Source organism: Thermophilibacter provencensis (assembly GCF_900128445.1).
Classification (GTDB): domain Bacteria; phylum Actinomycetota; class Coriobacteriia; order Coriobacteriales; family Atopobiaceae; genus Thermophilibacter; species Thermophilibacter provencensis.
Genome location: NZ_LT671417.1, coordinates 631,334 through 689,004 on the forward strand (window position 1 = coordinate 631,334; position 57,671 = coordinate 689,004).

Here is a 57,671-nt window from a genome sequence, read left to right on the forward strand (position 1 = left end):
CTCGGGCGTGGGCAAGACCGAGCTCGCCAAGGCGCTCGCCGAGTTCCTCTTCGGCTCCGAGGAGGCGCTCATCAGCTTTGACATGTCGGAGTTCATGGAGAAGCACACCGTCTCCAAGCTCGTCGGCGCCCCTCCGGGATACGTGGGCTACGACGAGGGCGGCGAGCTCACCAAGGCCGTGCGCCGTCGTCCCTATTCCGTCGTGCTCTTCGACGAGGTGGAGAAGGCGCACCCCGACGTCTTCAACGTTCTTCTCCAGATCCTGGAGGAGGGGCGCCTCACGGACGGTCAGGGCCGTCACGTGGACTTCTCCAACACCGTCATCATCATGACGTCCAACATCGGAGCGCGCGACATCGCGCAGACCACCACGATGGGCTTCTCCGCGCAGGGTGCGGGCGGCCTCTCCGACAAGGAGATCACGAGCCGCGTGATGTCCGAGCTCAAGAAGCACTTCCGTCCGGAGTTCCTCAACCGCGTGGACGAGGTCGTGGTCTTCAAGTCCCTCACGCCCGAGCAGCTGCGCGGCATCGTGGAGCTCATGGTGGCCGACCTGCGCGACCGCCTCATCGCCCAGGGCATGTCCATCGAGCTCACGGACGCGGCGCGCGACCTCGTGGCAAAGGAGGGCGCCGACCCGGTGTATGGCGCGCGGCCGCTCCGCCGCGCCATCCAGACGCTCATCGAGGACCCGCTCTCCGAGGAGCTGCTGCAGAACCTCTGGCACCGCGGGGAGATCATCCGCGTGGACGAGAAGGACGGGCGGCTCGTCTTCGAGCACGCGACCGGCGAGATTCCCGCGCCGCGTCGTCGCGAGCACATGGCGTCTCCCGACCTCGCGTCGCTCCCGGAGCCGTCAGCCCCGAGGGCGAGCGGAGGGAGCCTCCTGGCGTCCGACTAGCGCAAAGAGGGGGCGGAGGGGCTGTCGCCGCTCCGCCCCCTCTCACGACCATTGCCGCGGAGGCCGTATACTGAGGGATGAGAAGACGGGCCGGCCCGTTGGGGGCCGGCACACACGAAGGGGCCGCCCATGGACGCATCCAAGCTGAGCACGGGTGTCGCGGAGCGCGAGCAGCGCCTGCAGGACGCCATCAGGAACACCGCCCCCGGCACGCCCCTCAGGGTCGCGCTCGACATGATCCTCGCCGGCCACCTCGGGGCGCTCATCTGCGTTGGTGACACCGAGAACGTGCTCGCCGCCGGTGACGATGGCTTCAAGCTCGACGTCTCGTTCACGGCCAACCGCCTCTTCGAGCTCTGCAAGATGGACGGCGCCGTGGTCATCGACCGCGATATCACCAAGATCCTGCGCGCCAACTACCACCTGAACCCCGACCCGTCGCTGCCCACCTCCGAGACGGGCACGCGCCACCGCACCGCCGCGCGGATGAGCCTTCTCACCAAGGCGACGGTCATCTCGGTGTCCTCGCGCCGTTCCGTCGTGAACGTCTACGTGGACGGCAAGGGCTTCCAGATCAAGAGCGTGCGCGACCTCTTCGTCCTGGGCAACCAGCTCACCGTGGCGATGCAGAACACGCGCTCGCAGCTTGACCGGAGCCTGCTGCGCCTCACGAGCCTCGAGCTCGACGACTGCGTCACGCTCGGCGACCTCACGGACATCTTCTACCTCTTCGAGGTGCTCATGTCCGCGGGCTCCGAGCTCGACAAGTGCATCGTCCAGCTCGGAAGCGAGGGCAAGATCGCCCAGATGCAGCGCGAGGAGTACCTCTCGGGCGTGGACGAGGCCTACACGCTCATGATTCGCGACTATGCGGTCGACTCGTCCGACGAGGCCGCGCGCACCATCCGCAAGCGCCTCCACGACACCGTCAACGCGCAGCTGCGCTCCGCCAAGCTCGTGGCCAAGATCCTCGGCTACGGGGACGAGCGCGGCGAGGACTCCATCATGACGCCGCTCGGGCTGCGCACGCTCTCGCGCGTCCCCGTGGTGCGGGACGGCATGGCCGACAAGATCGTCGACGAGTACGGGTCGCTCCAGGAGATCCTCGAGGCCGTCGACGACGACCCGCAGCGCCTCGGCGAGATTGGCGTGAAGAACCCCGACATCCTCGCCAGCAGCCTGCACCGCATGTGGGGGAAGGGCGAGTGATGGGCCCCGACGTCCCGATGCCGTGCGCCTGCGCGGAGCCGAGCCTCGTGGGCGCGTCCGAGTCGGGCGCGGACACCTGCGCCGTCATCGTGGCGGGCGGCACCGGCGAGCGCTTTGGCGACCCGCGCGGCAAGCAGTTCGTGGACCTCTGCGGCCTCCCGCTCATGTGCTGGTCGATCATGGCGTTCGACCGCGCGCCCTCCGTGGGGCGGATCGTGGTCGTGTGCGCCCCCGACCACGCCGACCAGGTCGAGGGGGATGTTCTCGCCTCGCTCTCGCTCACCAAGCCCGTGGCGCTGGCGCCCTCGGGCGCCACCCGCCAGGCCTCGGTGCGCTCCGGCCTGGACGCCGCCCCGCCCGACCTGCCCCTCGTCGCCGTGCACGACGCGGCGCGCCCGCTTGTGGAGGTCGCGCAGATCGAGGAGGTTTGTGCGGCGGTGCGCACCGACGCATCGCTGGCTGGTGCCATCCTTGCCACGCGCTCGGTGGACACGCTCAAGCTCGTGGAGGGCAACACGATCGTGGCCACGCCGGATCGCTCCTTCTACTGGGCCGCGCAGACGCCGCAGGTGTTTACGCGTCGCGCGCTTTGGTCCGCTCACAAGGCTGCCGAGCACGAGGGCTATCAGGGCACCGACGACGCGTCCCTCGTCGAGCGCCTGGGCGGGCGCGTGCGCGTGGTGGAATCCACGCGCGACAACCTCAAGGTCACGCTCCCCGAGGATCTCGCGCTCGCGGAGGCAACGCTCGAACGGCGCCTGCTCGGTTGAGACAAATGAGCCTGCCCCCGTTGTCTCGGGCTGGGGGTCGCTACTCCCGCGTGGTCTTCGGGCCTGTCTCCTCCGCCCTGAGATGTGCCATCACAAACGGCAGGTACGCGAGCGTGTCAAGGGCGATGAGCGTTGCGCTCAGGATGAGGTGACGCCAGTCCCCTCCGCTGCCTATGAGGGCAATCAGCGGTGAGGGCATTGACCAGACCACGTAGTGCGTCATGGGGGCAACGAGTCCGAGCAGCGTCGCGAAATAGGCCACGCATAGGTTCAGTGCGCCCGTGAGCACAAACGGGACGGCAAGAATCGGGTTGAATACGCACGGCAGGCCAAAGACGATCGGTTCGTTGACGTTGAAGGCGGCGAGGGGCAGGCTTAGCGTCGCGAGTCCGCGATGGTCGCCGCGACGGGCAAGGATCAGCAGGGAGAGGACGATCCCGATCGTGCAGCCGGTCCCCCCGATCTGCGCGTAGGCGTTGTTGAAGGTCGTGTTGACAATCTGCCCCGAGTCCAGCGCGGCGAGGAAGATGGGGCCGAACACCGGGGTGATTACCGAGCCGGGGTGGATGCCGCACAGAAACAGGAGGTTCTGCAGGGCTATGGCGAAGACCGCCCCGGGGAGCGTGGCGGTCATGCCCGCGAGCGGCTCCTGGATGACGTGCAGGAGCAGGTCGTTGAGGCCATATCCCGTGAGAGAGCGAACGAGCTCCATCACGACGGCGAACAAGGTCGCCGTCAATCCCGTCGCCGCCATGATGCGGAACGAGTCCGAGATCTCGGAGGGGACGCCGTCCCCCAGGTTGATGGCGAGCCCCCGGAGCTTCGCGAGGCGCATGAACAGCTCCGCCGAGGCTATCGACACGATGATTGCGAGCGTGATCCCCGTGGTTCCGACCAGCGAGCCCATCTCGTCGGGAGGAACGGCGACGAAGAATGACGCGACTGAGACGATGGACACGACGATGGGGCGCTCGTAGCCCATGCGGGTCGCGAGACTGTGTGGGATGAGCAGGGCAAGAAGGATCGAGATGATGCCCAGCGAGCCGTTGATCGCCCGGTCGAGCGCGGCGATGACGAAGGCGATGACCTCGCCGGCCCCTCCGCCGACCTCCAGGCTGACCAGAGCGGACCTGAGGAACGTGGCGATGCCGTTGATCACGAAGAGGGGGATGGCCCTCATGAAGGCCGTCCTGATCGAGGCGAGGTGCCGCTCGTTGCCGAGACTCCGGGCGAGCTTCTCGAGACTGGCGAGCAGCCGGTTACTCACATCCCTCACTCCTCGGGCGGTCCTCCATGAGCTCCCGCGCCTGCCTCATGACCGCCTCGCCATCCATGGTCCCGTACACCCGCATGCTGATGAGCCCGCAGCGGGCACCCGCGGCGGAGGCAAGGCGCGAGATCTCGTCGAGCTTGTGCCTGATCTGCGGCCCCACGAGAACCACGTCGAACTTCCGGATGGTATCGGCGACGTCGTCCATCCCATAGGACTCGACGATGTCATCAGGGTCGGCGTATCTTCTCATCCGACTTACGAGCAGGCTGGTCGTGACGCCACACTCGCAGTAGAGCACCACCTTCATGCGCTCCCCCCTTCGCGGGCGCCCACGGTCGAGAGGAGCTCATAGATGTTCACGAGCTCCTCCGCCTGCGGCTCGAGCCCCTTCGCCATCATGAGGTGGTCCTGGGCATGGACCAGGATGAGGTCGAGATGGGCGGTCCCCCGGACGCTCGACGCGAGGATCTTGGTCTGGGCCGCCGAGGCGAGGGCGAGCTCCCCCCGACCCTCGTCCATCAGGACGTGCGCGCGGACGAAGTCCTGGTGGCGCGCCCGTTCGATCGCCCGCGAGAAGGCGGCGCGGGCGCTCCCGGCGTGGAGGATGAGCTCTATGCATTCGGGGTGCGCGTCGTCCGCGGGCTGGGTGTCAACTTCGACGTCTGTCTTCATGAGATGTCCTCACCGATGGTCTTCATGGTCGATGCAAGCTGGGCGTAGTCGCGTCGTTTGATGAGATGGCGCACGCTCTTGGAGTCAAAGAGAAAGCGGGCGAGCATCTGGTAGAAGTAGTCGAGGCGGTGTCTGGAGCGTCTTCCCACGGAGATCAGGAAGATCACCTGCACGTCGTGGCCCGCCCCCCAGGGAATCGGTCGGTCGAGGATCCCCACGCAGCAGAGCGACTCCTCGCTCGCGATCTTGCGCGGGTGAGGGATCGCCGCCAGGTTTCCGTAGCTCGTGTTCGCGAGGGCCTCGCGTTGAAGAACGAGGTCGTAGAGGTCCCCGTCGATCTTGACGCGACTCTCCACCCGCTCGCACATCACCCGTAGGGCCCCGGCCTTGTCCTCTGCGCGGACGTGGGGGATGAAGAGGTCCTCGCGGAAGAACCCCTCGGGGTCGGGGAGGTCGCTCGAGGCGAAGAGCTGCCTGACGCCGCTCATGTCCGCGGACTCGAGGAAGTAGCCGACCTCCACGACGGGTATGGGCATCTTCTCCCTGATCGGCGTGGTGGTGAAGATGTAGTCGTACTCGGCGATGTTGAGGCTGCGCAGACCCTGGAGGCTGGTTACGTGCAGCGTCGAGATGAGGTTGCCGAAGGCGGCGTTGAAGCGGTACTTGAGGAGCTGGGAGCTGGAGGTCCCCGTTGCGCACACGAGGATGATCGACTTCTTGCGCCGCTCGATTCGGCGCTGCTCGATGGGCATGTCGAAGATGAGCGCAACGAACCCCACCTCGTCCTCGGTGAGGCGCGCGCCAAAGTGCCGCTCGGCCACCCCACAGGCCTGTGAGGCAACGGTCCACGCGAGCCCGAAGTTTCGCTTGATGTCGGGGAGCATGGGGTTCCCCTCCTGGATGCCCAGGGCCACGCGGTTGGCGAGAAGGGCGAGGTGGCGCGAGAGCATCATCAGGAAGTCGAGGTCGTGGGCAATGTCGAGGCCGAAGGTGGCCTCGACGCTCGCGATCATGTCCGCCGCGAGCTTGAGGATGTCGGAGGGGACGACGATGCCCTGGTCGGACGCGGTGCTCCTCTTGCTCAGGAGGATGACCTCGAGGTAGCGCTTCTCCAGGAGGGGCAGGGGCCTCCCCAGGAAGCCCTCGAGCATCGTCGCGAGGCTCGAGGCGGCGTCCCTGACGGTCTCGGAGTCCGCGGAAGGCAGGCTGTCGCCGTCGATCGGGTGGCCCTCCCCCAGGCGCTGAAGCATGGCATAGATGTAGAGGCAGATTTCGTTGAAGCTGTTGTCGGTCGTGTGGTAGCCCGTAAAGGCGACCACGGAGTGGAGGAAGCGTCTGATCTTGAGGTACGTCTCGTCGAAGCTGTCGTCGAGCAGGTGGTCCACCATCAGTGAGCGGACCGACAGCTCCGGGCCCCTCGCCCTGATTCCGTAGCCCGGGCGGCGCTCCAGGCTGAGGCGCTCGGAGACGAGGATGCGCTCGACCTCGGCGAGGTCCTGGTAGACGGTCTGCTTGGAGGCGAAGATCTGCTGGGCAACGCTGTCGGTGGAGAGGTAGGCGTCGCCCGACTCGATGAGCCGCCTCAGGATGTAGCGCACGCGGTCCTCGGAGGTCTGGGGCAGCTGGGCGCGTGGCCGGGCGTCCTCCCTTCCCACGGAGGCCACGAACCTCTCGTAGTCGTCGCGGTCCTCGACCACGAGGGTGTAGCCCGCCCCGTGCTTCGCCTCGATTCGCGCGCCATGGGCCCGGAGGGAGGAGCTGAGCTCCGCGAGTCGCGCGCGGGTCGTCTTCTCGGAGAGCCCGAGCTCACCGGCGAGCTCCCGCGCGGTGACGTACTCCCCCTCGCGGATGCGCCGCATGAGCAGGCGGGTTTGCTCTTGTCTCATGGGATGTCGCCCCCTTCCGCGCTCCCGAGCCGCCGCCCCGTCGGGCGGCGAGAGCCCCCCGGCGTCGGACAAGCCAACCATATCAGCCCGAGAAGGGCGAGGTCGACCAGATGGACGCCCAGCGCCGCAAAAAGGGCGGTGAGGTAGGTGCCCGTGAAGTCATAGAGGTAGCCCACGACCGACAGCGAGAGGGCGGACCCGAGGACGCACGCCGCGGACACCACGGGGAACCACCTCTCGTAGTCGCCTCGGCTCAGCAGCCGCTGGGAGAGCGTCGAGAGGCAGACGCCCGTGACCGAGTAGACCGACCCAAAGAGCGCGGCGCTCGCGATGAGGGCGACGGGCCCCCTGAGGGTCATCAGCATGCCAATCGACGCGGCGTTGACGAGGATCAGCGCGACGATGGTGGCCCAGGGCCCCACACGGTCGCTGATCGAGCCGGCCGAGAGCTTGAAGGCGATGTCAGAGAGAAGGGCGGCCGACACCATGAGCGAGCCCGTGGTCGCCCCCAGCCGCAGGGTCTCCGCGTATCCGATGAAGTGCTGGGGAATGCCGGTGAGGCAGGAGTGCAGCAGGCTGATGGCGGTGAGGGTCGCGACGACGGCGGGAACGCGCGACCGGGGAAGGGAGCCTCCCTGGCCCGTCGCGGCGCGTGCGGTTCCGTAGGGGGCGCGGCCCACCGTGCCGGGCTCGATCTCGATGCGGCAGATCAGCGCGGGAAGGTTGAGCACGAGCATGAGGCACCCCATGAGCGCCGTCGTGGGACGCCATCCCAGGGCCGCGATGAGGGCGGAGAGAAGGGGCGAGAAGAGCGCGCCCGCGGTGCCGCCCACCCCGAAGACAAGGCCCGTGACCGTCCCTTGCCGCTCGTTGAACCAGTTGTTCACCATGACGGTGATGACGACCATCCCAAAGAGCCCGGTGCCCACGCCGCGAATCGCTCCGAGGGCATACAGCTCGGCGACCGACCCCGCGCCCGCCATGGCCACCGTGGGCGCGACCGCGAGTGCCGTCGCGCAGGCGAGGGTCCTCCTGAAGCCCAGGCGACGGTGAACCCTGACGGCGAAGAGGGAGACGAGAGCCGACACGGCGTTCGAGATGGTCGTGTGGAGGGCGACGTCCCCTCGCAGCGCCTGAAGCCCCTCGGCCATCGGGGTGTAGAAGGCGCCGACGGAGTTGATGCAGAGACCGACCGCGGAGGCGAACATCCCGCAGAGCGCGACGACGAGGAGCACGTGGGACTTTCCGGGCACGGTACCTCCTCGTCTCGGGAACGCCTTCCTCAATCAACGATAGGCGCGCCGTCCCGGGCGGTCCAATCGGAAAACTACCTCTCGCAAGCGGTAAAGCATTGAATTGTGCGGAGCCGCGCGCCTCGGAGAATGGCCCTGTGGAACCGACGAGGCCAAGGGAGGGGCAATGAGAGGCATCAGGGCGCGGGTGCTGAGAATCTGCGACATGACCGTTGACACGGATGCGCTGGTGAGGCCGGACGGCCCGGGGAGCGGGGGAGCAAAGACGGTCATCCCCTGCTGGGCGATGCTCATCGAGCATCCCGAGGGACTGGTCCTCTTCGACACGGGAGAGCGGACCTGCGAGGACGGGTCGTCGGGTCGGGAGCGGCTCGTCGAGCAGCTCGCGCTGTGCGGGGTCAGTCCCGAGCACGTGCGGCTCGTCATTCTCTCGCACCTGCACCACGACCACGCGGGCAACCTGGACCTGTTTCCTGACGCCGACGTCGTCGTCCAGCGCCGCGAGCTGGAGGTCGCCCAGGCCGAGGTGGCGGCGGGGACACCGGGCTCGATCTATCGGAGGGAGGAGATCTCGGGAGCCGTCCGCTGGCGCGTGATCGACGGGGAGCGCGAGATCCTGCCCGGCATCAGGCTCATCCCGGCCCCGGGTCACACCGAGGGGCTGCAGGCGATGCTCCTCGACCTCGAGCGTCCGATGCTGGTGACCTCGGACGCCTGCTACACGGCACGCAACTTCGGGCCGCCCGCACGTCTTCCGGGGCTCTACCGGGACGCGTCCGAGACCCTGCGCTCGGTCGAGCGCCTACGCGGCATCGCCGGGCGGAGCGGCGCCTTCGTGATGTTCGGTCACGATTCCGAGCAGTTCTCACGGATGCGCCTCGCGCCGGTGCCCTACGAGTAGGCGCGGAGCGGACCCTACCGTTTCCTAGCGGTAGTTTCGCTGATGGATGGCGGCCGGCGCGCGCCATAGCATCGGACTCAGATAGCGCGGGGACGGGCCCTCTCCGCGGACGACTGTGACTGGAGGCACTTCGAAAGGACTTCTCATGACCAACCAAGAGCTGGCAGGAAGGCTCGTCGAACTATTCGGTGGGAAGGAGAACATCAAGGAGCTGATGCACTGTCAGACCCGCGTCCGTTTCCGCGTCTTCGACGAGTCGAAGATCGACCAGGACGCCATCAAGGCTCTCCCGGGCGTCTTCGGCATCGTGATCAAGGGAGGCCAGTACCAGGTGGTCGTGGGAGGTGAGGCGACCAACGTCTACAACGAGGTGGCGCTCATCACGGGCATCGGCGAGGATGCCAAGGTCGACGACCCCGACGCGGCGGCGCAGGATGCCGGCCTCGGCGAGAAGAAGGAGAGCGTCTTCGGTCGAGTCATCGACTTCATCTCCAACTGCTTCATCCCGATGATTCCGGCCCTCGTGGCAGCGGGCATGCTCAAGGTCGTCTACTCAATCGCGACGATCGCGGGGGTGCCCGCCGAGCTCGGGACCATGCAGATCCTGAACTTCGTCGCCGACTCGGGCTTCTACTTCATCCCCATCATCCTGGCAAACTCGGTGGCCAAGCAGCTGGGATGCAACCAGGCGGTCGCCATGGTGCTCGCGGGCGTCCTGTTGCATAACAACTGGCGCCTCATTGTCGCCGCTGGCGAGCCCATCGACTTCTTCGGTCTCGACGTCCCCCTCCTCAACTACAACCAGACGGTCGTGCCCATCTTCCTGACGATCTTCTTCCAGAAGTACGTGGAGAAGCTCATCAACAAGATTACCCCATCCGTGCTGAAGTCCGTCTTCGTCCCCTTCCTCACGGTTCTTGTCATCGCTCCCTTTGAGCTGCTCGTCTTTGGCCCGATTGGCGAGTACGTGAGCTCCGTGCTCTCCTACGCCGTCAACGCCATCTACGCCGTTGCCCCGTGGCTGCTCCCGATGATCGCGGGCGGGCTGACGCCCATCCTCGTCATGACGGGCACCCACCACGCGATGACGCCGATCATCTACACCAACTTCGCCGCGTTCGGGTACGACGCGACCATCTATCCGGGCATGTTCCTCTCCAACATCGCCCAGGGCGGGGCGACGCTCGGCGTCGCGGTGAGGACCGCCAACAAGAACACGCGATCCATCGCTGCCTCCACGGGCCTCTCCTGCATCCTGGGCATCACCGAGCCCGCCCTCTACGGCACCGAGCTTCGTCTCAAGCGCCCGCTCTACGCGGCGCTCATCGGAGGTGCGGTCGGCGGCCTGTACGTGGGCCTCATGAACGTCCGCTGCATGGTCCTCGGCAACCTCGGCATCTTCGGAATCGTCCAGTACATCACGAGCGACTACCCGATGAACATCGTCCACATCTGCATCGCGGTGCTCATCACCCTCGTGGTCTCGTTCGTGGTCTCGTTCCTCCTCGGCGCCTCCGACAAGTACGCAGAGTAGCGCACCGGGCTCCGTCGCGCGCCCCCTCGTGGCGGAGCCCACCCTCACGACGCGACAGGCACCAGACCTTGAAAGGGAAGAGATGGACAGAGAATTCGGCTCCGGGTCGTTTGGCACGTGGTTCAGCGACGAGGCGGGCCTCCCGGCGTATCGCTATACCTGTGACCAGTACCAGCTCCCCGAGGAGCTGCCGCTCGTCAACAAGGACTCCGTGTGGGGCGACTATCGGAACCACTGGAGCCAGATTGGAAACGACCGCATCATAGGGCTCACCTACAACTTCGGGTACGTGAAGATTCGCCAGGACGAGGGCGGCCCCAAGTTCGTCAACGACTGGGACCCCGAGCGCCGCCAGTATGCGGGAGGGTTCGGCTACTTCAGGGACGACGAGAGCTGCCTCTCGACGTTCTATCAGGAGCAGGAGGACTTCGAGCGCATCTTCGGGTGCGGCTACTTCACCAAGCGGGTCTCCGACGGGCGCCTCGGGGTCGAGCAGACCGTTTTCGCGCCCTATGGCGACGACCCCGCGCTCGTCTCGAGGGTCCGCGTGACCAACAACACCGACCACGTCGTGCGAGGGCGCTGGTTCGAGTACTGGGGCACCGAGCAGTACCAGATGAGCTACCGCCCCCTCAAGTACACCTACTACACGTCCGCGCGGCCCGACTACCACTACTACTTCCGCCGCGAGTTCGGGCGGAACTTCTCGCGGCACTTCCGGGGGCGAGAGGACGGGGCGAGGCTCGACCTGCGCTTCGACGGGTATCGCTACCCCGAGAGGGACGAGGAGCACGGCATTGCCTCGATTGACGAGGTGAACGGGCTCATCTGCCCGCGGGTGGGCGACCGCAACAACTTCGAGGACCTGACCCCTCCCTCCCTGTTCCTCGTGAAGCTCGACGGGGACTCCTCCCTCTCGATGCGTCATGCCTCGGCCTCCTTCTTCGCCAACAGGGACCTGCTGCGTCCGACGGGCGTCGACTCGGACGTCGATGAGGGCGACCCCGACTCCCTCATCGCCGTCAGCGAGCTCGAGATTGCCCCCGGGCAGACGGCTGAGATCAGCTTTCTCGTGGGGTACCTGCCCGAGAACGTGGACCTGGATGCCCTGGTGGCCAAGTACCGTGGCCACGTCGACGAGACATTCGCGCGCACGCTCGACCTCTGGTCGAAGGGGCAGACCACGATCGAGCTCCCGGAGGGCGACGAGGACGGCTGGCTCACGCGCGAGCTCGCCTGGCACAACTACTTCCTCCGCTCGTGCGTCACCTATGATCGTGCCCTTGGCGGCCACATCCTCAACCAGGGGTGCAACTACCAGTACATAGTCGGAAACCAGGTGTTCGTGCGCGACGTGGCGCAGCACCTCATGCCGCTCATCTACAGCGACCCGGGGCTTGCGAGAGAGCTCATCGACTACGAGTTGCGTATGGTCGACAGCACGGGCATGATCTTCGGCGGGATAACGGGCGACGGTGTCCTCGTCGATGATCCCCGCAACACCGACGGCCTCCCGCCGCACTACGTCATGTCCAACGCGGCCGGCGCCTCGGTGGGGGAGCCCCGTGAGGACGGTCGGCCGCCCATGGAGCAGCGCTACGACGACCAGGAGCTGTGGCCTCTGTGGGTCGTGTCCGAGTACGTGCTCGCGACCAAGGACCTCGGGTACCTCGACGAGGTCAAGACGGGGTACTTCTCGCTCAACAACGAGCCCAGGAAGGTGCTCGACATCCTGAAGCTCCTGTTCCGCTACACCCGCGACGAGGTGGGCGTGGGCAGGCACGGTCTCGTGCGCACCCTCTGGAACGACTGGTCGCGCGCGCTCCACCACAAGAAGGGCCGTCCCGTCCCGCCCGAGGACGCCCGGGACGCCTCGCGCATCGGCGAGAGCCTCTTCACCTCGTCGCTGGGAGCCTATTGCACGGAGGTGTTCGCCGACCTGCTCCATGAGATCGGTGACCCGATGGAAAACGAGGTCCGCTCGTATAGCGACGGCCTCAAGAAGGCCATAAACAGCGTCTGGAACGGCCGATGGGTGCAGCGCATCTGGGTGAGCGAGAACTACGGCTTCGTGGGTGACAGGGACGAGTTCTTCATGGAGGGCCAGCCCTGGACGCTCGTGTCGCGCACCCTGCCCGACGACCGGGCGCACACGCTCATCGACAACATGCGCGAGCTGGTCATGGACCCCTCGCCCATCGGCGCTGCAAAGCAGCGCGTCGCCCCCGACTTCGACGAGCCCGTCAACGACGGTTGGGTCTGGTGGTCGCTCAACGGACCCCTCATCTGGGGAATGGTTCCCTACGACCGAGACCTCGCTTATAAGGAGTACAAGAAGAACAGCCTGGCCAACCATGCCGACAAGTATCCTGACATCTGGTTCGGCATCTGGAGCGCGGACGACAACTACACCTCGTTCCTGGGGGAGTTCCCCGGGTACACGCGCTTCCGCGACGGCGTTCTCGAGAACAAGCGCGCCTATCTCGAGGGCCATCCCGAGCCCTTCGACCGGCCCGATGCCATCAACTTCCCCGTGGGGTGCGTCCACCCGCACGCCTGGCCCCTCTATGACGCCATCAGATTCCTGCGGCCCGCCTTCACGGCAGAGGGCGTCAGGATCTCCCCGGCGCTTCCCAAGGAGCGGTATCGGATCTGGTCGAACCTCATCGGCTACGAGCAGGACGAGGAGGGGATCGGGGGGCACTACCGGCCGGTCTGTTCCGGCGAGTACCGGGTCACGGTCGACGTCTCCGGCATGGGGAGGAGCTTCGAGCGGCTCGTGGTCAACGGCGAGGAGCGTCCCGTGAGGGTCGAGGGGGGCGAGGTGTCCTTCGTCGGCACGGCTGATGACGACCTCGTCTGGAGGCTCAGCTGACGGCTGCCGGAGCAAGGGGCTTCCCCGGAGTTGGGCGCCCACAACGAAGCAACGAGAGGAGTCGCATATGAGAAACGTCAGCAAGAGGGCGGCAGAGCTCATTGAGCCCATGAAGGGAGGCCTTATCGTCAGCTGCCAGACGCAGCCCGATGAGCCCATCTACACGCCTGGGATGTCCACCAAGTTCGCGGAGTGCGCGGAGTGGGCGGGCGCCGTGGGCATCAGGGCCAACTCCCCCGACCAGATTCGCGACATTAAGAAGCACGTCAAGCTCCCGGTCATCGGCCTCTGGAAGATCTGGCACGACGACACCGACGTCTTTATCACGCCTACCATGCGCGAGGTCGACGCCCTGGTCGAGGCCGGCGCGGACATCATCGCCCTGGACTGCACGGCGCAGAGGACCCATGAGGGAACCGTCGCCTGGGACCTCCTGCCCAAGGCCAAGGAGAAGTACCCCGACATGATTACCTTCGCCGACGTGTCCAACGTCGAGGAGGCTCGGCGTGCCGTCGCGAACGGGGCCGACATCGTCGCGCCCACGCTCTATGGCTACACGGCGGCTACCAGCAACATCGAGGGCGCCGACTATCGCATGTTCGCCCAGTTCTGCAGGGAGCTCGGGGATGACGCCTACGTCATGATGGAGGGGCACATCTACACTCCCGACGACGCGATGCGATGCGTCTTCCTCGGTGCCCACGCGGTCGTGGTGGGTTCGGCGATCACGCGGCCGCACTACACGGCGAAGCGCTTCGTTGACCTCCTCAGCGGATACCAGCACAACTGGCGCGACGTCGAGAAGGCAAAGCACGAGCAGCACGCCTAGCGGGCGGACGGGCGGCGCGCCGGTCCGCGGAGCGTCACCCACGAGGCGCGTCGTCTTGAAAGGGGAACACAGACATGGCGCACATCAACATCGATGGCGTTCAGAACGTCCAGGTATCAAAGCCAATTCCGTCGGAGAAGACGCCGCTGCAGCAGCTCGAGATCATGGAGCGCTACACCGAGACGTACCAGCGCTTCTCTGGGCTGGGCAAGGCCCGTCGCGAGGTCGAGTGCCTCAAGGTGATCTTCCCGACCATGTTCCGGCGCATCGAGGACGCCGACCTCATAGCCGGCCGTCTCGACTTTCTCCCCATCGGCTTCGGTTCGGTGACCTCCGTCGGTGGGGTGGGGCACTACTGCGTCTTCCACAAGCTCCGCGCGTTCAGGGAGCAGCTTGACACCGAGGAGCAGAGGGCGCGCGTTGACAGGCTCTACGACTTCTGGCAGGAGCACGATCTCAAGACGCTATACTGCCAGGACATTCTCGGTGACGCGACAACGGGCTTCTTCATGCAGTACGAGCCGCCCTACATGGCGACGGCGCGCCTCTCGGGCATGATGCTCGACTACAACAAGCTCGTACGCCTTGGCGTCGGGGGGATCGTCTCGCAGATCGACGACCGGCTGGACGGCTCCAGTGACGACGAGCGGGACTTCCTCGCCGCGTGCCGCGACGCGATGCTGCTCTTCCAGGACGTCATCGATCGCGAGGTGGAGCTCTGCGAGGAGGCCATGGAGGGGGCGAGCCCCGCTCGGAGGAGGGAGCTCGCGCTCATGCGCGACGACCTCGAAGCCGTGCGCACGAGGCCTCCCGAGACCTTCCACCAGGCGCTCCAGCTCTTCTGGCTCTATGCGCTGTGCGCCGGGTGCATAAACTACGGGCGACTCGACATCGTCCTCGGCCCCTTCCTCAAGCGCGACCTCGACTCCGGCGTCATCACGGACGACGACGCCTACCGCTACGTCAAGAGCCTGTGGACCATGATCGAGAACCGTCGCACCACGGTGAACGGGCGCGTCATCGTTGGGGGGAAGGGCCGTCCCGACGTTGAGGCGGCCGACCTGTTCGCGCGGGTCTGCCTGCGCGTCTGCAAGGATTGCCGCTACGTGGAGCCCCAGTTCACGCTGCGGTTCGACAGCGACACCCCGCAGGACATCATGGACATGGCCTATGACGCCATCGGTGCGGGGGCCACCTACCCGACCCTTTACAACGACGACGTCGAGGTACCGGCGGTCGAGTATGGCATGCGGGTCCCTCGTGAGGTCGCCGAGCAGTACGTCCCGTTCGGGTGCACCGAGTTCGTTATCCAGGGGAAGAGCGTTGGGACGCCCAACACCCTGCTCAACCTACTCAAGATTCTCCAAATCAGTCTCAACGGGGGGCATGACCCCTACGACGGGGTCGACAAGAGCGCTGGCGCGCAGGTCAGGCCCCTGGAGGAGCTCGACAGCTTCGAGAAGGTCTACGACAACTACTGCAGGGTCCTTGACCGGTACATGGACAAGTCTGTCGAGGACCAGTACCACTCCTATGAGGTCATGAACAGGGAGGTGAGCTTCCTGTTCACCTCCATCCTGATGGACGACTGCATCGAGCGTGGCCGCGCGCTTCTCGACGGTGGCGTGGAGATCCTCGGGGGGACCAACGAGACGTATGGCAACATCAACACCTCCGACTCCCTCTTCGCGATAAAGCGCCTTGTGTTCGACGAGGGGCGCTATACGCTCAAGCAGGTGGTCGACGCCTGCAATGACGACTTCCAGGGGCCGGGAGAGGAGCGGCTGCGCCTCGATCTGTGGCACTGCGACAAGTACGGAAACGACCTCGACGAGGTCGACGAAATGGCGAACAGGTGCTACGAGTACGTGGCCAAGGGCATCCGGGACCGGGGTATCGCCAAGGGGATGGGCTACTACCTCATCGTCATCTCAAACAACCAGACGAACACGGACTGGGGCCACATGACCGCCGCGAGCCCGGACGGGCGTCGCGCGGGGGTGTATCTCAACCCTGCGAACAACCCCCAGGGGGGCGCGGCGACAGGCGGACCCACCGCCATGCTCAACTCCCTCGCCAAGTTTGACGCGCGCTACCACGCCGGGAGCGTCCAGAACATCAAGTTCACCCCGCGCATGTTCAACCATGACCGGAAGAAGGTGAAGATGCTGTTTGACACCTACTTCAGGCGTGGCGGGTGCCATCTGATGGTGACGGTGTGCGACAAGGGCGAGCTCGAGGACGCCCAGATGCATCCCGAGAAGTACCCGGACCTCATCGTCCGCGTCGCCGGCTACAGCGCGGTCTTCGTCGACCTGCCGAAGGACGTGCAGGACGAGGTCATCTCCCGTACCCTCTGGGACTCCTAGGGGGCCGCGCGATGGGAGACGCCGACAAGACGATCACGGTCATGAACCTCGAGCGCTTTGCCACGCATGACGGGCCGGGCATACGTACCGCGGTCTTCGTCAAGGGGTGTCCTCTCCACTGTCCCTGGTGCGCGAACCCCGAGACCCAGTCGCTCGGTCCCGTCCACTTCGTTGATGGCGAGCGGTGCGTGGGCTGCGGGGAGTGCGCTCGCAGCTGCCCGAACGGCGCGATCTCCCTCGTGACGGAGGGCGGTCGCCGCCGCCCGCGGGTCGATCCCGCGCGTTGTTCCGGCTGTCGCGCGTGCGAGCGAGCTTGCCTGCGCGAGGCGATAGTGCTCCAGGGTCACGTGATGAGCGTCGGGGAGGTGCTCTCCGTCGCTGAGCGCGACCGCGACTACTATGAGGCGTCGGGTGGGGGCGTCACGCTCAGCGGCGGGGAGCCGCTCATGTTTGCCGACACGGCCCTCGCGTTTCTCCGCGAGGCGCGTGTCCGCGGCCTTGACACGGCGGTTGAGACCACCGGGAATGTCGCGTTCGAGACGCTGAGAGCCGTCGAGCCCTATGTCGACCACTTTCTCTATGACGTGAAGTCCCTCGACGAGAGTTCACTCAGGAATGTGGTCGGGGGGAGCGTGAAGCTGAACCAGGAGGGGCTCCGCTGGCTCGCCGCGCGCTGTCCTGACAAGATCAACGCTCGCGTGGCCGTCATTCCCGGGTTCAACTTCGATGACGAGGAGCTGAAGGGGATCATCGACTGGCTGTGGGAGATTGGGGTGCGTCGCGTCAACCTGCTGCCCTATCACACCCTCGGTCTGGGGAAGTACGCGAAGCTGGGAAGGGACTACGCATGCTCGAGGAGCTCGCTCAGAGACGAGGACCTCGAGGAGCTGCACGAGTATGCCCTCTCGCGGGGAATGGAATCGAAGGTCGGGGCGTAGCCTGCGAGCCGACCGCAGGAATCACGAGCTGAGACAAGGGGAGGAAGAAATGGGCCTGTTCGACAGAGTGAGGCAGCGACTCCGTCCCACCGAGGGGAGCGTTGCTGTGGTGACGTCCAAGACCCCGGGCACGGTCTTCTCGCCGACTCCGGGCACGATCGTGCCCCTGTGCCAGACGCCTGACCCGGCGTTCAGCGAGGGGATGCTGGGCCAGGGGTGCGGCATCCGACCGGATGCGGGCGTGGTGTACGCTCCGGTCGACGGGGTGGTCGCGTTCACCACGGAGACCAACCACGCCATCGGCTTTACCTCGGATGATGGGATAGAGGTGCTGATTCACATCGGAATCGACACCGTCAAGATGAAGGGGCGCGGGTTTGCCCGTCGCGTCGAGGCAAACGAGCGCGTGCGCTCGGGCGCTCCCGTCATGACCTTCTCACGCGAGGCGATTGCCACGGCGGGCTATGACGATATGGTGTTCTGCGTGGTCGCCAACACGGACGCCTTTCGTGAGGTTACCCTAGAGGCCGATGGGCATGCCGATGCGGGCTCTGACCTCCTACGGGTGAGCCGGTAGCGGCTGCCGCCCGCGGGGCTTCGAGAGGGGGCGCCCATGCTGCGGATAGGACATGGCTTTGACGTTCACGCGTTCGCCGAGGGGCGTCGCCTCGTGCTGGGCGGCGTCGACGTGCCCGCGGAGCGCGGCCTCGCGGGCCACTCGGATGCGGACGTCGTGGCGCACGCGCTCATGGATGCCGTGCTCGGAGCGCTGCGCGAGGGCGATATCGGCAAGCTCTTCCCCGACACGGACCCGGCCTACGAGGGCGCCGACTCGCTCGCGCTGATGCGTCGCGTGGCAGAGCTCGCCCACAGCCGAGGCTGGCGCGTGGCGGACGCCGACTGCACCATTGCGGCGCAGGCGCCCAAGCTCGCCCCCTATCGAGAGCAGATGCGTGCCAACATGGCCGCGGCCCTCGGCGTTCCCGCCGAGGCGGTGGGAGTCAAGGCCACTACGACGGAGCGGCTCGGTTTCGTGGGGCGCGAGGAGGGGATCGCGGCGTGGGCCGTCGTCCTGCTTGAGCGCCTGGAGCCCTAGCTCGGCCCGCGCCGGCCCCGGCGCTATACTGGTCAGACAACGTATCCGAGACGCCAAGGAGCAAGCATGCTCGTCTATAACAGCCAGACGCACAAGAAGGAGGAGCTTACCCCCATCGAGGAGGGCAAGATCCGGATGTACGTCTGCGGCCCCACGGTCTACGACCAGATTCACATCGGCAACGCGCGGACGTTCCTCGCGTTTGACGTGATTCGTCGCTACCTCATGTACAAGGGCTATGCCGTCACCTTTGCCCAGAACCTCACGGACGTGGACGACAAGATCATCAACCGCGCCAACGAGGAGGGCAAGACCGCCGCGGAGGTCGCCGAGGAGTGCTCTGCCGCCTTTATCGAGCAGATGCACCGCTTCGGCGTGCTCGACCCCGACATCCGCCCGCGCGCAACGCGCGAGATCGAGGCCATGCAGGAGATGATCGCGCTTCTCATCGAGCGGGGCCATGCCTACCCGGTGCCGTCCGGCGACGTCTACTTCTCCGTGCGCTCCGACCACAGCTACGGCGTCCTCTCCGGCCGCGACCTCGACCAGATGCGCGCCGGCGAGCGCGTGGAGGTCAACGACGAGAAGCGCGACCCCTTCGACTTTGCCCTCTGGAAGGCCGCGAAGCCCGGCGAGCCCAGCTGGCCCTCCCCGTGGGGGGACGGCCGCCCCGGCTGGCATACCGAGTGCTGCGCGATGATCCACCGCTATCTGGGCACCCCGATCGACATTCACGGCGGCGGCGCCGACCTCGTCTTCCCGCACCACGAGAACGAGACCGCCCAGGCCATGTGCGCCTGGGACGCCGCGCTCGCCAACACCTGGATGCACACGGGAATGCTTCGCGTCGACGGCGAGAAGATGTCCAAGAGCCTCGGCAACTTCTACACGCTCAAGGAGGTGCTCGACAAGTATCCCGCCGACGCCGTGCGCCTGCTCATGCTGCAGACCCACTATCGGGCGCCGCTCGACTTCTCCTTCGACCGGCTCGATGGCGTGTGCGGCACCCTCGAGCGTCTCCAGAACTGCGTGAAGAACCTGCGCTGGGCGGCCGAGCGCGCCCCGCAGGACGGCGAGCTCAACGACGCCGACCGCGCGCTCGGCCGCGCCATCGACGCCGCGCGCGAGGAGTTCTGCCGCCAGATGGACGACGACTTCAACACCGCGGGCGGCCTCGCCGCGATCTTCTCGCTCGTGACCGACGCCAACACCTACCTGGCCGATGCCGCCGACGATACCTCGACGGCCGTGACCCTGCGCGCCGCCGACATGCTCTGCGAGCTCGCCGATGTCATGGGCATCGAGCTGCCCCGCACCGCCGGGAACGACGACCTGCCGGCCGAGCTCGTCGACCTTGCGCGCGAGCAGGCCGGATATGAGGGCGACGCCCCCTCCGAGGCCGCCGAGGCCCTTCTCGCCGCGCGCCAGCAGGCACGTGCCGAGAAGAACTGGGGCGTGGCCGACGCCATCCGCGACGGCATCACCGCCCTTGGCCTCGTGGTCGAGGACACCGCCGCGGGCGCCCGCCTGCGCCGCAAGGAGTAGGCGCCATGGCGAAGAACCAGTCCAGGACCCCGGGCCGCGACGTCCGCGGCGGCAAGGGCAAAGGCGCGCGGCCCATGAGGACGGGCCCGGGCAAGGGCCGCGGCGGACGTCCCCTCAAAAGAGGTCCGCAGGGCGAGAAGGCCCGCGGGCAGCGTCTCGCGCCGCGTCGCGACGCACGCGACCGGGGAGACCTCATCGAGGGCCGTCGTGCCGTCGAGGAGGCGCTCGGATGCGGCATGCCGCTGAGGAGCGCCCTCGTGCAGGAGCGCTCCGGCGAGCGTGACCAGGCGCTCGAAAGGATCGCCGCGCGCCTGGAGGATGCCGGCGTCCCCGTGGAGCGGGTGCCGCGGGGCCGGCTCGATGCGCTGTCGAGCCACGGCGCGCACCAGGGCGTCGTGGTGCGTACGCGCCCCTTTGAGTATGCCGAGCTCGCCGACGTGATTGCCGCGGCGGGGGAGGGCGACGCCCTCGTCGTGGTGCTTGATCACGTGACCGACCAGGGCAACTTCGGGGCCATCGTGCGCACGGCCGAGGTCGTGGGCGCGGCGGGCGTCGTCGTTGCCAAGGCGAGGAGCGCCTCTGTGGGCGTGGGCGCCTACAAGACCTCCGCCGGCGCCGTCATGCACCTGCCCATCGCGCAGGTGCCCAACCTCGCCCGTGCCATCGAGGATCTGCAGGGGGCGGGATTCTGGGCCTGCGCCGCAACCGAGCATGCCGAGCAGGACGTCTGGCACGCCCCCATGGGCGGCCGCCTGGCACTGGTCATGGGCTCCGAGGGTGAGGGCATCTCACGGCTGGTGTCCGAGAAGTGCGACTTCGCGTGCCGCCTTCCGCAGCGCGGCCGCGTGGAGTCGCTGAACGTCGCCCAGGCCACGACCGTGCTCTGCTACGAGTGGCTGCGGCGCGTCGAGACGGGCGGCGCGGATGCCTAGCCCGGAGGGTTCCCGCGAGCTGCTCGTGGTGGACGGCTACAACGTGATCTTCAAGTCGGCCCGCTATCTAGCCCGCATGGACGAGACCGTCGCGGGCGACCCCTTCGAGCAGGCGCGCGACCTGCTCGTCGCCGACGTGGCGGCATATGCCAAGGGGCGCTACGAGCCCGTGATCGTGTTCGACGCCGCGGGCAACGTCTCCCCGGAGCGGCCCGACCTCTCAAAGGCCGGCGTGCGCATGGTCTTCTCGCGCACCGGCGAGTCTGCGGACGCGGTCATAGAGCGGCTCGTGACCGAGCAGCGCCTGCTGCCGCGCGCCGTGACCGTGGTGACCTCGGATCGCACGATCCGCGCGACGGTGGGCGGCGTGCCCGTGACGCGGATCTCGAGCGACGTCCTCGTCGCCGACGTGAACCAGCTGGCCGCGGAGTACGAGAGGGCCAACGCCGAGCGGCAGACGCAGCACATGCGCCTGGAGGACCGCATCGACCCTGCCGCACGCGAGAAGCTCTGGCGCATGCTGCGCGGGTGACCCCCGGCGCCCCCTCCTCGGGCCCGGCGCTCACTCGTTGCCAGCACTTGCGAGTGCCGGCCGAGCCGACGCTTCGGGCGGGCACTTCTCGCCAAACGACAGGAATAAGCCAGCACTCGATGTCATGGGCCGCCGCTTCAGCCCGCACTCCCGGCAGGCACCCACGTGTGCTTGCCCGGGGCACGAAGAGGGCTGGATAGATGAGCCGCGGCGCGAGAGCGGCGAGAAGAACGCACTTCTCGTCGCACGGCCAACCCGCTATCATGTACAGACACGCCGGCATGGCTCAATGGCAGAGCAACGGTTTTGTAAACCGTGGGTTGGGGGTTCGACTCCCTCTGCCGGCTCCAGAAACGTTTCGAGGCCGTTGCGTCATGCGCAGCGGCCTCGCTGCGTTTATCGACCTATGAGTGAATGCCCTGACCTGCGGATGTGTGCAACTCGTGAGTATGGAGACGCCCGGATACGGGGTATACGTTGACAAGTTTTTTTCTCCGGCGTAATCTATCTTCCGCTCGCAGGGGAGAAAGCGCCTTGTGGGTGGCTGAAAACGGAATGGGGATGTGGCACAGCGGCAACTGCGGCGGACTGTAAATCCGCTCCCTCTGGGTTCCTTGGTTCGAGTCCAAGCATCCCCACCATTCGCCCGTGTAGCTCAGTCGGTAGAGCACTTCGTTGGTAACGAAGAGGTCACCGGTTCAAATCCGGTCGCGGGCTCCATTCCCTCTTTCAGTCGCACGGCACCACGCCGGTGTAGCTCAGTTGGTTAGAGCACGCGGCTCATACCCGCGATGTCACTGGTTCGAGTCCAGTCACCGGTACCAGAGTTCTTAGCGGCGCTTCGGCGCCGCTTACCATAAGAACGCGTTAGCACTACGGGATGGCCGAACAGGTTGGTTCCAAAAGGAGGATGGCAATGGCCAAGGAGAAGTTCGATCGTTCTAAGCCCCACGTAAACATCGGTACGATTGGTCACGTCGACCACGGCAAGACCACCACGACCGCGGCCATCACCAAGGTCCTCTCTGAGACCGAGGGCTGCAAGGCCGACTACACCGCCTTCGAGAACATCGACAAGGCTCCCGAGGAGCGTCAGCGCGGCATCACCATTAACGTTGCCCACATCGAGTATGAGACCTGGGAGCGTCACTACGCTCACGTCGACTGCCCGGGCCACGCCGACTACATCAAGAACATGATTTCCGGCGCTGCTCAGATGGACGGCGCGATCCTGGTCATCGCCGCCACCGACGGCCCCATGGCCCAGACCCGCGAGCACATCCTTCTCGCCCGCCAGGTCGGCGTCCCCTACATCATCGTCTTCCTGAACAAATGCGACATGGTTGACGACGAGGAGCTCATCGACCTCGTTGAGATGGAGACCCGTGACCTCCTCTCCGAGTACGGCTTCCCCGGAGACGACCTGCCCATCATCCGCGGCTCTGGCCTCGGCGCCCTCAACGGCGAGCAGAAGTGGGTCGACTCCATCATCGAGCTCATGCACGCCGTCGACGAGTACATCCCGACCCCGCCGCGTGACAACGACAAGCCGTTCCTGATGGCCATCGAGGACGTCATGACCATCTCCGGCCGCGGCACCGTCGCTACCGGCCGTGTTGAGCGTGGCCAGCTCAAGCTCAACGACCCCGTCGAGATTGTCGGCATCCGTGAGAAGCAGACCTCCGTTGCCACCGGCATCGAGATGTTCCGCAAGACCATGGACTTCTGCGAGGCTGGCGACAACGTCGGCATCCTTCTCCGCGGCATCAAGCGCGAGGACATCGAGCGCGGCCAGGTCATCTGCAAGCCGGGCTCCGTCCAGCCGCACAAGAAGTTCACCGGTGAGATCTACGTCCTGACCAAGGAGGAGGGCGGCCGTCACACCCCGTTCTTCGCCGGCTATCGTCCGCAGTTCTACTTCCGTACCACGGACATCACGGGCGACATCCAGGAGCTCACCGACTCCAACGGCACCAAGGTCGAGATGGCCATGCCGGGCGACCACGTGACCATCACCGCCGAGCTCATCCACGCCATCGCCATGGAGCAGGGCGACAAGTTCGCCATCCGTGAGGGCGGCCACACCGTCGGCGACGGCCGTATCTCCACCATCATCGAGTAGCTTCCCAGGAAGAGACTCATGGACCCGGTGCCTCCCGGTACCGGGTCCTTTTTTCGCTCGATCCCGTCAAGTTATTTGACGTTTTTGTGATTCGCTCTTCTCGCTTTGTGTGAGGTTGACAGAATGGCTGCGGTACTGGTAGTGTTTACCACCGCACCGCGTTCGAGGGAAACTCCCTCCAACGAGAAGCTCTTCAGGAGGATCAATGCGTACTCTAGTTACCCTCGCGTGCACCGAGTGCAAGCGCCGCAACTACACCACGGACAAGAACAAGTCCAACAACCCGGACCGTATGCAGCTCAAGAAGTACTGCCCGTGGTGCAAGAAGCACACGCTTCACAGGGAGACCCGCTAACTAGGTGGGTTTTCATCACAGGCCAGTAGCTCCAATGGTAGAGCGGCGGTCTCCAAAACCGTTTGTTGAGGGTTCGAGTCCTTCCTGGCCTGCCAGATTTCACCACCGGCTTTCCCTTCGGGGATAGCCGGTTTCCATGTAAGGCCCGTTTCTAGGAGTCGACGGATGGCGAACAAGGACCGTAACAAGAGGAGCGTCCGCAAGGCCCGTGCCGAGGAGCGCGCACGCGTCGAGGCCGCTCAGGCCGCCTCTGCGCAGGGTTCTGACGGCTCCGACGGCAAGAAGCCGGCCAAGGGGGTCGTCAAGGCCGAGAAGAAGCCCGCGAAGAATGACGAGAAGAAGTCGGACAAGAGGCCCGGCCCCTTCCGTCGTCTGCGGAACTACCTTGGTGACGTGCGCTCCGAGATGCGCCGCGTGGTGTGGCCCTCTCGCGACGAGCTCATGAGCTACTCGGTGGCCATCATCGCCATGCTCATCGTCTTTGGCATCGTCATCTGGCTCGTTGACTCCGGCATCGTCGCCGCTCTTATCGGCTTCACTGGTCTCAGGGGGTAGGCATGGCTAAGCGTTGGTACGTGATTCACACCTACTCTGGTTACGAGAACAAGGTCAAGGCTGACCTCGAGCACCGCATCGAGACCTATGGCCTTGAGGACAAGGTTGTCGACATCCAGATTCCGACCGAGGAGGTCACGGAGATCAAGGACGGCGGCAAGCGTGAGACCAAGGAGTCCAAGGTCTTCCCGAGCTATGTCCTTGTCCGCATGGAGGTTGACGACAACACGTGGGCCGTGGTGCGCAACACCCCGGGCGTGACGGGCTTCGTGGGGCTTGACGGCAAGCCGACCCCGCTTCGTCGTGACGAGTTTGACAAGATCATGCGTCGTGGCGGCTCCCGGGGCACCACGACGGCCGTCCCCAAGCGCGTCGCCACCAACCTCGAGGTCGGGCAGTCGGTCCACGTGCTCTCCGGCCCGCTCGCCGACTTCGACGGCCAGATCTCTGAGGTCATGCCCGAGTCCGGAAAGGTCAAGGTCATGCTCACCATCTTTGGCCGCGAGACCCCCGTCGAGCTCACGCTCGACCAGATTTCCGTCATCGCCTAACGGAGTTCCCGCCCGTCCGGTATCGGTGAGGATAGCTTCTCGGACGCGGCGCACACATAGTACGACCCGATACGTCTTCAAGGAGTAGAACCATGGCAAAGAAGAAGGTCACTGCCTTCATCAAGCTTCAGATTCCGGCCGGTGCGGCCAACCCCGCGCCTCCCGTCGGCCCCGCCCTCGGTGCCGCCCAGGTCAACATCATGCAGTTCTGCCAGGCCTTCAACGCCGCCACGCAGGACAAGCAGGGCGACATCATCCCCGTCGAGATCACCGTCTACGAGGATCGCTCCTTCGACTTCGTCTGCAAGACCCCGCCCGCGGCGCAGCTCATCAAGAAGGAGCTCGGCCTCAAGAGCGGCTCCGGCGTCCCCCAGCGCGACAAGGTCGGCCAGCTCACCCAGGAGCAGCTGACCAAGATCGCCGAGATCAAGATGCCGGACCTCAACGCCAACGACATCGAGGCCGCCAAGAAGATCGTCGCCGGCACCGCCCGCTCCATGGGCGTCACCATCGCCGAGTAGCGTTTCGTGCGTGCAAAGGGGACAGTCCCTTTTGCACGCTTTCACTGTGCAAAAGGGACTGTCCCCTTTGCACGCACGATGTGGGAGGGCGGAAAGCCCGTTGACCACAGGAGGTAGCATCATGCCCAAGCACGGAAAGAACTACAAGGCCGCCGCGGAGAAGGTCGAGAGCACCAAGCTCTACTCCCCGAAGGAGGCCATGGAGCTCGCCAAGGAGCTCGCCCCCGCCAAGTTCGATGAGACCGTCGAGGTCCACGTCCGCCTCGGCGTTGACACCCGCAAGGCTGACCAGAACGTCCGCGGCTCCATCGCGCTGCCCCACGGCACCGGCAAGACCGTCCGCGTCGCCGTCTTCGCCGAGGGCGAGAAGGCCCGCGAGGCCGAGGCCGCCGGCGCCGACGTCATCGGCTCCGATGACCTCGTGGCCCAGGTCCAGGCCGGCGAGCTTAACTTCGACGCCGCCATCGCCACACCCAACATGATGGGCAAGGTCGGCCGTCTCGGCAAGATCCTCGGCCCCCGCGGCCTCATGCCCAACCCCAAGCTCGGCACCGTCACCATGGACGTCGCCAAGATGGTCGGCGAGCTCAAGGCCGGTCGTGTCGAGTACCGCGCCGACCGCTACGGCATCTGCCACGTTCCGATGGGCAAGGTGTCCTTCGACACCCAGAAGCTCGTCGAGAATTATGGCGCGCTCATCAACGAGCTGCTCCGCGTGAAGCCGTCCAGCGCCAAGGGCAAGTACGTCAAGTCCGTCGTCGTCTCCACCACGATGGGCCCTGGCATCAAGGTCGACTCCACCAAGACCCGCAACCTCATGGAGGAGTAGTTTCTTCTCGTTTGAAGTTCCTGTGTCTGCTTGACGGGCGTCCAGTGTCGTGACAGAATGTCACGCGCAGGACGCCCGTCCTGTATGGAGAACATCGCATGTCCGCTGCCAAAGACAGCCGGTGCCGCAAGGCTCAAAGGGGTGACCCGCCTGCCGAGGTGGTCTCAGAGATAGCATCTTCGAGGACCCCGCTTTGGCTGTGCCGAACGGGGTCTTCTCATGCGGAAGGCCCGCCCGAGTCGGCGGCATGCCCGACCGCAGAGAGAAGGAGGTGTACTACATGCCGTCCAAGTCCAATGTCGAGATGCTCGAGAAGGTCTCCCACTCGCTGGAGTCCTCTCAGGGCGTGTTCGTCGTCGACTACCGTGGCCTCTCCGTCAAGGAGACCCAGGAGGTTCGTCGCGCGCTGCGCGAGGCTGGCGCCGAGATGAAGGTGTACAAGAACAACATCGTCAAGCTCGCGCTCGAGAACGCCGGGCTGCCCAACATCGATGACGCGCTCGCCGGCACCTGCGCCTACGTCTTCTATGAGAAGGACCCCGTCGATGCCGCCAAGGTCATCAAGGAGCAGTCCGAGAAGCTCAAGAAGATGGCGTTCGTCGGTGCCATCGCCGACGGCAAGGCCCTTACCGCCGATGAGGCCAAGGCCTATGCCGACCTGCCCAACCGCGAGCAGCTCATGGCTCAGATCGCTGGTCTCATCAGCGGCTTCGCCCGCGACATCGCCGTGTGCGTCAAGGAGGTCCCCGCTGGCCTCGCGCGCTCCGTCAACGCTGTCTCCGAGCAGAAGCAGGCCGCCTAGCGGCAACCTGCGGCATCATGCCGCGCACCCGGGGCGTCCGCCCCGCACACGCAACAGCAATCCGTGCGCGCCGCACGGGACCGAAAGGAAACAGAAATGGCTAAGCTTACCACCGAGGAGATCATTGACGCCCTCAAGGAGATGACCCTGCTCGAGGCTTCCGAGCTCGTCAAGGCCATCGAGGAGACCTTCGGCGTCTCCGCCGCCGCCCCCGTCGCCGCCGTGGCCGCCGCTCCGGCCGCCGCTGCCGCCGAGGAGGAGGAGAAGACCAACTTCGACGTCGTGCTCGAGGGCTTCGGCGACAACAAGATCGCCGTCATCAAGGTCGTCCGTGCCCTGACCAGCCTCGGCCTCAAGGAGGCCAAGGAGGTCGTCGAGAGCGCCCCGAAGGCCGTTCTCGAGGGCGCCAAGAAGGAGGACGCCGAGGCCGCCAAGAAGCAGCTCGAGGAGGCCGGCGCCACCGTCACCCTCAAGTAAGTTCGCTTACTGCTCGGGTTACGCGCTCAGCGCACCTTCAAGGGGTCGGACCTGCGGGTCCGGCCCCTTTTTGCGTGCGTGCGCCGCGTGCGTTGCGTGGTTGGGGGTTGTGGCAATTCCCGGGCCGGCGGCGTTGGCGTTTTGGGGCTTATGGCAGCTAGGGCGAGGCGCCAACAGGGAGTTCTTCTCGGCATGTTGCGGAATCTGGGGTCGTGGCAGGCCGATCGCTGCCACGACCCCAGATTGGGCAACGCCGAACGCGGCGAGAATGCCATAACCCCAGAATTGCCAACGGGGACGATAGGGGCGGGCTGCCGCGGGCCACGGCTGGCTGGCAGGGGAGACGGGAGGGTCCGCTGACGGCGAGAAGAACGTCGAGCGGCGGGCAAACACCGAACCTTCACATCGAGGTTCTTCTCGCCGTTGCGTTTATGCAGCTCAAAGGGGTATCTGCGAAAACCTACTCGAAAACGGTAGCCAAGTCAAGACTTTTCATTGACCATGCCTGGTGGTTTCGGTAACTTATTACGTTGCGACAATTGCCGCCTTCCACCCTTTTTGAAGGAGGAAAAGCCTGGTGTCTACCGCAAAGACTGCTCTTACCAAACCACAAGGAACGACCGGACGCAAGACCTTCAGCAAGATCGCCCCGGCGATGGAGCTGCCGAACCTCATCTCCGTTCAGAAGGAGTCCTTCGAGCGGTTCATGGGGGAGGGGCTTGCCGAGTCCTTCGCCGAGTTCTCCCCGATTGAGAACTCCGCCCACACCCTGCAGGTCACCTTTGGCGACCACCAGTTTGGCGACCCGGCGCACACTATCGCAGAGTGCCGCGCGAAGGACATCTCCTACCAGGCCCCCCTCTTCGTTGACGTGCGCTTCGTCAACAAGGAGACCGGCGAGATGAAGGAGCAGCTCGTCTTCATGGGCGACTTCCCGCTCATGACCGAGCGCGGCACCTTCGTGATCAACGGCACCGAGCGCGTCGTGGTCTCCCAGCTCGTCCGCTCCCCGGGCGTGTACTTCGCGTCCGAGATGGACAACGGCGTGCGCGTCCACAAGGCGCAGTTCATCCCCGCCCGCGGCGCGTGGCTCGAGTTCGAGGTCGACAAGCGCGGCCACCTCGTGGTCTCCATTGACCGCAAGCGCCGCCAGTCCGCGACGATGTTCCTGCGCGCCCTCGGCATCGCCGAGACGGACGACGAGATCCTCTCGCTCCTCGGCGACTCCGACGTCGTGCGCAACACGCTCGAGCGCGACACCGCCACCACCCGCGAGGACGCCCTGCTCGAGATCTACCGTCGCCAGCGCCCCGGCGAGCCCCCCACCGTGGACTCCGCCCGCTCGCTCATCGACGGCCTCTACTTCAACGAGCAGCGCTACGACCTCGCCCGCGTCGGCCGCTACAAGGTCAACAAGAAGCTCGGCCTCGACCTCGAGTCCTCCGCCCGCGTGCTCACGCAGGAGGACATCGTCGAGTCCCTGCGCTACCTGCTCGCCCTTCACGCCGGTGACACCACCAAGCGCCTCGATGACATCGACCACTTTGGCAACCGCCGCGTTCGCACCGTGGGCGAGCTGGTCCAGAACCAGTTCCGCATCGGCATGAGCCGCATGGAGCGCGTCGTGCGCGAGCGCATGGCGTCCCAGGACGTGGACGACATCACGCCGCAGAGCCTGATCAACATCCGCCCGATCGTGGCGGCCATCAAGGAGTTCTTCGGCTCCTCCCAGCTCTCGCAGTTCATGGACCAGGCCAACCCGCTGGCCGGCCTCACCCACAAGCGTCGCCTCTCGGCGCTCGGCCCGGGCGGCCTTGCCGGCCACAAGTCCGGCTCCAGCCGCCGCACCAACGTGCCAACGGCCGTCCGCGACGTCCACAACTCGCACTATTCCCGCATGTGCCCGATCGAGACCCCCGAAGGCCCGAACATCGGCCTCATCGGCTCGCTTGCGCTCTACGCGCACGTCAACGAGTACGGCTTCATCGAGTCGCCGTATCGCCGCGTCGAGGACGGCAAGGTCACCGACAAGATCGACTGGATGACGGCCGACGAGGAGGAGGTGCACAACATCGCCCCCGCCAACACGCCGTTCGACCCCAAGACCGGCGAGTTCGTGGAGGTCGACTCCCACGGCAACGTGACGCACCCCGAGCGCGTCATCGCCCGCACCCGCGACTTCGACGGCTCCTTCGGCGCGCCCGCGCAGGTCGCCGTCGAGGACGTCGACTACATGGACGTCTCCCCGCGCCAGCTGCTCTCCGTGGCCGCAAACCTCATCCCGTTCCTCGAGCACGACGACGCCAAGCGCACCCTCATGGGCGCCAACATGCAGCGCCAGGCCGTGCCCCTGATCAAGGCCCACGCCCCGTTCGTCGGCACCGGCATGGAGGAGCGCGCCGCGCTCGACTCCGGCGAGCTCATCCGCGCCGCGCACGCCGGCACCGTCTCCGAGGTCGACGCCGCCCATGTGGTCGTCTACTCCGACGAGTACGGCTCCGAGCGCTACGACCTCCCCAAGTACGAGCGCTCCAACCAGTCCACGTGCATCAACCACCGCCCGATCGTGCGCGCGGGCGAGAAGGTCGAGGCCGGCCAGCCGCTCGCCGACGGCACCTCCATCGATCACTCCGAGCTCGCGCTCGGCGCCAACCTCACCGTGGCCTACATGCCGTGGGAGGGCTTCAACTACGAGGACGGCATCATCGTCTCCGAGCGCGTCGTGCAGGAGGACCTCCTCACGTCGGTGAGCATCTCCCGCCACGAGATCGATGCTCGTGACACCAAGCTCGGCCCCGAGGAGATCACCCGCGAGATCCCCAACCTCTCCGAGGACATGCTCGCCAACCTCGACGACGACGGCATCATCCGCATCGGCGCCGAGGTCGGCCCCGGCGACATCCTCGTGGGCAAGGTCACGCCGAAGGGCGAGACGGCCCTCACGGCCGAGGAGCGCCTCCTGCGCGCCATCTTCGGCGCCAAGGCCCACGACGTGCGCGACACCTCCCTCAAGATGCCGCACGGCGCCTATGGCCGCGTCGTGGACGTGGTCCGCTTCAGCCGCGAGGCGGGCGACGACCTCCCGCCGGGCGTCAACGAGCTCGTCCGCGTCTTCGTCGCGCAGCGCCGCAAGATCCAGCAGGGCGACAAGATCGCCGGCCGCCACGGCAACAAGGGCGTCGTCTGCAACGTCCTGCCCGTGGAGGACATGCCCTACATGGCCGACGGCACGCCCGTCGACGTCCTTCTCGACCCGCTGGGCGTCCCGTCCCGTATGAACGTCGGCCAGCTTCTCGAGTGCCACCTCGGCTGGGGCGCCGCCCACGGCTGGGACGACGAGTCGGAGAACTCCGAGCGCTACGTGCCCGGCCCGATCAACGTCGCCACGCCCGTCTTTGACGGCGCCACCGACGAGGAGGTCGCGGAGCTCCTGCGTCGCACGAACATCAACCTCATGAACAAGGCCCGCATGGACTACGGCGAGCACATGCGCGAGGAGTTCGTCCCGCAGCTCAACGACCTCGGCAAGACCACCCTCTACGACGGCCGCACCGGCGAGCCCTTCGCGAGCCCGATCACCGTGGGGACGAGCTACATCCTGAAGCTCGGCCACATGGTCGACGACAAGATCCACGCGCGCTCGACCGGCCCCTACAGCCTCGTCACCCAGCAGCCGCTCGGCGGCAAGGCCCAGTTCGGCGGCCAGCGCTTCGGCGAGATGGAGGTGTGGGCCCTCTACGCCTACGGCGCGGCCAACGTCCTCCAGGAGATTCTCACCGTCAAGTCCGACGACACCAACGGCCGCGTCAAGACCTACGAGTCCATCGTCAAGGGCGAGAACGTGCCGTCCGCCGGCATCCCGGAGTCCTTCAAGGTCCTCGTCAAGGAGATTCGCTCCCTGGCCCTGGACATCGAGCCGATCTCCTACAAGAAGCGCGCCGAGCGCGTCGCCCAGGAGCAGGAGGAGGCCGCTGCCGAGAGCGCCGTGGACGTCTTCGCCGACATGGCTCCCGCCGATGACCTCATCGGCTCGGACGATGACCTCGACAACGCCGACGCCGTTCTCGCTGGCGACGTGAAGAGCGATAAGGAGTAGCGACTGTGGCAGACTTCGACACCACCGACTTCGACGCCATCAAGATCTCCCTTGCCTCCGCCGACCGCATCCGCAGCTGGTCGCAGGGCGAGGTCAAGAAGCCCGAGACCATCAACTACCGCACCCTCAAGCCCGAGAAGGACGGTCTGTTCTGCGAGAAGATCTTCGGTCCCACCAAGGACTGGGAGTGCGCCTGCGGCAAGTACAAGGGCATCCGCTTCCGCGGCATCGTCTGCGAGCGCTGCGGCGTTGAGGTGACCACGGCCAAGGTGCGCCGCGAGCGCATGGGCCACATCGAGCTCGCGGCCCCCGTGAGCCACATCTGGTACTTCAAGAGCCCCACGAGCTTCCCGCTCGCGCGCCTGCTCGACATCAAGAGCAAGGACCTCGAGAAGGTCCTGTACTTCGCCAGCTACATCATCACCAACGTCGACACCGAGGCCCGCGAGGCTGACGCGGACGACCTCAAGGAGGAGCTGGCCGCCGACCTCGAGGAGCTCGACGCCGAGCGCGACGAGCAGATCGAGCGCCTGAAGGAGCAGGGCGAGGCCTCCGACGACGAGTTCAGCGACATCGAGCCGCTCTCGGCCGACGAGATCCGCGCCGGCATCGCCGACCTCGAGGAGGAGTACGAGGAGGAGAAGGCGCTCCGCCGCGACGCCTACGAGAAGTTCATGCAGCTCGAGGAGCGCGAGCTCATCTCCGACGAGAGCCTCTTCTCCGAGCTCAAGCGCTACTACGGCATCTACTTCAAGGGCGGCATGGGCGCCGAGGCCGTGCGCGAGCTGCTGCGCGGCATCGACCTCGAGTCCGAGGCGCAGAGCCTTCGCCAGATCATCGCCTCCGAGGACGCCCAGAAGCAGAAGCGCGAGAAGGCCATCAAGCGCCTGGAGATCGTCGACGCGTTCCTCAAGGGCGGCAACGACCCTGCCAACATGATCCTCGACGTCATCCCGGTCATCCCGCCCGACCTGCGCCCGATGGTGCAGCTCGACGGCGGCCGCTTCGCGGCGTCCGACCTCAACGACCTCTACCGTCGCGTGATCAACCGCAACAACCGCCTCAAGCGCCTGCTCGACCTCGACGCCCCGGCGATCATCGTCAACAACGAGAAGCGCATGCTCCAGGAGTCCGTGGACGCGCTTTTCGACAACGGCCGTCGCGGCCGCCCCGTCACCGGGCGCGGCGGGCGTCCGCTGAAGTCGCTCGCCGAGGCCCTCAAGGGCAAGCAGGGCCGCTTCCGCCAGAACCTGCTGGGCAAGCGCGTCGACTACTCCGGCCGCTCGGTCATCGTCGTCGACCCCAAGCTGAAGCTGCACCAGTGCGGCCTTCCCACGCAGATGGCGCTCGAGCTCTTCAAGCCGTTCGTGATGCGCCGCCTCGTCGAGCTCGGCAAGGTGGAGAACATCAAGGGCGCCAAGCGCGCGATCGACCGCCAGCTGCCGGCCGTCTGGGACGTCCTCGAGGAGGTCGTTCAGGATCGTCTCGTCCTGCTCAACCGCGCACCTACGCTGCACCGCCTCTCCATCCAGGCCTTCGAGCCGGTCCTCGTTGAGGGTAAGGCCATCCACCTGCACCCGCTCGTGTGCGCCCCCTTCAACGCCGACTTCGACGGCGACCAGATGTCCGTGCACGTGCCGCTCTCCACGCAGGCGCAGACCGAGGCCCGCGTCCTCATGCTGTCCTCCAACAACCTGCGCTCGCCGGCCTCCGGCAAGGTGCTGACCGTGCCGTCCCAGGACATGGTCTTCGGTGCCTACTACCTCACCACCGAGACGGGCGAGAAGAGCGACGAGACCCCGGTCTTCGCCGACTTCGACGACGCCCTCCTCGCCATCGACATGAAGCGTGGCCTGGGCATCCAGGAGCCGGTCATGGTGCGCGTCTCCGCCGCCGACGCCAACGTCGTCGAGGGCGACCGCAAGATCTTCCGCGTGCTCACCGCCAAGGGCCAGCACGAGGACTTCGACGTCACCGAGCACACCGCGCGCTTTGAGACCACGCCGGGCCGCATCATCTTCAACCGTCAGTGCCTGCCGGCCGACTACCCCTTCATCAACTACAAGATGGTGAAGAGCGACATCGGCGCGCTGGTCAACGACTGCTGCGACCGCTACACCACGGCCGAAGTCGAGCCGATCCTCGACGCCATCAAGGAGACCGGCTTCCACTACGCCACGCTCGCGGGCCTTACCGTCTCCGTGTGGGACGCCACGATCCCCGCCGACAAGCCCCAGCTCCTCGAGGAGGCGCAGGGCCGCGTCGACGAGATCAACGAGTACTACGAGGACGGCTTCCTCTCCGAGGTGGAGCGTCACACCGAGGTCGTCAACGCGTGGACCGAGTGCACCGACCTTCTCGCCACCGAGATGCTCGCCGGCTTCGCCGAGGACAACCCCATCTACATGATGGCCGACTCCGGCGCCCGTGGCTCCAAGACGCAGCTCCGTCAGCTCGCCGGCATGCGCGGCCTCATGGCGGACATGTCCGGTGACACGATCGACCTGCCGATCAAGGCCAACTTCCGCGAGGGCCTCGAGCCGCTCGAGTACTTCATCTCCACCTACGGCGCCCGCAAGGGCCTCGTCGACACCGCGTCGCACACCTCCGACTCCGGCTACCTGACCCGTCGTCTCGTCGACGTGGCCCAGGACGTCATCGTTCGCGAGGAGGACTGCGGCACCGACGAGGGCGTCACCTACCCGCTGATCAAGCCGGGCCAGACCTCCGTGGACACCGACCTCGTGGGCCGCTGCGCGCTCAACGACATCGTCGACCCCGCCACCGGCGAGGCTCTCATCGCCAAGGACGGCTACATCGAGTCCAAGGCGGACCTTGAGATGCTCGTGGAGCACGGCCTCAAGCGCGTGGAGCTGCGCGCTCTGCTCACCTGCAAGTCCAAGTACGGCGTCTGCCAGAAGTGCTACGGCTGGGACCTCTCCACCCGTCGCCCGGTCAACATCGGCACCGCGGTCGGCGTCATCGCCGCCCAGTCCATCGGCGAGCCGGGCACCCAGCTCACGATGCGTACCATTCACTCCGGCGGCGTCGCGGGCGCTGACGACATCACGCAGGGCCTCCCCACGGTCGCCCGCATGTTCGACGTCGTCGGCAACGTCAACGAGAAGATCCTCGGCCGCGAGGCCGACCTCGCGCCCGTCTCCGGCACCCTGCGCATCACCCCCGAGCAGACCGAGTACCTCCTGCGCATCGTCGACACGGAGGACCCGAGCCGCATCATCGAGGAGTGGCGCGTTCCCGCCTCCGTGCGCTTCATGCCGGACGTCGAGGACGGCGTTGAGGTCCGCGCCGGCGACCAGATCACCCGCGGCTTCGTCAACTTCCGCAAGCTGCGCCGCCTGACGGACATCGAGTCGACGATGCACACCTTCGTCGAGTCGGTCAAGGACGTCTACACCTCCCAGGGCGTCGACCTCAACGACAAGCACATCGAGGTCATCGCTCGCCAGATGCTGCGCCGCGTCCAGGTGACCAACCCGGGCGACTCCCAGTACCTGCTCGGCCAGTACGTGGACCGCTACGTGTTCGCCGACACCGTGCGCAACGTGACCCTGGCCGGCGGCACCCCGCCCGAGGCGGAGCCCGTGATCCTCGGCACGCTCAAGGTCGCCTCGAGCATCGACTCCTGGCTCTCGAGTGCCTCGTTCATCCGCACCGCGGGCGTCCTCACCGAGGCCGCCATCGAGGGTGACATCGACCACCTGCTCGACCTCAAGTCCAACGTCATCGTGGGCAAGCAGATCCCGGCCGGCACCGGACTCTCCGCCTACAACGACGTGGAGCTCACCTACCACGGCACCAAGATCGAAGGTCCCACGTCGCCGCTCGCCAAGAGCCTGCCCGAGTGGGCGCCCGACGAGCTCAAGGACATCGAGGAGCAGCTGCCCAAGCAGCTCGACTGGGTCGGCGACGACTATGGCTTCGGCGGCGTGTACTCCAAGAACGGCCGCACGCTCTCCAGCGAGGACGCCAAGCTCTACCTCTTCGACGACCTCGGCGTCTCGCAGCGCTGGACCAACAAGTTCAGCGAGGTGGGCATCGAGACCGTGGGCGACCTCATCGGCAAGACCGAGGACGACCTCCTGCGCATCGACGGCATCGGCGCCAAGGCCATCGAGGAGCTCCGCGACGGCCTGGAGGCCCGCGGCCTGCTCTACATCCTGGAGCCCGATGACTCCGAGGCCGACAGCGAGGACCTCTCCCAGCTCCTCAACATGGTCTTCTCGCCGGACGCGGACGCCGACATCATGCTCGGCACCGCCGCGCCCTCGACGCACCACTTCGATGACGACGAGCTGATCGGAGGCTCCGAGGCCCCGTCCAGCGACTCGGGCATCATCAACGAGGACCTTGGCTCCCTTGACGACCTCCTCTCCCAGGTGGTCCGCCAGGAGACCGAGGAGTAGGCGCTCGTCCCATACGCACCTGAGGGGCGGCCCGGTCCTTCTCCCCGGCTCACTGCGCTGCGCGCAGAAGTCGCCGGGCGAGAAGGGCCGGGCCGCCCTGTGTCGTGTGGGCCGAGGGTCGCCGACCGCAACGGGCGTTGCGGGCTTTGGGATCATGGCAATTCATGGGGCCGGGGCGTTGCGCGGATGGGGGTTGTGGCAGCGATTGGGCTGCCACAACCCCCATCCGCGCAACAGGGCGAGAAGAACGCCCAGTTGACGCCCCGCGCCGATTGCCACAACCCCCATCCGCGCAACGCCCCGCGCGCGAGAACTGCCACGACCACCAAATCCGCAGCGCGTCCTCAGCGGCGCGGCGAAGCGGGGAGGGCGATGCGGGAGAGACGGTGGCCCCGGCCCTATTCAGGGATGGGCAGCAGCACGTGGACGCGGAAGAGCCCGTCGCGGGCGTCGAAGGTGATCGACCCGCCGTAGCGCTCGGCGACGAGCCGCATGGACTTGGTGCCATAGCCGTGCAGGCCACCGCCCTTGGTGCTGCCGAGCGAGCCGCCCTCCTGCCTGAGCTCGCCCTCGTAGAAGTTGCGCACCTGGATGACGGCCATCTGGCCCATGCGGCGAACGCTCACGTCGATGAGGCGGCGCTCAGGGTCGGAGATGGCGTCAGCCGCGTCGATCGCGTTGTCGAGCGCGTTGCCAAAGAGCGAGTAGACGTCCTGCTCGGACATGAACGACAGGATCGAGCCGTCGGCCGAGCACGTAAGCTCGATATCCTTGCGGCTGCAGAGCAGCCCCTTCTCGGTGAGGATGACGTCGAGGGCTGGGTTCGAGGTCTGCACCCCGGAATCGTATATCGAGATGAGCCCGTCGATGCTGCGCATGAACTCCTCGCCGGCGCCCGACCTCCCCGAGAGGGAGTGGACCTGGTGACGGATGTCATGGCAGCGCACGTTGATGGCCTCGATCGTGTCGCGCGAGAGCTCGTACTGACGGCGCTCGTCGGCCATGAGCTGGCGCGTCGTCGCGGCGTCGGTGCGCATGCGGTTGGAGTAGAGGATCTCGTAGTCAAGATAGAGCGTGAGCGCGCAGATGAAGAGCTGCGCGAGCACGAGGAGCAGGAAGGCCTCCTCGGGAAGGGCGCCCATGCCGTACAGCTCGCGGATCGAGGTGTCGAGGACGATGTTCACGGCGATGACGCCCAAAAGGACGAGCAGCGTTCGGCGATCGCCCTCGCCCTCCAGCCGGTCGGTATGGATGCGTCGCACGAGCAGGCGGTATCCCAGCAGGAAGACGACGGCGGCAACGGCAAGCTGGGAGGCGCTGGAGAGGGGATTGTCGGAGGGGAGGTCGGGCACGGTGAGGAAGCGCAGGGTCTCCCAGAGGGAGTGTGCGAGGTTCTGCAGGGCATAGCCTGCCGTGCAGCAGAAAACGGCATCCCAGAGGCTCACCTCGAAGACCATCTGGGCGATGGGCACGCAGGCGAGAAGGACCACGACGAAAAACATGATGGTGGCCGCCGCGGCGGCAAAGTCGCCGAACTGGGAGATGGCCCAGGTCGTGACCGCGGTGTGGAAAAGGGAGCTCGCAAACGAGATGCCAAGACACGTTCCGGCGCACGCGAGAAGCCGCCAGCGGCCGGCCCTCAGCGGGTAGAGCGCGCAGAAGAGGCCCACGGCCACAAAGATGGTGAGGAAGTTCGGCAAACTGACGAGCAGGGCCCGCTGGACGAGGCCGAGCAGGCCCGGCATCAGAGCGCCCCTCCCAGGTAGGAGGAGAAGTGCTCGATGGCCTCCCGGCGGCGCGAGCGGCTGAGCGGGAGGAGGTCGCTGTTGGCCATGCTGACGCGCGACCCCTGCATGAGCCGCACGTAGTCCATGTTGACGACGCATCCGCTTGAGATCTGGAGCAGTGGCCCGTCCTTCTCGGCCGCCTCCATGACCTGCCGGATGGTCCCGCGGAGCATGAGGGGCTCGTCGCCGGTGGTGAGGTGGAAGGCGAGGTCATGGCGGAGCAGCTCCACGTAGTAGAGCTCGCGGAGCGGAATCACGCGAACGCCTCCGCCCACCTGGAGGACGATTCTCCCCGCGCCGGCCCGGCTGAGCCGACCCACCACCTTGTCGAGCGCCATCTCGAGCTTGGGCTGCGTGACGGGCTTGACGATGAAGCCCGCGGCGCCGACCTCGTAGCCGCGCACCGCGTACTGGGCGAGGCTCGTCGTGAAGATGAGGGGCGTGTCCGAGTCGTAGGAGCGCATGAGCTCGGCCGCTTCCATGCCGTTGATCCCCGGGAGCTCGATGTCAAGGAAGACGAGGTCAAACGTGCGGGTGCCACGTGCCAGCGCCGTTGCCACCGGGCTCGTCTCTATCTCGAACTCAAGCCCGTGCTTCTCGCCATAGCGCATGACGGCGTCACTCAGGACCTCCGCATCGTCTGCGTAGTCCTCGACGATAAGAACCTTGTGCATGACATCTCCCGCCGGCTCGTTCAGGTCCCTTGCGCTCATCTCAATTGTAAGGGTGCCGGCGCGCGATGGGCGCGCCTCCGGGCGGCGTGCGCGAGCGGGCGGGGGAGGGCAGAAGACGTCAAAAAACCGACCGATGCCCCCGGACCCCTTATCTCCTTCAGGTCGTTTTCATACAAAGGACGAGAAGGACGGGCCGCCAGAGGGGCGGACCCATGCACGAGGGAACAAGGGAAGGAGAACGCATGCTCGAGATCAACATGGACGACGTGCTCGCCGTGCTGCAGTCGGTCGCGCCGCAGCTCGTCGTCATCGCGATCGCGCTGGTGGCGGCCATTGTGGTCACGGTCGTCGTGGCGCGCATGGCGGAGGGGAGGCGCAAGCTCGCCCGCTCGCTCACGTGGATCGCGGCCGTGGCCGTGGTCGCGGGCTCGGTGAACGCGATGCTCCTGGGGCCGCTCAACAGCGCTGTCACCATGGCCACCGCCGAGCGCCACGAGCTTTCGCAGGACACCATCGACAGGACCAACCAGCTTGCCGTGGACATCGAGTCCGAGGGCATCACCCTGCTTCAGAACAGCGAGGACCTGCTCCCGATGGAGCCGGGCAACGTGAACGTCTTTGGCTGGGCGTCCACCAACCCCATCTATGGCGGCACGGGCTCCGGCTCGCTCTCCGACGCCTATGAGACGTTGACGCTGCTCGACAGCCTGGAGATGGCCGGCTTCACCACCAACGAGGAGCTCACGAACTTCTACACGGACTACTCGACCGAGCGCGGCGTCATCGCCGTCACCGCGGCGGACTGGACGCTGCCCGAGCCGCCGGCGAGCACCTACACCGATGAGCTCATGGCCGACGCGCGCGACTTCTCCGACACCGCGATCGTGGTCATCGGGCGCGTGGGCGGCGAGGGCCTCGACCTGCCCACCGACATGGGCGCCGAGGGCGTCACCTACACCAACAACTCCACGGAGTACGCCGACTTCGAGGCAGGCCAGCACTACCTCGAGCTCAGCCGCACCGAGCGCGACATGCTCGACCTCGTGTGCGAGAACTTCGACAACGTGGTCCTCGTCTACAACGGCGCCAACGCCTTCGAGATGGGCTTCCTTGCGGACTACCCCGAGATCAAGAGCGTGCTGTGGGCGCCGCACCCCGGCCAGGCCGGCTTCGAGGCGCTGGGCTCGGTCCTCACCGGCGCGGTGAACCCGTCCGGCAAGACGTCCGACACGTTCCTCTATGACCTCACCCAGGCCCCCACGTGGAACAACTTCGGCGCCTTCCAGTACGACAACGTGAGCGAGTTCGAGGTCGAGAGCGCCCGCGGCATCCGCTCCCCCAAGTTCGTGAACTACGTCGAGGGCATCTACGTGGGCTATCGCTTCTGGGAGACGGCGGACGACGAGGGGCTCGTCGACTACGAGGCGAGCGTCCAGTACCCGTTTGGCTACGGCCTCAGCTACACCACGTTCAGCCAGGAGATGGGTCCCGCGAGCTTTGACGGGGACACGGTGAGCTTTGACGTCACCGTCACCAACACGGGCGACGTGGCGGGCAAGGATGTGGTCGAGGCCTACGTGAACCCGCCCTACACCAATGGCGGCATCGAGAAGGCCACGGCCAACCTCGTGGCGTACGAGAAGACCGCCCTCCTCGAGCCCGGCGAGTCCCAGACCGTCACCATCAGCTTCGAGGATGACGACATGGCCTCCTACGACTACGAGGGCGCTCGCGCCTACGTGCTCGAGGCCGGCGACTACGTGGTCTCCATCAACTCGGACTCCCACACCGTCATCTCCGAGCAGACGGTGAGCGTGCCCGAGACCATCACCTACGACACCGAGGACAACACCCACAACGGCGACCTCCGGGTGGCGACCAACGTCTTCGACGACGCCAACGGCGACCTCGAGTACCTCTCGCGCGAGGATGGCTTTGCCAACTACGCCGAGGCCACGGCCGCCCCGACGAACTACTCCATGTCAGACGAGTACAAGGCCACGTTCTACAACAACGGCAACTACGATCCCACGGAGTTCGACAACCCCGACGACGAGATGCCCGTGACGGGCGCCGACAACGGGCTGCGCCTCATCGACCTGCGTGGCGTCGCCTACGACGACCCGCAGTGGGACGCCCTTCTCGACCAGCTGACCGTGGACGAGATGAACACCCTCATCGCCAACGGTGGCTACCAGAACGCCGCGGTTGACTCCATCCGCAAGATCCGTCTGTCCGACGTCGACGGCCCGGCCGCCCTGAGGGACAACTTCACCGGCGTGAGCTCGATCGGCCTGCCGTCCAACGTGTCCCTCGCGTGCTCGTGGAACAAGGAGCTCGCCTACGAGTTCGGCGTGGCGATCGGCGACATGGCGCACGAGATGGAGGTCTCCGGCTGGTACGCCCCCTCCATTAACATCCACCGCTCCGCCTTTGGCGGCCGCAACTTCGAGTACTTCTCGGAGGACCCGGTGCTCACGGGCACGCTCGCGGCGCAGCAGGTGCTCGGCGCCGACTCCCGCGGCGTCTATGCCTTCACCAAGCACTTCGCGCTCAACGAGCAGGAGACCGAGCGCAACGGCCAGCTCTGCACCTGGGCGAACGAGCAGTCCATCCGTGAGATCTACCTCCGCCCGTTCGAGGAGGTCGTGAAGGCCGACGTGAGCGTCCAGGCCATGATGGGGTCGTTTAACTACATCGGCAACACCTACGCAAGCGCCCACCTCGGGCTCAACCAGACCGTCCTGCGTGACGAGTGGGGCTTCGAGGGCATGGTCGAGACGGACTACTTCTCCGGCTTCAACTATGGCTACCAGAACGCCGACCAGCTCATCCGCGGCGGCACCGACATCATGCTCGCCTCCACCGAGACGACGAACAACGTGGAGGACCAGAGCGCCACGGCGGTCATCCAGATGCGCCGCGCCGCTCACAACATCCTCTACACGGCGGTCAACAGCTGGCGCTACGCCGATGGCGACCCGGCCGCCGTCACGCCTGCGTGGCAGATCGCGACCTACGCGGCCGACGTCGTGCTCGGCGTGGCGCTCGTGGGCCTCGGCGTCGTCGCCGTGAGGCGCTACTCGGCGCGCAAGGCCTCGTAGGCGCTCCCCCATACGCACGCGAGGGGGCGGCCCGGCCCTTCTCCCCGGCTCACTGCGCCGCGCGCAGGAGTCGCCGGGCGAGAAGGACCGGGCCGCCCCGCCTGCCTAGCCGCACCTCGCCGACCGGCGGGGCCAAGAGGGGGTCGAAGTTCTGTAGATTGTGGGCGAGAAGAACGCGGAGCTAATGTGTTATGGCAGGTCAGCCCCTTGCGTGCGGCCGACACTTATGAGTGTCGGCCGCAATGTACAGAAGTTTGGGTGCTTCATCGTGCGGGCTTATCGAGAAGGGTGGGCCGCTCGCGGTCGGGTGGCGGCCGCTGGCTGAAGTGACACGAGGCTGACGCCGACCGTCGGATTCCGCGCGCTTTGGCAGGCGGCGGACGTAAGCTGCGCACCAAGCCCTTCATGAAATGAATTATCAAATCAGATGGTTCGCCTGTGGCTGAGAGAGCCAAGACGTCGGCGCGGCAGCGTGATAGGCTCCGCGCATGGAGACCATCATCTGCGACATATCGGCTTTTCAGTACTGGCGCATCCCTCCTGTCGTGCGCCTGCTCACGGAGGCGCCGCCCGACGACCCCCTGCTGCTCAACCTCGTGGACGGTGAGGAGCTGGAGCGGCTGAGGGCGGGCAGCGCGGAGCTCCCCCTCGCGCGCGCCTGCTGGGCGTCAGGCGCGCGCTGGCGGGCGGCGGGCCCCGCCTCCCATGAGATCAGACGTGTGGCCGGGAGGCTCGCGGCGGGTCTGGACGGCCCGATTGACGTGCTTGTCACAAGGCGCACGCAGAGCCGACGCGCAACGCTCGTCCGGCCACGGGTCTGGGCCTCAGGTGTGCCGGAAAGCGAGCTCAGGCGCGTAGATGACGCGGTTCGTGTGGTCTCTCCGGCGTTTTCTCTGCTCCAGCTGGCCGCGCGGACAAACCTCACAAGGACGGTGCTCCTTGCGTCCGAGCTCTGTGGGACCTTTGCCGTCTTTGTCACGCCCGACTGCGCGCGCGAGGTGCTGCAGGGGCTGGTGGAGCGCCGACGACTCCCGCGCATAGACGGCTGGTCCCCGTGCCTTGATGAGAACGGTCTGATAACCGACCTCTGGTCAAGGCGACCGCTTGCGTCGCCCGAGGGGCTGCTGTCCCTGGCGGAGCACGCGGAGGCCCGGAACGGTCGTGCTCGGCTCGCCGAGGCGGCGCGGCTCGTGATCCCAGGCGCGGCGTCGCCGTTTGAGGTGAGGACCGGGGTGCTACTGGGTTTCCCCCGGTCGCGCGGGGGAGAGGGGCACACGGGCTTCTCGCACAACAGACGCGTTGCGCTCACGCCCGAGGCGCGGCGGCTTGCCGGACGCGCGTCCTGCTACTGCGACCTCTACTGGGACGAGGGGGTCGACGTTGAGTGCCCCAGTGCGCTCGCGCACGGAAGTGCCGCCGGCTATCTCTCCGACTCGGACCGCACGACCGCACTGGGGCTCATGGGGATCGCGGTCGTGCCGGTCACGTATCCACAGATTACATCCGAGGCGCACCTCCACGCGCTCTCCAAGGCCGTTGCCCGGCAGCGCGGCATGGAATGGCGCCCGCCAACAGACCATCAGCGCGCGCTCGCGGCGCGCCTGCGTGCCGAGGTGCTTGCTGACTGGGGCGCCCTCCCGTTTGTATGAGGCCCCTCCCCAGAGGCCCCAAACTTCTGTATATTGTGGGCGAGAAGAGCGTGAAGCCGCTGCGTTATCGCAGGTCAGCGCTTTGCGCGCGGCCGACACTTATAAGCGTCGGCTGCAAAGTACAGAAGTTCGGGGGCTTTGGCGCCGGTGCGGGGCCGCAGTGGGGCCACAGCGGAGCGCTCTGCTCCGGAAATCACGCAAGCGGGCGCAGAGAGGCCCGCTCGGCTGAGAAGGCCCGCGTTCCATAGGGCGTCTCAAGGACGGCGCGGCCCCAGGCGTCGATGGTGGCGAGGCGTCCCGTGCAGAGCGCGTCGCCGGCGGGGGAGAGCGCCACGACCGACTCCCCGAGCCAGGCGAGATGTGCGAGGTAGTCGTCGAGGACAGGCGTGAGCGGACCGTCCTTCTCGACAAGCGCTCTGATGCTCGCGGTCCAGGCGTCGCAGCGTTCGCACAGGCGCGCGCGCAGCCCCTGCGCAAGCGCCGGGAGGGTCACCTGCACGCCGAGCTCCTCAAGGCAGGTGGCGCCAAGTCCCCGCGGGGCGCGCTCAACGTTGACGCCGATGCCGCACGCGGCGAACGTCTCTCCGCGTGAATCGCGCGCCGCCTCGACGAGGATCCCGCTGATCTTGCGTCCCCGGGCGAGAAGGTCGTTGGGCCACTTGAGCAGAACGTCTGTGGTGCCCAGGGCCGAGAGCGCCTCGAGCGCTCCCAGGCCACAGACGGCGGCGAGCCCAGAGAGGCGCTCCGGGCCCACGTTGGGCCGCAGCACCACGGAGAGGTAGAGGTTGCCCGCAGGGGAGTCCCACGCGTGCCCTCGTCGCCCGCGTCCCGCGGTCTGGCGTCGCGCGGCGACCGCGAGCCCGTGCGCCGCCCCGGCCCTGCCAAGGGAAAGCGCCTCGTCGTTCGTGGAGCCAACTTCGTCGAGCACGCGAATCTCGGTTTCGTTTTCCATACGCTCTCCCGACCGTTTCCCCCGTTTGCGGCAGGTGTCCGAATGGAACGCGCGCGTGTGGAGGTATCGTGGCAAAATGATAGGGCATGGAAATGACGACGTTGCGTCGCATCCTGAATTGCTAGCCTACCAAAGAGATGTTGACGCGTTAACAACAGGGCGAGGCAGGAGGCGAGAAGATGGGATTCCGCATTCTGGGCACGGGCTCGGCGCTTCCGGCGCGCTCCGTTACCAACGACGACCTCTCGGAGTTCCTAGATACCTCTGACGAGTGGATCTTCCCCCGGACCGGCATCAGGAGCCGTCGCATCTGCACCTCCGAGTCGCTTGACGACCTTGCGTGCGAGGCGAGCCGCGGCGCCCTCGAGGCGGCCGGCGTCACGCCTGACCAGCTTGACCTCATCATCTGCTCCACGACGAGCGGGGACCACCTCATTCCCGCCGAGGCCTGCGCCATCGCCGAGCGCCTCGGCGCGACGTGCCCGGCCTTCGACGTGTCGGCGGCCTGCGCGGGCTTCGTCTTTGCCCTCGACGTCGCGGACGGATACTTCGCGCGCGGCCGCGCGGAGCGCGTGCTCGTCGTCGCGGCGGAGAAGATGAGCCGTCTCGTGGACTGGGAGGACCGCGCCACGTGCGTCCTCTTCGGCGACGGGGCCGCCGCGGCGGTTCTGTCCGCGGGCGGCCAGAACCCGCTCGCCATGCGCCTCGAGACCGAGCCGTCCGTGGAGATCCTCCACGTGCCCGGCATCGGGGGCAGCTCGCCCTACGACGCGACCGAGCATCCCGCAAGCAGCCTCTCCATGGAGGGGCGCCGCGTCTTCAAGTTCGGGGTGAACGCCATCTGCACCTCGGTGACCGAGCTCGCGCGCGAGGCGGGCGTGGCCGTCGAGGACATCGACCACTTCGTCTTCCATCAGGCCAACGAGCGCATCCTGTCGTCTGCCGTCGCCCGGCTGGGCCTCGATGACGAGAAGGTCGTGCGCTCGCTTGCGGAGACCGGCAACATCTCGAGCGCATGCGTGCCGCTCGCCCTCGACCGGCTCGTCCGCTCAGGCCAGCTCGGGCCCGGCCAGCTCGTCGCCCTCGTTGGCTTCGGGGCTGGCCTCGACACGGGTGCCTGCCTGCTCCGCTGGGAGTAGGTCGCACATATCCGTCCATTGGCGCGCCCGACCGGGCGCACGGAACAAAGGAGAACACCATGGCAGATCAGAGCACCTTCGACCGCGTCTGCGCGATCGTCCGCGAGCAGGGCGGCCTCGATGACGTCGAGCTCACCGCCGAGACCACGCTCGCCGAGGTTGGCCTGGACAGCCTGGCCACCGTCGAGGCCGTCATGGCCTGCGAGGACGAGTTCGGCATCGAGATTGACGCCGAGTCCAACCCCACCACCATCGGCGAGTTCGTCGAGATGGTCGACGCCCTCCTGGAGAACTAGCCATGCTGCGCACCCCCATCTGTGACCTTCTCGGCATCGAGAAGCCCGTCTTCCAGGGCGGCATGGCCTGGATCGCCGACGCCTCCCTCGCCGCCGCGGTCTCCGAGGCCGGCGGCCTCGGCATCATCGCGGCCATGAACGCCAACGCCGACTGGCTGCGCGACCAGATCCACGAGCTTCGCGAGAAGACCGACAAGCCCTTCGGCGTGAACGTCATGCTCATGAGCCCGTTTGCGGACGAGGTCGCCCAGGTCGTCATCGACGAGCACGTGCCCGTGGTCGTCACCGGCGCCGGCAACCCCACCAAGTACATGAAGGCCTGGAACGCGGCCGGCATCAAGGTCATCCCCGTGGTGGCCTCCGTCGCCATGGCAAGGCTCGTCCAGCGTGCCGGCGCCGTGGCCGTGGTGGCCGAGGGCACCGAGTCCGGCGGCCACATCGGCGAGACCACCACGATGGCCCTCGTGCCTCAGGTCGTGGACGCCGTGAAGATCCCCGTCATCGCCGCCGGCGGCATCGCCGACGGGCGCGGGGTCGCCGCCGCCCTCATGCTCGGCGCCGTGGGAGTCCAGGTGGGGACGCGCTTCCTCGTGGCGGAGGAGTGCACCGTGTCCGACAAGTACAAGGACATGGTCCTCAAGGCCAACGACATTGCCACGCGCGCCACCGGCCGCTCCACCGGGCACCCGGTCCGCGCCCTCAAGAACCCGTTCTCCAACAAGTACGCCCAGATGGAGTCTGCGGGCGCGCCCGAGGAGGAGCTCAACGCCTTTGGCACCGGCGCCCTGCGCAAGGCCGCCAAGGAGGGCGACTACGAGAACGGCAGCTTCCTCTGCGGCCAGATCGCCGGCATGGTGAAGGAGCGCCAGAGCGCGCTTGAGATTGTCGACGACCTCGTGAACGGCGCCGAAAAGGTCCTGGCAGGAGCGACGCAATGGGTAAGGTAGCCTTCCTCTTCGCCGGCCAGGGCGCCCAGCACCCCGGCATGTGCGCCGACCTCATCGAGTCAGAGCCCGCTGCCAAGGCCGTCTTCGACATGGCCGACGCGGTGCGCCCCGGCACCACCGATCAGTGCCTCTCCGGGACGAAGGAGGAGCTGGCACAGACCATCAACACGCAGCCCTGCGTCTTTGCCGCCGACCTTGCGTGCGCCCGCGCGCTCGTCGCGCGCGGCGTGACGCCGGACGTGGTGGCGGGCTTCTCGCTCGGCGAGGTCGCCGCGCTCACCTTTGCCGGCGCCTACTCTGACGAAGAGGGCTTCGAGCTCGTGTGCCGCCGCGCCGAGCTCATGGCAGACGCTGCCGAGAAGAACCCCGGCGCCATGCGCGCCGTCGTGAAGCTCGACGCCACTACGGTCGAGCGCCTTGCCTCCGAGGCGGGAGACGCGTGGCCCGTGAACTACAACAGCCCGCTCCAGACCGTCGTCGCGGGTACGCCGGAGGCCTGCGAGAGGCTTGACCTTCTCGTCAAGGAGGCCAAGGGCCGCGCGATGAAGGTCGCCGTCTCGGGCGCCTTCCACAGCCCGTTCATGGCGGATGCCGAGCGCGGCCTTGCCGCGTACCTCGCGGACGGCCACGCCCCGGCGCAGCCGTCCGTGACCGTGCTGGCCAACCGCACGGGCGAGGCCTACCCGGCCGATGAGGCGGCCCGCGTCGAGCTGCTCTCCGGCCAGGTGGCAAACCCCGTCCAGTGGGTCCGCACCCTGCAGAACATGGCCGCCGACGGCGTCGACACCTTCGTCGAGGTCGGTCCCGGCAAGACCCTCACGGGCCTCGTCTCCCGCACGCTTGAAAACGTCACGGCCCTGCCGTGCGAGACCGTCGAGCAGCTCGAGGCGGTTCTCGCCGCGCTTTCCGAGAAGGGGGAGTAGCCATGGCCGCTGCCAAGACCGGAACCATCGAGCGCGACGCCGAGCGTCGCGTCGCCCTCGTGACCGGCGCGTCGCGCGGCATCGGCCGCGCCATCGCCGAGGGGCTTGCCGCCGACGGCTTTGACCTCGCGCTCGTCTATGCGGGCAACGAGGCGGCGGCCGCCGAGGCAGTCGCCGCCTGCGAGGAGGTCGGCGCCACGGTGCGCGCCTATCGCTGCGACGTCTCTGACGCCGAGGCCGTCAAGGCGACGGTGGACGCGGTTCTCGCCGACTTCGGGAGCGTCTGGGCCCTCGTCAACAACGCGGGCGTCACCCGCGACGGCCTGCTCGTGCGCATGAGCGACGAGGACTTCTCCCGCGTGATTGACGTCAATCTCAAGGGTGCCTTCCACACCACGCGCGCCCTGACGCGCTCCTTCATGCGCCAGCGCGGCGGTCGCATCGTGAACATGGCATCCGTCGTGGGCCTCATGGGCAACGCCGGCCAGGCCAACTACGCCGCGTCCAAGGCGGGCCTCATCGGCCTCACCAAGTCCGTGGCGCGAGAGCTCGCGCCGCGCGGCGTGACGGTGAACGCCATCGCGCCCGGCTTCGTGGAGACGGACATGACGGCGGTTCTCGCCGAGGGCGTCGTCGAGAGCTACGAGAAGCAGATTCCGCTCGGGCGCCTGGCCAGCGCGGACGAGATTGCCGCCGTAACCCGCTTCCTGGTGAGTGACGCCGCGTCCTACGTGACCGGCGAGGTCATCCGCGTCGACGGCGGCATGGCAATGTAACTGGCACGCGTGCAAAAGGGACAGTCACTTTTGCACGCCCACATGACAGACGTGCAAAAGTGACTGTCCCTTTTGCACGCGTTGGGAGTTGAGATGGAGCACAGGGTAGCAATCACCGGCATCGGCGCCGTTACGCCGCTTGGAAACACTGCCAAGGAGACGTGGGAGGGCATGGTTGCCGGTCGCTGCGGCATCGGCCCCATCACCCACTTTGACACCGAGGCGTTCAAGGTCAAGGTCGCCGCCGAAGTCAAGGACTTCAACGGCGCCGAGCTCCTGGGCAAGCAGGAGGCGGCGCACCTCGACCTCTACTCCCAGTACGCGCTCGTCGCCTCCGACGAGGCCATGGCCGACTCCGGCCTCGATGCCGAGGGATCGATCGACCGCGAGCGCCTGGGCGTCTACGTGGGCTCCGGCACGGGTGGCATCAACGCCTTCGCCGACAACTGCCACACCATCGCCGAGCGCGGCCCGCGTCGCGCTTCCCCGTTCATGATCACGATGATGATCGCCAACATGGCGACGGGCAACATCGCCATCCGCCACAAGGCCCTTGGCCCCACCCTGCCCGTCGTGACCGCCTGCGCCACGTCCGCGCACGCCGTGGGGGAGGCCTTCCGCGCGATCAAGCACGGCTATGCCGACGCCATTCTCGCCGGCGGTGCCGAGGCAGCGATCATGCCCGAGTCCATCGCCGGCTTCACGAGCTGCCGCGCCCTCACGACCAACCCGGATCCCGCCACCGCGTGCCGCCCGTTCGACGCGGAGCGCAACGGCTTTGTCATGGGCGAGGGCGCCTGCGTGCTCGTCCTCGAGGAGTGGGAGCACGCTGTTGCGCGCGGCGCCCACATCTACGCGGAGGTCGTTGGCTACGGCAACACCGACGATGCCTACCACATCACCTCTCCCGACCCGGAGGCGGCGGGCATCACGCGCGCCATCAAGCTCGCCGTGGAGGAGGGCGGCGTGAAGCCCGAGGAGGGCCTCTACATCAACGCGCACGGCACCTCGACCAAGCTCAACGATGCGTCTGAGACCCTCGGCTTCAAGCAGGCCCTCGGCGAGGAGGCCGCGCGTGCCGCGCACGTCTCCTCGACCAAGTCAATGACCGGCCACATGATCGGGGCCACCGGTGCCGTCGAGGCCATGGCCTGCGCCCTCGCCCTCGAGAACGGGGTCGTCCCGCCCACGATCAACTATCACACGCCCGACCCGGCGTGCGACCTCGACTACACGCCCAACGAGGCGGTGGAGTGCGAGCTCACCTGGGCCCTCTCCACCAACCTCGGATTTGGCGGCCACAACGCCGCGCTGGCGCTGCGCGCCGTGGAGAGGAGCTAACGATGGACTCTGCGAAGATCTCCCAGATTGCTGACATCATGAGGGACTACGGCCTCTCGCGCGTGCGCGTCGAGGAGCCCGACGGCTCCGCGGTCGAGCTCGAGTGCGGCGGCGTCGCGCCCGCCCCGGCGGCGCCTGTCACGCCTGCCCCCGCGCCCTCGCCTGGCGCCGAACCCTTCGTGCGCGTGGGCTCCAAGGTCAAGAAGGGCGAGACCCTCTGCGTCATCGAGGCCATGAAGGTCATGAACGAGGTCACCGCCGAGGCCGACGGCGAGATCGTCGACATCTGCGTGAAGGACGGCGACCTCGTGGAGTATGGCTGCTGCCTCATGAAGATCTACTAGGTGGAAAAGGGACAGTCCCTTTTCCACGTTGGGAGCTGAGAAGATGAACAAGGAAGAGCTCAAGGACCTGCTTCCCCATCGCGAGCCGATGCTTCTGCTCGACGAGGCGGAGGTCGTCGACGGCGAGGCCCACGGCAAGATCACCATCACCGGTGACGAGTTCTTCGTCCAGGGACACTTCCCCGGAAACCCCATCGTTCCGGGCGTGATTCAGTGCGAGATGCTCGCGCAGAACTGCTGCGTCCTTCTTGCCGACGACCTTGCCGCCAAGGGCGCCACGCCCATGTACACGAGCCTCGACAAGGTCCGCTTCAAGCATCCCGTGCGCCCCGGCGACACGGTGGAACTCACGTGCCGCATCACCAGGAGCCGCGGGCCCTTCCGCTTTGCCACGGGAGAGGCTCGCGTGAACGGCGAGCTCTGCTGCCAGGCGGAGATGTCCTTCGCGCTCATGTAGCGGCCTGCCGTGCAAAAGGGACAGTCACTTTTGCACGGCACTTGGCATTTGAAGAGAGCGCCGTGCAAAAGTGACTGTCCCTTTTGCACGGTGCGCCAGGAGGCAACGATGTTCGACAAGATTCTCATTGCGAACCGCGGCGAGATCGCGGTCCGCGTGATTCGCGCCTGCAAGGAGATGGGCGTCAAGACCGTTGCCGTGTACTCCACGGCCGATGCCGAGGCGCTGCACGTCGCCCTCGCCGACGAGGCCTACTGCATCGGCGGCCCGCGCCCGGCGGACAGCTACCTCAACGAGGACGCCATCCTCACCGTGGCCCTGCAGTCCGGCGCCAAGGCCATCCACCCCGGCTACGGGTTCTTCTCGGAGAACTCGCACTTCGCTCGCGAGTGCCAGAAGTGCGGCCTCGTGTTCATCGGCCCCGACCCGGACGTCATCGACCGCATGGGCGACAAGGACAACGCGCGCCGCACCGCGCGCGAGGCCGACGTTCCCATCGTTCCGGGCTGCGACCTGCTCAAGGATGCGGACGAGGCGGTCCGCGAGGCGGGGCGCATCGGGTGCCCCGTGCTCATCAAGGCCCGCTCGGGCGGCGGTGGCCGCGGCATACGCAAGGTGGAGGACCCCGCCGACGCCGGCAAGGCCTTCACCGAGGCGCACGCTGAGGCCGAGGCGGCCTTCGGCGACGGCGAGTGCTACATGGAGAAGTTCGTCTCCCCGGCCCACCATGTGGAGGTGCAGGTCCTCGCCGACGCCCACGGCAACGCGGTCTCGCTCGGCGAGCGCGAGTGCTCCGTCCAGCGCCGCAACCAGAAGCTCGTTGAGGAGAGCCCGGCGCCGTGCCTGGACGCCCATCCCGGCGTCCGCGAGCGCATGCACAAGGCCGCACGCGACCTCACGCGCGCCGTGGGCTACGTGGGCGTGGGCACGATAGAGTTCCTCTTCGCCGACGACGGCAACTTCTACTTCATGGAGATGAACACGCGCCTGCAGGTGGAGCACCCGGTCACCGAGTTCGTGAGCGGCGTCGACCTCGTCAAGTGGCAGCTGCGCGTGGCGGCGGGGGCCGAGCTGCCCTTCTCGCAGGACGACATCTCCATTCAGGGGCATGCCATCGAGTGCCGCATCAACGCCGAGACGCCGGAGTTCCTCCCGTCGTGCGGCGACGTCACGATGCTGCACGTCCCCGGCGGGCCGCAGGTCCGGTTTGACTCCGCGCTCTACGTGGGGGCCGTGGTGCCGCCGTACTACGACTCGCTCCTCGGCAAGCTCATCGTCTGCTCGTCGACCCGCGAGGAGGCCATCCGCAAGATGCGCTCCGCCCTCGGCGAGCTCGTGGTCGACGGCGTGGCCGAGAACAGCGAGCTGCATCTCGACATCCTTGCCAACCCCGAGTTCGTCTCGGGGAACTACCACACCAACCTGATGGAGCACCTCTATGAGTAAGCGAGAGAAGAGCGTCAACGCCCTCGAGGGGCCGATAACCGAGGTGTCGGCGGAGTTCCCCGAGCGCCACATCCTCGTCAAGTGCCCCGGATGCCGCAGGGTGATCGACCAGTCCAAGTTTGACGAGAACCTCGACGTGTGCCCCCGCTGCGGGCGCCACCTGCGCGTCTCCGGGCGCAAGCGCATGCGCATGACGGTGGATGCCGGGACCTTCGAGGAATGGGACCGCGAGCTCGCCGCCACGGACTTCCTGGAGTTTCCCGGCTATGTCGACAAGCTCGAGGCGGCGCGCGAGAAGAGCCACGAGAACGATGCCGTGGTCTGCGGCCGCGGAAAGATCGGCGGCCATGACGCGGCGCTGTTCTTCATGAACGCGGAGTTCATGATGGGCTCGATGGGATCGGTCGTGGGCGAGAAGATCACGCGTGCCTTCGAGCGCGCCACGGAGCTCGGCCTGCCGGTCGTGGGCTTCACCGTCTCCGGTGGCGCCCGCATGCAGGAGGGCACAACCTCGCTCATGCAGATGGCGAAGGTCTCCGCCGCAGTGCGCCGGCACTCCGAGGAGGGGCTGTTCTACCTGACCGTGCTCACCGACCCCACCACCGGCGGCGTGACGGCGAGCTTTGCCATGGAGGGCGACGTCATCCTCGCCGAGCCGGGCGCGCTCGTCGGCTTTGCCGGCCCGCGCGTGGTGGAGCAGACCACGCACAAGAAGCTCCCCGCCGGCTTCCAGCGCTCCGAGTTCCTGCTCGAGCACGGATTCTGCGACCTCATCGTGGAGCGCAAGGACATGGTGGCCACCATCGCCGAGCTTCTCGCCCTGCACGAGGGCAAGGCTCCGGCCCCGGGCGCTCCGCACGCGCTGACGCACGAGGAGCCCCGCCGCGGTCGGGGCGTGCGCCCCAAGCGCGTCGCCGAGCCCGAGAGCGCCTACGACATCGTCAAGCTCACGCGCTCCACGGAGCGCGCGACCGCCCTCGAGCTGCTTGAGCGCGGGTGGGACGGCTTCGTCGAGCTTCACGGCGACCGCCTCTTCGCCGACGACGCCGCCATCGTGGCGGGCATCGGCTGGAGGGGAGGGCGCGTGATGACCGTCATCGCCATCGAGCGGGGCAGCTCAACCAAGGAGCGCGTGCGCCGCAACTTCGGCATGGCGCATCCCGAGGGCTACCGCAAGGCGCTGCGCCTCATGCGCCAGGCCGAGAAGTTCGGCCGGCCCGTGGTCTGCCTCGTCGACACCTCGGGCGCCTACTGCGGCATCGGCGCCGAGGAGCGCGGTCAGGGCGAGGCCATCGCGGCCAACCTCGTCGCAATGAGCGGCCTTAGGGTGCCGATAGTGAGCGCGGTGGTGGGCGAGGGCGGCTCGGGCGGCGCGCTGGGGCTTGCCGTGGCCGACCGCGTCTACATGCTCGGCAGCGCGGCGTACTCGGTCGTGAGCCCCGAGGGCTGCGCCTCGATCCTCTGGAAGGACCCCAAGCGCGCCGACGATGCCGCCGCCGCCCTGCACATCACCGCCGAGGACCTCACCGAGCTCGGTCTCGTGGATGGAGTGATCAACGACATCGGGCTCACCCACACCGAGATCGCCCACGACCTCGTGCGTGAGGTGGAGCTTGCCCTGGACGAGCTGGGCCAGCTCGACGCCGACCAGCTCGTGGGCCTTCGCTACGACAAGTTCCGCGCGATGGGAGGGGATAGGATATGCTCGCGCTCGTAACTGACTCCACCTGCGGCCTGACGCGTGTCGAGGCCGATGAGCTGGGCGTCATCGTGCTCCCCATGACCTACTCCGTCGACGGCGTCCGCTACTCGGAGGCGCCCGTCGGAGAGAACGGCGATTACGGCTCGCTCATCTCGGCCGGCTCCCGCGTCGAGACCGAGGCCGTCCACCCGTCCGCCTTCGAACGCGTCTTCCGCGAGCGTCTCGCCGCGGGCGACGACGTTCTCTGCGTCACGATCTCGTCACGCCTTTCTGGCACGTTCCGCAGTGCCGAGGAGGCTGCCGCCGCGGTCGACCCGAGCGGCAAGCGCGTGGCCGCGTTCGACTCATGGAACACCGCGGGCGCGCTCGAGTTCCTCGTCCGACGCGCGCACGAGCTCGCGGCCGGGGGCTGCTCGCTCTCCGAGGTCGTCGCCGGCCTTGCCGAGGCCCGGCGCGGCACCCGCATCGTCTTCAGCGTGCCCGACATGGGGGCGCTCTTCAGAAGCGGCAGGCTCGGCGCCATCCGCCGCGCCGTGGCAACCAAGCTCAACCGCTATCCCGTCATGACCCTTCATGAGGGGGGAATCGAGAAGTACGGCGACGGGCGCGGCGCGCGCGGCATGGCGGCCGCCATGGTGCGCCGCGCGCCGGAGGGGAGTCGCGAGCTCGTGGTGTCGCACTTCGGGCCGCGCGGCGTCGAGGCGCGCGAGGTGTTTCTCGCCGCGCGCTCCCGCTTCCCCGAGGCCCGCGTGCGCGTGAAGGACGGCGGCCCGGTGCTCGCAAAGCACCTCGGCCTCGGAGCCGTGGGACTCTCCTGGGCGTAAGCGTTCCCAGGGCCGACGGGTGCGCTTCTCCCCACGTCGGGGGCACCCGCACTCATGAGTGCGGGCATCAAGTGCGGGCACAAGTGCCGAGAAGGACCATCGAGTGCGAGGTTCTTCTCGGCATTTGTCGTTGAGTGCGGGCATCCGGTGCGCCGGGGGACCGCACTCGTGAGCGCGCGCATCGAGTGCGGCGGCGCCCCGCCCCGCCCCTCGGCGCGTGCCGGCCCCTCCGTTCTTCTCGCCAGCGCGTGAACGTACGGTGAAGAATGGATACGCCCGGGACCGTGGCGTTTTGACAACAGCCATGCATGCGCGTAATGTTCATCGTCGCGTCAATCCGGGGCAGAGGTGCTGCTCGGCCCTTGAATACGAGAAAAACGGCACGTCGATAGTATAGAAGGAGAGAGCTTTGCCTACTATCAACCAGCTGGTCCGCAAGGGCCGCATGAGCGTCAAGGCCAAGTCCAAGAACGCCGCCCTGCAGCACAACCCCCAGAAGCGCGGCGTCTGCACCCGCGTCTTCACCACCACCCCGAAGAAGCCGAACTCCGCCCTTCGTAAGGTCGCCCGTGTGCGCCTCGTGAACGGCATCGAGGTCACCGCCTACATCCCCGGCGAGGGCCACAACCTCCAGGAGCACTCGATCGTCCTCATCCGCGGCGGCCGCGTGCGTGACCTCCCCGGTGTCCGCTACAAGATCATCCGTGGCGCCTACGACTGCGCCGCCGTGCAGAACCGCCAGAAGGCGCGCTCCCGCTACGGCACCAAGCGCCCGAAGTAGTGAACAGCCGCACAATCGTCATCAGATCCGAGGAGATATAACATGCCGCGTCGTGCATCCAAGAACCACCGTCGCGAGGTCCAGCCGGACGCCGTGTACAACAACCGTCTCGTGACCCAGCTCATCAACAAGGTCCTTCTCGACGGCAAGAAGGCCACCGCCGAGCGCATCGTCTACGGTGCCTTTGACATCGTCGCCGAGAAGTCCGGCGAGGATGCCCTCTCCGTCTTCAAGAAGGCCATGGACAACATCCGCCCGACCCTCGAGGTCAAGCCCAAGCGCGTCGGCGGCGCCACCTACCAGGTGCCCATGGAGGTCAACTCCCGCCGCGCCACCACCCTCGCCATCCGCTGGATGGTCAACTTCTCCCGCGCCCGCAAGGAGAAGACCATGGCCGAGCGTCTCGCCAACGAGATCCTCGACGCCTCCAACGGCGTCGGCGCCTCTGTCAAGAAGCGCGAGGACCTCTTCAAGATGGCCGAGGCCAACCGCGCGTTCTCTCACTACCGCTTCTAAGCCGATCCGAGGGAGCTACTTATGGCAAAGGTTAAGTACAAGCTCGAGGACCTCCGCAACATCGGCATCATGGCCCACATCGATGCCGGCAAGACCACCACGACGGAGCGCATCCTCTACTACACGGGCAAGACCCACAAGATCGGCGAGGTTCACGACGGCGCCGCCACCATGGACTGGATGGTCCAGGAGCAGGAGCGCGGCGTGACCATCACCTCCGCGGCCACCACGTGCTTCTGGAAGGATCACGTCATCCAGATCATCGACACCCCGGGCCACGTCGACTTCACGTCCGAGGTCGAGCGGTGCCTTCGCGTCCTCGACGGTGCCGTGGCGGTCTTCGACGCCGTCGCCGGCGTCCAGCCGCAGTCCGAGACCGTCTGGCGTCAGGCCACCACGTACGGCGTCCCCCGCATCGCGTTCATCAACAAGTATGACCGCATTGGCGCCGACTTCTTCCACGCCATCGACACCATGAAGGACCGCCTGCACGCCAACGCCGTGGCGGCCCAGATTCCGATGGGCGCCGAGAACAACTTCTGGGGTCTCGTCGACCTGGTCACCATGACCGCGTGGGACTTCAAGGAGGACGCCAAGGGCATGATCTACCCTGAGCCCATGGACGCCATCCCCGACGAGTTTATGGACCTCGCGCAGGAGAAGCGTGAGGAGCTGCTCGACGCCGCCTCCAACTTCTCCGACGAGATCATGGAGGCCGTGCTCGAGGAGCAGGAGATCCCCGTCGACGACCTCAAGGCGGCCCTGCGCAAGGGCGTCATCGCCGGCGAGCTCAACCTCGTCTTCGTGGGCTCCGCCTACAAGAACAAGGGCATCCAGGAGCTCCTCGACGCCGTCGTGGACTACCTCCCGAGCCCGCTTGACGTTGCCGAGATCGACGGCACCAACCTCAAGGGCGAGCCCGAGGTCCGTCACGCCGACCCGAAGGAGCCCTTCGCGGCCCTCGCCTTCAAGATCATGACCGACCCGTACGTCGGCAAGCTCACCTACATCCGCGTGTACTCCGGTCAGGCGGAGGCGGGCTCCTACGTCTACAACTCGGTCAAGGACAACCGCGAGCGCCTCGGCCGCATCCTCGAGATGAACGCCAACGAGCGCGTCGACCGTGACGAGTGCTCCGCCGGCGACATCGTTGCCTGCGTCGGCCTCAAGAACACCACCACGGGCGAGACCCTCTGCGACGAGAAGCACCCCGTCATCCTCGAGTCCATCGAGTTCGCGACGCCGGTCATCTCCGTCGCCGTGGAGCCCAAGACCAAGGCCGAGCAGGACAAGATGTCCGTTGGCCTGGCCAAGCTCGCCGAGGAGGACCCGACCTTCCAGGTCCACACCGATCACGAGACCGGCCAGACCATCATCTCCGGCATGGGCGAGCTGCACCTCGAGATCATCGTCGACCGCCTGCGCCGCGAGTTCAAGGTCGACTGCAACGTCGGCAAGCCGCAGGTCGCCTATCGCGAGACCGCCGGCAAGGCCGTCACGCACGTCGAGGGCAAGTTCGTCCGCCAGTCCGGCGGCCGCGGCCAGTACGGCCACGCCGTCATCGACATGGAGCCCAACGAGCCGGGCAAGGGCTACGAGTTCGAGAACGCCATCGTCGGTGGCGTCATCCCGAAGGAGTACATCCCGTCCGTCGACAAGGGCATCCAGGAGGCGCTCGAGAGCGGCGTCATCGCCGGCTACCCGGTCGTCGACATCAAGGTCAAGCTCGTCGACGGCTCCTACCACGAGGTCGACTCCTCCGA

Annotated in this window: 48 protein-coding genes and 5 tRNA genes (2 of these 53 running past the window's edge); 45 read left to right on the forward strand and 8 right to left on the reverse strand. The window is 66.8% G+C overall.

Going from position 1 to position 57,671, the window contains the following annotated elements; translation table 11 throughout:
* The 3 genes from BQ7391_RS02775 to ispD form a co-directional block, all read left to right on the forward strand.
* A protein-coding gene (locus BQ7391_RS02775) for an ATP-dependent Clp protease ATP-binding subunit (protein WP_075279203.1) crosses the window boundary here: on the forward strand, window positions 1-901 show its 3' end. Its footprint begins 1,679 nt before the window's first position; only the last 901 of its 2,580 coding nucleotides appear in the window; the start codon falls outside the window, past its left edge; it ends in the stop codon at window positions 899-901.
* A gap of 129 nt (window positions 902-1,030) precedes the next feature.
* The gene (gene disA, locus BQ7391_RS02780) at window positions 1,031-2,110 is read left to right on the forward strand and encodes a DNA integrity scanning diadenylate cyclase DisA (protein WP_075279204.1); all 1,080 of its coding nucleotides are present in this window, start codon (window positions 1,031-1,033) and stop codon (window positions 2,108-2,110) included.
* Entirely contained in the window at window positions 2,110-2,880 is a 771-nt protein-coding gene (gene ispD, locus BQ7391_RS02785) for a 2-C-methyl-D-erythritol 4-phosphate cytidylyltransferase (RefSeq protein WP_083662060.1), read from the forward strand. The genes disA and ispD overlap by 1 nt, the downstream gene beginning before the upstream one ends.
* Before the next feature lie 40 nt (window positions 2,881-2,920).
* Here ispD and BQ7391_RS02790 read toward each other — a convergent pair whose 3' ends face one another.
* Genes BQ7391_RS02790 through BQ7391_RS02810 form a run of 5 tightly spaced genes read right to left on the reverse strand, consistent with a single transcriptional unit; the run spans window position 2,921 to window position 7,964 of the window.
* Window positions 2,921-4,147 (reverse strand): PTS sugar transporter subunit IIC, encoded by a 1,227-nt coding sequence (locus tag BQ7391_RS02790; protein WP_075279205.1) that lies wholly within the window; start codon window positions 4,145-4,147, stop codon window positions 2,921-2,923.
* Window positions 4,140-4,460: a PTS sugar transporter subunit IIB gene (locus tag BQ7391_RS02795; protein ID WP_075279206.1), complete on the reverse strand. Its 321-nt coding sequence runs from the start codon at window positions 4,458-4,460 to the stop codon at window positions 4,140-4,142. The genes BQ7391_RS02790 and BQ7391_RS02795 overlap by 8 nt, the downstream gene beginning before the upstream one ends.
* Window positions 4,457-4,825, reverse strand: a complete 369-nt coding sequence (locus tag BQ7391_RS02800; protein ID WP_075279207.1) for a PTS lactose/cellobiose transporter subunit IIA — start codon at window positions 4,823-4,825, stop codon at window positions 4,457-4,459. Before BQ7391_RS02800 ends, BQ7391_RS02795 begins: the two co-directional genes overlap by 4 nt.
* The gene (locus BQ7391_RS02805; RefSeq protein ID WP_075279208.1) at window positions 4,822-6,711 is read right to left on the reverse strand and encodes a BglG family transcription antiterminator; all 1,890 of its coding nucleotides are present in this window, start codon (window positions 6,709-6,711) and stop codon (window positions 4,822-4,824) included. Before BQ7391_RS02805 ends, BQ7391_RS02800 begins: the two co-directional genes overlap by 4 nt.
* The gene (locus BQ7391_RS02810) at window positions 6,708-7,964 is read right to left on the reverse strand and encodes an MFS transporter (protein WP_075279209.1); all 1,257 of its coding nucleotides are present in this window, start codon (window positions 7,962-7,964) and stop codon (window positions 6,708-6,710) included. The genes BQ7391_RS02805 and BQ7391_RS02810 overlap by 4 nt, the downstream gene beginning before the upstream one ends.
* Before the next feature lie 166 nt (window positions 7,965-8,130).
* Between BQ7391_RS02810 and BQ7391_RS02815 the strand changes: the two genes are divergently transcribed.
* The 26 genes from BQ7391_RS02815 to BQ7391_RS02940 all read left to right on the forward strand — a co-directional run bounded on the left by BQ7391_RS02815 (window position 8,131) and on the right by BQ7391_RS02940 (window position 36,250).
* Complete coding sequence (locus BQ7391_RS02815) at window positions 8,131-8,865, forward strand: N-acyl homoserine lactonase family protein (RefSeq protein WP_075279210.1); 735 nt, start codon at window positions 8,131-8,133, stop codon at window positions 8,863-8,865.
* A 145-nt stretch (window positions 8,866-9,010) separates the two neighbouring features.
* A complete protein-coding gene (locus BQ7391_RS02820) occupies window positions 9,011-10,399 on the forward strand; it encodes a PTS transporter subunit EIIC (RefSeq protein WP_075279211.1) in 1,389 nt (462 codons plus the stop codon).
* 82 nt (window positions 10,400-10,481) lie between these two features.
* Window positions 10,482-13,274 (forward strand): GH36-type glycosyl hydrolase domain-containing protein, encoded by a 2,793-nt coding sequence (locus BQ7391_RS02825; RefSeq protein WP_075279212.1) that lies wholly within the window; start codon window positions 10,482-10,484, stop codon window positions 13,272-13,274.
* A 67-nt stretch (window positions 13,275-13,341) separates the two neighbouring features.
* On the forward strand, window positions 13,342-14,103 hold the full coding sequence (locus tag BQ7391_RS02830; RefSeq protein ID WP_075279213.1) for an N-acetylmannosamine-6-phosphate 2-epimerase: 762 nt from the start codon (window positions 13,342-13,344) through the stop codon (window positions 14,101-14,103).
* A 74-nt stretch (window positions 14,104-14,177) separates the two neighbouring features.
* Window positions 14,178-16,472 (forward strand): pyruvate formate lyase family protein, encoded by a 2,295-nt coding sequence (locus BQ7391_RS02835; protein ID WP_075279214.1) that lies wholly within the window; start codon window positions 14,178-14,180, stop codon window positions 16,470-16,472.
* Between the two features lie 11 nt (window positions 16,473-16,483).
* Window positions 16,484-17,410: a glycyl-radical enzyme activating protein gene (locus BQ7391_RS02840; RefSeq protein ID WP_075279215.1), complete on the forward strand. Its 927-nt coding sequence runs from the start codon at window positions 16,484-16,486 to the stop codon at window positions 17,408-17,410.
* A gap of 49 nt (window positions 17,411-17,459) precedes the next feature.
* Window positions 17,460-17,987 carry a PTS sugar transporter subunit IIA gene (locus BQ7391_RS02845; RefSeq protein WP_075279216.1) on the forward strand — a complete coding sequence of 176 codons (528 nt, stop codon included), beginning with the start codon at window positions 17,460-17,462 and terminating at the stop codon, window positions 17,985-17,987.
* Between the two features lie 36 nt (window positions 17,988-18,023).
* On the forward strand, window positions 18,024-18,506 hold the full coding sequence (gene ispF, locus BQ7391_RS02850) for a 2-C-methyl-D-erythritol 2,4-cyclodiphosphate synthase (protein WP_075279217.1): 483 nt from the start codon (window positions 18,024-18,026) through the stop codon (window positions 18,504-18,506).
* 66 nt (window positions 18,507-18,572) lie between these two features.
* Window positions 18,573-20,051, forward strand: a complete 1,479-nt coding sequence (cysS, locus tag BQ7391_RS02855; protein ID WP_075279218.1) for a cysteine--tRNA ligase — start codon at window positions 18,573-18,575, stop codon at window positions 20,049-20,051.
* Window positions 20,052-20,056: 5 nt separating this feature from the next.
* Window positions 20,057-20,983, forward strand: coding sequence for a 23S rRNA (guanosine(2251)-2'-O)-methyltransferase RlmB (gene rlmB / locus BQ7391_RS02860; RefSeq protein WP_075279219.1), 927 nt, complete (start codon window positions 20,057-20,059; stop codon window positions 20,981-20,983).
* Complete coding sequence (locus BQ7391_RS02865; RefSeq protein WP_075279220.1) at window positions 20,976-21,515, forward strand: NYN domain-containing protein; 540 nt, start codon at window positions 20,976-20,978, stop codon at window positions 21,513-21,515. The genes rlmB and BQ7391_RS02865 overlap by 8 nt, the downstream gene beginning before the upstream one ends.
* Window positions 21,516-21,790: 275 nt before the next feature.
* A tRNA-Thr gene (locus tag BQ7391_RS02870) sits at window positions 21,791-21,865 on the forward strand.
* Window positions 21,866-22,072: 207 nt separating this feature from the next.
* A tRNA-Tyr gene (locus tag BQ7391_RS02875) sits at window positions 22,073-22,156 on the forward strand.
* A 3-nt stretch (window positions 22,157-22,159) separates the two neighbouring features.
* Window positions 22,160-22,235, forward strand: a tRNA-Thr gene (locus tag BQ7391_RS02880).
* Between the two features lie 27 nt (window positions 22,236-22,262).
* Window positions 22,263-22,339: transfer RNA gene (locus BQ7391_RS02885), tRNA-Met, on the forward strand.
* Between the two features lie 92 nt (window positions 22,340-22,431).
* Window positions 22,432-23,637 (forward strand): elongation factor Tu, encoded by a 1,206-nt coding sequence (tuf, locus tag BQ7391_RS02890; protein WP_075279221.1) that lies wholly within the window; start codon window positions 22,432-22,434, stop codon window positions 23,635-23,637.
* 205 nt (window positions 23,638-23,842) lie between these two features.
* On the forward strand, window positions 23,843-23,992 hold the full coding sequence (gene rpmG, locus BQ7391_RS02895; protein ID WP_075279222.1) for a 50S ribosomal protein L33: 150 nt from the start codon (window positions 23,843-23,845) through the stop codon (window positions 23,990-23,992).
* A 19-nt stretch (window positions 23,993-24,011) separates the two neighbouring features.
* Window positions 24,012-24,087: transfer RNA gene (locus tag BQ7391_RS02900), tRNA-Trp, on the forward strand.
* A 70-nt stretch (window positions 24,088-24,157) separates the two neighbouring features.
* Window positions 24,158-24,547 carry a preprotein translocase subunit SecE gene (secE, locus tag BQ7391_RS02905; protein WP_075279223.1) on the forward strand — a complete coding sequence of 130 codons (390 nt, stop codon included), beginning with the start codon at window positions 24,158-24,160 and terminating at the stop codon, window positions 24,545-24,547.
* A gap of 2 nt (window positions 24,548-24,549) precedes the next feature.
* Window positions 24,550-25,098, forward strand: a complete 549-nt coding sequence (gene nusG, locus BQ7391_RS02910; RefSeq protein WP_075279224.1) for a transcription termination/antitermination protein NusG — start codon at window positions 24,550-24,552, stop codon at window positions 25,096-25,098.
* Window positions 25,099-25,190: 92 nt separating this feature from the next.
* The gene (gene rplK / locus BQ7391_RS02915) at window positions 25,191-25,619 is read left to right on the forward strand and encodes a 50S ribosomal protein L11 (protein WP_075279225.1); all 429 of its coding nucleotides are present in this window, start codon (window positions 25,191-25,193) and stop codon (window positions 25,617-25,619) included.
* 121 nt (window positions 25,620-25,740) lie between these two features.
* Window positions 25,741-26,448 (forward strand): 50S ribosomal protein L1, encoded by a 708-nt coding sequence (gene rplA, locus BQ7391_RS02920; protein WP_075279226.1) that lies wholly within the window; start codon window positions 25,741-25,743, stop codon window positions 26,446-26,448.
* A 280-nt stretch (window positions 26,449-26,728) separates the two neighbouring features.
* Complete coding sequence (rplJ, locus tag BQ7391_RS02925; protein WP_075279227.1) at window positions 26,729-27,250, forward strand: 50S ribosomal protein L10; 522 nt, start codon at window positions 26,729-26,731, stop codon at window positions 27,248-27,250.
* A gap of 96 nt (window positions 27,251-27,346) precedes the next feature.
* Entirely contained in the window at window positions 27,347-27,727 is a 381-nt protein-coding gene (gene rplL, locus BQ7391_RS02930; RefSeq protein ID WP_075279228.1) for a 50S ribosomal protein L7/L12, read from the forward strand.
* Between the two features lie 577 nt (window positions 27,728-28,304).
* Window positions 28,305-31,823: a DNA-directed RNA polymerase subunit beta gene (gene rpoB / locus BQ7391_RS02935; protein WP_075279229.1), complete on the forward strand. Its 3,519-nt coding sequence runs from the start codon at window positions 28,305-28,307 to the stop codon at window positions 31,821-31,823.
* 5 nt (window positions 31,824-31,828) lie between these two features.
* Window positions 31,829-36,250, forward strand: a complete 4,422-nt coding sequence (locus BQ7391_RS02940) for a DNA-directed RNA polymerase subunit beta' (RefSeq protein ID WP_075279230.1) — start codon at window positions 31,829-31,831, stop codon at window positions 36,248-36,250.
* A 398-nt stretch (window positions 36,251-36,648) separates the two neighbouring features.
* On the opposite strand, the gene BQ7391_RS02945 is transcribed toward BQ7391_RS02940, so the two are convergent.
* Together BQ7391_RS02945 and BQ7391_RS02950 are read right to left on the reverse strand one after the other, a co-directional pair.
* Entirely contained in the window at window positions 36,649-37,995 is a 1,347-nt protein-coding gene (locus BQ7391_RS02945; protein WP_075279231.1) for a sensor histidine kinase, read from the reverse strand.
* Window positions 37,995-38,711, reverse strand: a complete 717-nt coding sequence (locus tag BQ7391_RS02950) for a LytR/AlgR family response regulator transcription factor (protein WP_075279232.1) — start codon at window positions 38,709-38,711, stop codon at window positions 37,995-37,997. Before BQ7391_RS02950 ends, BQ7391_RS02945 begins: the two co-directional genes overlap by 1 nt.
* A 242-nt stretch (window positions 38,712-38,953) precedes the next feature.
* Between BQ7391_RS02950 and BQ7391_RS02955 the strand changes: the two genes are divergently transcribed.
* Both BQ7391_RS02955 and BQ7391_RS02960 read left to right on the forward strand, forming a co-directional pair.
* Complete coding sequence (locus tag BQ7391_RS02955; protein ID WP_075279233.1) at window positions 38,954-41,815, forward strand: beta-glucosidase; 2,862 nt, start codon at window positions 38,954-38,956, stop codon at window positions 41,813-41,815.
* Between the two features lie 488 nt (window positions 41,816-42,303).
* Window positions 42,304-43,464 (forward strand): hypothetical protein, encoded by a 1,161-nt coding sequence (locus BQ7391_RS02960; protein WP_075279234.1) that lies wholly within the window; start codon window positions 42,304-42,306, stop codon window positions 43,462-43,464.
* 193 nt (window positions 43,465-43,657) lie between these two features.
* On the opposite strand, the gene BQ7391_RS02965 is transcribed toward BQ7391_RS02960, so the two are convergent.
* Entirely contained in the window at window positions 43,658-44,416 is a 759-nt protein-coding gene (locus BQ7391_RS02965) for a biotin--[acetyl-CoA-carboxylase] ligase (RefSeq protein ID WP_075279235.1), read from the reverse strand.
* A gap of 179 nt (window positions 44,417-44,595) precedes the next feature.
* Between BQ7391_RS02965 and BQ7391_RS02970 the strand changes: the two genes are divergently transcribed.
* The 14 genes from BQ7391_RS02970 to fusA form a co-directional block, all read left to right on the forward strand.
* Complete coding sequence (locus BQ7391_RS02970; protein WP_075279236.1) at window positions 44,596-45,555, forward strand: 3-oxoacyl-ACP synthase III family protein; 960 nt, start codon at window positions 44,596-44,598, stop codon at window positions 45,553-45,555.
* Window positions 45,556-45,614: 59 nt separating this feature from the next.
* Window positions 45,615-45,851 (forward strand): phosphopantetheine-binding protein, encoded by a 237-nt coding sequence (locus BQ7391_RS02975; RefSeq protein ID WP_075279237.1) that lies wholly within the window; start codon window positions 45,615-45,617, stop codon window positions 45,849-45,851.
* A gap of 2 nt (window positions 45,852-45,853) precedes the next feature.
* Window positions 45,854-46,798: an enoyl-[acyl-carrier-protein] reductase FabK gene (gene fabK, locus BQ7391_RS02980; protein WP_075279238.1), complete on the forward strand. Its 945-nt coding sequence runs from the start codon at window positions 45,854-45,856 to the stop codon at window positions 46,796-46,798.
* Window positions 46,786-47,721, forward strand: a complete 936-nt coding sequence (locus tag BQ7391_RS02985; protein WP_075279239.1) for an ACP S-malonyltransferase — start codon at window positions 46,786-46,788, stop codon at window positions 47,719-47,721. Before fabK ends, BQ7391_RS02985 begins: the two co-directional genes overlap by 13 nt.
* A gap of 2 nt (window positions 47,722-47,723) precedes the next feature.
* A complete protein-coding gene (gene fabG, locus BQ7391_RS02990; RefSeq protein ID WP_075279240.1) occupies window positions 47,724-48,497 on the forward strand; it encodes a 3-oxoacyl-[acyl-carrier-protein] reductase in 774 nt (257 codons plus the stop codon).
* Between the two features lie 93 nt (window positions 48,498-48,590).
* A complete protein-coding gene (fabF, locus tag BQ7391_RS02995) occupies window positions 48,591-49,838 on the forward strand; it encodes a beta-ketoacyl-ACP synthase II (protein ID WP_075279241.1) in 1,248 nt (415 codons plus the stop codon).
* Window positions 49,839-49,840: 2 nt separating this feature from the next.
* Entirely contained in the window at window positions 49,841-50,182 is a 342-nt protein-coding gene (locus BQ7391_RS03000) for an acetyl-CoA carboxylase biotin carboxyl carrier protein (RefSeq protein ID WP_075279242.1), read from the forward strand.
* A 43-nt stretch (window positions 50,183-50,225) separates the two neighbouring features.
* Window positions 50,226-50,639: a 3-hydroxyacyl-ACP dehydratase FabZ gene (fabZ, locus tag BQ7391_RS03005; protein ID WP_075279243.1), complete on the forward strand. Its 414-nt coding sequence runs from the start codon at window positions 50,226-50,228 to the stop codon at window positions 50,637-50,639.
* A 108-nt stretch (window positions 50,640-50,747) separates the two neighbouring features.
* A complete protein-coding gene (gene accC / locus BQ7391_RS03010; protein WP_075279244.1) occupies window positions 50,748-52,085 on the forward strand; it encodes an acetyl-CoA carboxylase biotin carboxylase subunit in 1,338 nt (445 codons plus the stop codon).
* On the forward strand, window positions 52,078-53,802 hold the full coding sequence (accD, locus tag BQ7391_RS03015; RefSeq protein WP_075279245.1) for an acetyl-CoA carboxylase, carboxyltransferase subunit beta: 1,725 nt from the start codon (window positions 52,078-52,080) through the stop codon (window positions 53,800-53,802). The genes accC and accD overlap by 8 nt, the downstream gene beginning before the upstream one ends.
* Window positions 53,787-54,611 carry a DegV family protein gene (locus tag BQ7391_RS03020; RefSeq protein ID WP_075279246.1) on the forward strand — a complete coding sequence of 275 codons (825 nt, stop codon included), beginning with the start codon at window positions 53,787-53,789 and terminating at the stop codon, window positions 54,609-54,611. Before accD ends, BQ7391_RS03020 begins: the two co-directional genes overlap by 16 nt.
* 409 nt (window positions 54,612-55,020) lie before the next feature.
* Window positions 55,021-55,392 (forward strand): 30S ribosomal protein S12, encoded by a 372-nt coding sequence (rpsL, locus tag BQ7391_RS03025; protein WP_075279247.1) that lies wholly within the window; start codon window positions 55,021-55,023, stop codon window positions 55,390-55,392.
* A gap of 42 nt (window positions 55,393-55,434) precedes the next feature.
* Window positions 55,435-55,908, forward strand: a complete 474-nt coding sequence (gene rpsG / locus BQ7391_RS03030; RefSeq protein ID WP_075279248.1) for a 30S ribosomal protein S7 — start codon at window positions 55,435-55,437, stop codon at window positions 55,906-55,908.
* Window positions 55,909-55,929: 21 nt separating this feature from the next.
* A protein-coding gene (gene fusA, locus BQ7391_RS03035; RefSeq protein WP_075279249.1) for an elongation factor G crosses the window boundary here: on the forward strand, window positions 55,930-57,671 show its 5' portion. The gene runs 355 nt beyond the window's last position; 1,742 of the gene's 2,097 nt are visible here — the first part of the coding sequence; it begins with the start codon at window positions 55,930-55,932; its stop codon lies off the right edge, out of view.

Bases quoted from the DNA above. Each gene is read 5' to 3' on its own strand.
- BQ7391_RS02815 (WP_075279210.1), top strand. From the start codon at position 8,131: ATGAGAGGCATCAGGGCGCGGGTGCTGAGAATCTGCGACATGACCGTT.
- BQ7391_RS02825 (WP_075279212.1), top strand. From the start codon at position 10,482: ATGGACAGAGAATTCGGCTCCGGGTCGTTTGGCACGTGGTTCAGCGAC.
- fabZ (WP_075279243.1), top strand. From the start codon at position 50,226: ATGAACAAGGAAGAGCTCAAGGACCTGCTTCCCCATCGCGAGCCGATG.
- BQ7391_RS02835 (WP_075279214.1), top strand. From the start codon at position 14,178: ATGGCGCACATCAACATCGATGGCGTTCAGAACGTCCAGGTATCAAAG.
- disA (WP_075279204.1), top strand. From the start codon at position 1,031: ATGGACGCATCCAAGCTGAGCACGGGTGTCGCGGAGCGCGAGCAGCGC.
- secE (WP_075279223.1), top strand. From the start codon at position 24,158: ATGGCGAACAAGGACCGTAACAAGAGGAGCGTCCGCAAGGCCCGTGCC.
- BQ7391_RS02820 (WP_075279211.1), top strand. From the start codon at position 9,011: ATGACCAACCAAGAGCTGGCAGGAAGGCTCGTCGAACTATTCGGTGGG.
- fabK (WP_075279238.1), top strand. From the start codon at position 45,854: ATGCTGCGCACCCCCATCTGTGACCTTCTCGGCATCGAGAAGCCCGTC.
- rplL (WP_075279228.1), top strand. From the start codon at position 27,347: ATGGCTAAGCTTACCACCGAGGAGATCATTGACGCCCTCAAGGAGATG.
- BQ7391_RS02950 (WP_075279232.1), bottom strand. From the start codon at position 38,711: ATGCACAAGGTTCTTATCGTCGAGGACTACGCAGACGATGCGGAGGTC.
- BQ7391_RS03020 (WP_075279246.1), top strand. From the start codon at position 53,787: ATGCTCGCGCTCGTAACTGACTCCACCTGCGGCCTGACGCGTGTCGAG.
- BQ7391_RS02965 (WP_075279235.1), bottom strand. From the start codon at position 44,416: ATGGAAAACGAAACCGAGATTCGCGTGCTCGACGAAGTTGGCTCCACG.
- accD (WP_075279245.1), top strand. From the start codon at position 52,078: ATGAGTAAGCGAGAGAAGAGCGTCAACGCCCTCGAGGGGCCGATAACC.
- BQ7391_RS02985 (WP_075279239.1), top strand. From the start codon at position 46,786: ATGGGTAAGGTAGCCTTCCTCTTCGCCGGCCAGGGCGCCCAGCACCCC.
- BQ7391_RS02830 (WP_075279213.1), top strand. From the start codon at position 13,342: ATGAGAAACGTCAGCAAGAGGGCGGCAGAGCTCATTGAGCCCATGAAG.
- BQ7391_RS02945 (WP_075279231.1), bottom strand. From the start codon at position 37,995: ATGCCGGGCCTGCTCGGCCTCGTCCAGCGGGCCCTGCTCGTCAGTTTG.
- rplJ (WP_075279227.1), top strand. From the start codon at position 26,729: ATGCCGTCCAAGTCCAATGTCGAGATGCTCGAGAAGGTCTCCCACTCG.
- rpsG (WP_075279248.1), top strand. From the start codon at position 55,435: ATGCCGCGTCGTGCATCCAAGAACCACCGTCGCGAGGTCCAGCCGGAC.
- cysS (WP_075279218.1), top strand. From the start codon at position 18,573: ATGCTCGTCTATAACAGCCAGACGCACAAGAAGGAGGAGCTTACCCCC.
- fabG (WP_075279240.1), top strand. From the start codon at position 47,724: ATGGCCGCTGCCAAGACCGGAACCATCGAGCGCGACGCCGAGCGTCGC.
- BQ7391_RS02805 (WP_075279208.1), bottom strand. From the start codon at position 6,711: ATGAGACAAGAGCAAACCCGCCTGCTCATGCGGCGCATCCGCGAGGGG.
- tuf (WP_075279221.1), top strand. From the start codon at position 22,432: ATGGCCAAGGAGAAGTTCGATCGTTCTAAGCCCCACGTAAACATCGGT.
- BQ7391_RS02840 (WP_075279215.1), top strand. From the start codon at position 16,484: ATGGGAGACGCCGACAAGACGATCACGGTCATGAACCTCGAGCGCTTT.
- BQ7391_RS02865 (WP_075279220.1), top strand. From the start codon at position 20,976: ATGCCTAGCCCGGAGGGTTCCCGCGAGCTGCTCGTGGTGGACGGCTAC.
- rplA (WP_075279226.1), top strand. From the start codon at position 25,741: ATGCCCAAGCACGGAAAGAACTACAAGGCCGCCGCGGAGAAGGTCGAG.
- nusG (WP_075279224.1), top strand. From the start codon at position 24,550: ATGGCTAAGCGTTGGTACGTGATTCACACCTACTCTGGTTACGAGAAC.
- BQ7391_RS02975 (WP_075279237.1), top strand. From the start codon at position 45,615: ATGGCAGATCAGAGCACCTTCGACCGCGTCTGCGCGATCGTCCGCGAG.
- fabF (WP_075279241.1), top strand. From the start codon at position 48,591: ATGGAGCACAGGGTAGCAATCACCGGCATCGGCGCCGTTACGCCGCTT.
- rplK (WP_075279225.1), top strand. From the start codon at position 25,191: ATGGCAAAGAAGAAGGTCACTGCCTTCATCAAGCTTCAGATTCCGGCC.
- BQ7391_RS02795 (WP_075279206.1), bottom strand. From the start codon at position 4,460: ATGAAGGTGGTGCTCTACTGCGAGTGTGGCGTCACGACCAGCCTGCTC.
- BQ7391_RS02955 (WP_075279233.1), top strand. From the start codon at position 38,954: ATGCTCGAGATCAACATGGACGACGTGCTCGCCGTGCTGCAGTCGGTC.
- accC (WP_075279244.1), top strand. From the start codon at position 50,748: ATGTTCGACAAGATTCTCATTGCGAACCGCGGCGAGATCGCGGTCCGC.
- ispD (WP_083662060.1), top strand. From the start codon at position 2,110: ATGGGCCCCGACGTCCCGATGCCGTGCGCCTGCGCGGAGCCGAGCCTC.
- rpmG (WP_075279222.1), top strand. From the start codon at position 23,843: ATGCGTACTCTAGTTACCCTCGCGTGCACCGAGTGCAAGCGCCGCAAC.
- BQ7391_RS02960 (WP_075279234.1), top strand. From the start codon at position 42,304: ATGGAGACCATCATCTGCGACATATCGGCTTTTCAGTACTGGCGCATC.
- rlmB (WP_075279219.1), top strand. From the start codon at position 20,057: ATGGCGAAGAACCAGTCCAGGACCCCGGGCCGCGACGTCCGCGGCGGC.
- BQ7391_RS02970 (WP_075279236.1), top strand. From the start codon at position 44,596: ATGGGATTCCGCATTCTGGGCACGGGCTCGGCGCTTCCGGCGCGCTCC.
- BQ7391_RS02800 (WP_075279207.1), bottom strand. From the start codon at position 4,825: ATGAAGACAGACGTCGAAGTTGACACCCAGCCCGCGGACGACGCGCAC.
- BQ7391_RS03000 (WP_075279242.1), top strand. From the start codon at position 49,841: ATGGACTCTGCGAAGATCTCCCAGATTGCTGACATCATGAGGGACTAC.
- ispF (WP_075279217.1), top strand. From the start codon at position 18,024: ATGCTGCGGATAGGACATGGCTTTGACGTTCACGCGTTCGCCGAGGGG.
- BQ7391_RS02845 (WP_075279216.1), top strand. From the start codon at position 17,460: ATGGGCCTGTTCGACAGAGTGAGGCAGCGACTCCGTCCCACCGAGGGG.